This window comes from Opitutus sp. ER46 (assembly GCF_003054705.1).
Classification (GTDB): domain Bacteria; phylum Verrucomicrobiota; class Verrucomicrobiia; order Opitutales; family Opitutaceae; genus ER46.
In genome coordinates, this window is the sequence record NZ_QAYX01000018.1 from 1 (window position 1) to 57,671 (window position 57,671).

The following is a 57,671-nucleotide window of genomic DNA, read 5'->3' on the forward strand; positions in this document are numbered from 1 at the left end:
CCATCCCCCGAGTCTAGCCGGTACGAATCGCCCCGTCACCACGCCCAAGTTGAACGCTTACACTCGGCGCCTCCGGGCGCCGACAGGCTGCGCCCCTTCACGGCGGTGGACCGCGATTGTATTCTACCTATCTACCGGCGCGCTGCGCCGGTGGCCTCCCCCACCTCAGTTTTCGCGGAGCGAAAACTGCGCGCAGCGAAAACTGCCCGGATAACCAATAACCGGTATCCGATAACCCAACCCGGCGGCCTACGCCGCCGGCGCCGCATTCACGCGGCGGAATACAGACTCCGCATACCCGAAGAACGCGCCCCAGAGCACGACCACGGCGGCGGCGATGACGAGCTTGGCGCTGAGGGACGCCGGGGTGCCGAGCCAGAGGGCCAGGCCGGTGACGACCTGGAGGGCGGCTTCGAGGAGCGTGACGCGGGGGTGACTGTACCCGGCGCGGATCAGCCGCTGGTAGAAGTGCTCGCGATGCGCCTCGCTGAGTTTGTCCCCGCGCAGGGCGCGGCGGACGAGCGTCACTCCCGTATCGAGAACGAAGTTCGCGTGGAGCAGTCCGAGCCAGAAGAGCATCCAGGGCGAGGTGAGCCAGGCGATCCACACCGCCAGCGCGGCAAGCAGGAAGCCGAGTGCGGCGCTGGAGACGTCGCCCATGAACACCCGCGCCCGCGGAAAATTGTGCGGCAGGAAGCCCAGACACGCACCCGCCGCAGCGAGCGCCAGCAACACGGCGGGGTGTGCGGGCGGCACCCCGGCGGCGACCGCGACGGCAGCCGTGCCGAGCCCAGTGACCAGCCCCTGCATCCCGGCGATGCCGTTGATGCCGTCCATGAAGTTGAACGCGTTCGTGTACCCGGCGACCCAGACAGTCGCCACCAGGCCGAAGGCCAGTCTGCCGACGGTTATCGGTTCGAGGTTATGCGTTAAGAGGGAGACGGCGATCAGGGCGGTGGCGCCATGGACGCCAAACCGCAGTCGGGCGGGCAGTCCGCGGAGGTCGTCGATGAACGACACGATCGCGAGGACAACCACTAAAGCCAGCAGGGGCAGCAGCCGCGCGGCGGCCACCGCAGGCAAGTGGTCAGATCCTTGAGCACCGGCATTCTGAGCCTCGCCCGTCATCAATCCTGGCACGATCGGCTCGGCCCGAAACCACAGCCACGCCATGACGACGGAAACGACGGCCACGATCGCAACACCCCCGCCGCGGACGGTCGGCACGGTGTGACTCGACCGAGCGTTTGGCTTGTCGACGATTCCCCATCCGCGGAGGACGGCACGACATGGAAAGAGTAGTAGATATGTAGAAAGCGCGCACACGCCGATGACCGATGCGGCTATCGAATGTAGGCTAAATACCATCTGGCAGAGGGGTACGCCGCCGCTATTCACTCTTCCTCCTCGGCGATGCGACGGAGGTAGCCGCCGTAGCTGGATTTGCCGAGGCGGGCGATGTTCGCCTCGAGCGCGGCGCGATCGATCCAGCCCTGGCGCCAGGCGATCTCCTCGAGGCAGGCGATCTTCAGGCCCTGACGGCTCTCGATGACGCTCACAAACTGGCCTGCATCGAGCAGCGACTCGTGCGTCCCGGTGTCGAGCCACGCGGTGCCGCGCCCGAGGATCTCGACGTGTAGCCGGCCGGCCTCGAGGTAGAGCCGGTTGAGGTCGGTGATCTCGAGCTCGCCGCGCTTCGAGGGCTGCAGCCGGCGGGAGAACGCCACGACGTCACGGTCGTAGAAATAGATGCCGGGGATCGCGTAGTTGGATTTCGGTTGCGCCGGCTTTTCCTCCAGCGAGAGCACGCGGCCGTCCGGCGCGAACTCGACGACGCCGTAGCTCTTGGGGTCGGCAACGTGGTAACCGAAGATCGTCGCGCCTTCCTGCCGTCCGGCTGCGTGGCCGAGCGACTTAACGAGGTCGTGGCCGTAGAAGAGATTGTCACCCAGCACGAGCGCTGCGGGCTCTTTCTTAAGGAAGCCCACCTCCTCAGCGATGTGGAATGCCTGGGCGAGTCCCTCAGGCTTGGGTTGCGCGGCGTAGCTCAGCTTGAGGCCGAGATTCTCGCCGGTGCCGAGCAGCCGCTCGAACAGCGGCAGGTCCTGCGGCGTGGAGATCACGAGCACCTCGCGGATGCCGGCGAGCATCAGCACGGACAGCGGGTAGTACACCATCGGTTTATCGTACACCGGCATCAGCTGCTTGCTGACGGCGATCGTCAGCGGGTACAGCCGCGTGCCCGAACCGCCGGCGAGGATGATTCCGCGACGCGGGGCGGCAGGCAGCGATTGGGGCTGAGGGGTGATCGCGGGATCGGAGCGCATGACGAAGGCTTGAGGGTCGCGGAATGGGTAAGGCTTAAGGTGTAATGTGTAAGGTCCGAGCCAAGCCGGCGGTCGCAGGGTGGTCTCGGAACCCGAAATCGCGGCACGCTGCCAATTCGCGATACACGTCCGGTGCCAGCTTTCTGGCCAACTGCCAAACCTCCAGCTCCTCAAACGACCGGTATGCCATGCGGGGGGATGCGAACCTGAACGCCCTTACTTCTCCGTCGATCGCGGTCCGAACCCTACACTTTAGACCTTACTCCTTACACATCACCGCACCACCGCGCCTCACCGCGCGTCGGCGCCGGCCATCAGGCGACGCCAAGGCGCTCTCGGGCGTACTTCTTCGAGGTGATGTCGGCCGCCCAAGCGCGGTGATTCAGGTACCAGTCGACGGTCTTCTCGATGCCCGTCGCGAAGGATTCCTTCGGGGCCCAACCGAGCTCGCGCTGGAGTTTCGTGCAGTCGATCGAGTAGCGACGGTCGTGGCCGGGCCGGTCGGCCACATGCGTGATCTGCGTGGTGTAGCTGCGGCCGTCGGCGCGCGGGGATTTGCGGTCGAGCAGCGCGCAGATCCGCTGCACGATTTCGAGATTCGGCTGCTCGTTGAGCCCGCCGATGTTGTAGGTCTCGCCGACGCGACCTTGGCGCAGCACGAGCCAGATGGCGGCCGCGTGGTCCTCGACGTAGAGCCAGTCCCGGATCTGCTGGCCGTCACCGTACACCGGCAGCGGTTTGCCCTCGAGGGCGTTGAGGATCATCAGCGGGATCAGCTTCTCGGGAAAGTGGTACGGCCCGTAGTTGTTCGAGCAGTTCGTCGTCAGCGTCGGCAGGTGAAACGTGTGCTGGTACGAGCGAACCAGGTGATCGCTGGCGGCCTTGGACGCCGCGTACGGCGAGTTGGGCGCGAAGGGCGTCTCCTCGGTAAACGCCGGATCCTTGGGCCCGAGCGTGCCGTAAACCTCGTCGGTCGAGACGTGCAGGAAGCGGAAGGCGTCCTTCTTCGCGGTGGGCAGCTTGGCCCAGTAGAGCCGCGTGGCGTTCAGGAGCCGCAGCGTGCCGACGACGTTGGTCTGGACGAACGGCTCGGGGGAATCGATCGAGCGGTCGACGTGCGACTCGGCGGCGAAGTTCACGACGGCATCGATTTGGTGCTCGGCGAGGAGCCGGCTGACGAGCTCGGTGTCGCCGATGCTGCCGTGGGCGAAGACGTACCGCGGATCCGACGCGAGATCCGCCAGGTTGGCGGGGTTGCCGGCGTACGTCAGCGCATCGAGGTTGACGATCCGCGTGACCGCGGACCCGCGCTCGAGCAACCGCTGACGAATGAAATTCGACCCAATAAACCCACAGCCGCCGGTGACGAGAATCTGCATACTGTATAGGGGTTAACGTGTAAGGAGTAAGGTCCCGTGCCGCCGGAAACTGCAGAAAAGCCGTGAGTTCAATATCTAGGTCTGAGCCGTATTTTCTCAGAACTTTTGACCCTAAACCTTAGTACATCAAACAACCGCGTCCGCCTTCCAGTTGCGAAGGGCGGCGGAGACGGCTTCGCGGACGGGGGTGAGGGAGATGCCGGTGCGGGCGAGCTTGGTGGAGTCCATCACGCAGTTGGAACGCGGGGTCTTCGCGGCGACGTGCATGAATTCGTCCTCGCTCTTGAAGAAGACGAAGTCCTTCCGGCTGACGCCGCTTTGGCGGATCAGCTCGACCACCTCGTGCGTGGTGATGGCGCCGGGGTTGGTCACGTTGTACGTGCCGAACGGAATGCGCTTCTCCCAGCAGGCAAAGGTGGCGGCGACGAACTCCTCGAGCTGCGAGATCGAATTGGTGGCCTCGAGCAGCTTCGGGTAGCGCAGGAGCTTCGTCAGGTAGTTGCGCGGATTGTCGATATTGTTGAACGGGATCCGCAGCCGCCAGACGTACACCTGCGGCTTGCCCGCCAGGACCTCCTCCCCGAGCGCTTTGGTGCCGCTATAGAAGGAGCAGTGGTTGGTGCGGAAGGTGAAGTTGGGCGTGTCCTCCTCGGTGAACCCGGAGCCGTCGGGCCGTGCGCCGCTGTAGATGCAGCCGGAGGAAACATGGCCCCACGGCACGCCCGCTTCGGCGCAGGCTTCGGCGATCGTGCCCGGGAGGACGGCGTTGCCGAACAGGCACTCGGCCTTGTGCAGCTCGCAGGCGTCGACGTTGGGTTTGCCCGTGTAGCCGGCGGCATTGATCAGGAACTCCGGCCGGTCTCGGCGCAGCGCCTCCACCAGCGTGGCGCGCTGGGTGTAATCAAGCTCCGCGCGACGGAGATTGCGAAAGGGGATGCCCTTGCGCTGCAGGAGCGCTTGGTAGGCCTGGCCGACGTATCCGGAACCTCCGAGCAGGTAGATCATATATCAGATATTTATGTAGTAATGAGAGTCTACTCCGAAATTTCCCATGCAACGGACGGCATCCTAAAATCATCGGTTTTGGCATCGGCCATCTTACCAGTTGAAAACACCAGCAGAATGGCCCCACCCGTCCTCGCCACGCTCCCCGTATAGTGCCCCGGCGGGACCTCGAGGATGGCGGGGTGATCGGCATCGAGCCGGAAGCGCTGGATCTCGTCATTGGCCGACACCTGGCCCCAGACCTTGGGGCGGACGACGCCGACTTCGATGACGCCGCGGGTGACGAAGAACCACTTGGCCTCGCGGAGGTGTCCAACCCACCCGCGGACCTCGCCGACCGTCGCGGGCGACACGGCGTAGAAGCGGTCCACGCCCTCGAGGCCGAAGTCATTGACGAACCGCACCTCGCCACGGGCGTCGCGGTGCAAACCGCCGGGAATCAGACGCGGGCCGCTCATGAATGAGCCTCCGCGGGAGAAATGCTGAAACGCTGAAATCCTGAAATGCTGAAATCGGACACGCGGCGGGAAATTCTGAAACCGGGGCCGCGAAGCACGCGGCGGGAAAAGCTGAAACTCTGAAATGCTGAAACTCTGAAATTTATACCTCGGAATCTATATAGCGTGGTCTTCATTCCGTAATTTCAGCTTTTCAGCATTTTTAGATTTCTGCGCCTACCATGGCGCCCCATTTCAGCATTTCAGGATTCCAGCTTTTCCGCGCGGCACGCGCCCAATTTCAGGATTTCTAGCGGCGCGCAGATCGCGACGCCGCAGCCTCACAGGCTGCGGTAATACTCTGCCGCGGGGGCCAGCGCCTCGGCGAAGGTCGGCCATTGGCGGTTGGGCCAGACGCGCTGCATGCGCTCGGTCTTCACGACGGTGGACTGGGTGAGCTTGCGGACGTTCACGGACGTAAGCGGGAAGCCTGGTTTCACGCGGTCGATCATGTCGCCGGCGAACGCGGCGGCGCGGAGGATCGGCAACGGCACCCGCGGCGCCGCCGGGAAGCCGCACGCCTGCGAGAATGCGCCACAAATCTCGCCCAACGTCGGCGCTTCGGGCAGCGCCAGGTTGACGAGCCGCTCGGGCACGTCGTCGCGCAGGGCGAGATCGACCAGCAGCTCGGCGGCGAGCGTCACGGGCAGCACACTCTTCCGCGCGGTGCCGGCGCCAGGGACGACGAACCGACGCTTGGCCATCGCACCAGCGAGCTTGGAGAAATTGGCCCGATCCCCCGCGCCGAAGACGGTACCCAGCCGCGCCACGCGCCAGTCGAGTCCGGACTCCCGGCACAGCATCTCCCCATCGAGCTTGGACTTGGCATACGCCGTCGGCGTCGCCAGCGCGTCCTCCTCCCCCATTTCCGCGCCAGAGCTCCAGTCATAGAACGCGATGGAACTCAGATACACCACGCGCGGAATCCCCGCCCGCCGCGCCAACTCCAGCACCCGCGCCGTCCCCTGCCGGTTAATCGCATCGAACCGCGCCACCTCTTCCGGCGTCTCCCGCGGCCGGTGCGCGTAGCCTGCACAGTGGATGATCGCACGAGCCCCGCGGACGGCTACGTCACCAGCCAAGGCGAGCACGGAGTCATTCTGGATATCCGCAACCCGGTAATCAGCCCACGCGCCCGCGGCAGCCGGCGGCATATCGAGTGCAGTAACCGAGTGGCCGGCTTTGCCCGCCTCAAACGCAACATGCCGACCGATCCAGCCCTTGGCGCCTGTAACCAACATCCGCGCAGACATCATAGGGACGACGACACCACTCCGGCTTCGGAGCGGCTGCCACTGGGGAGAGGAGCTACCAACACCTGCTCGTAACGGCGAATGATCGTTTCGAATGAATACTTTCCTTCGGCCGCACTACGCGCCCGTCTTCCCATTTCTATCAGGGAAGGACGATCCGCTTTCGCGGCCAGTACGGCTTTCCGAAACGCACCGTGGTCGCCGGGCGCGACAATCCAGCCGACTCGTTCGTCAACGATGAGCTGTGCGATCTCTGAGTCGGTCTCGACACAGGCCAATATCGGCTTCCCTGCAGCAAGCAGGTTATACGATCGGCTAGGAACCCCAACCCCGGCCATTCCCGGCACGAGCGAAACAAGGCCAACATCACAAGCGTTCAGAAAGTCATTCTGCTCACTGCGCGGGCGCTGCCCCACCACTGTAATATTCGAGAGGTCTCGGGCCGAAATTTGCTCCTTAAGCCAAGGCACCATCTTGCCACTACCGACAAACAAGAACTGGACTTCTGTATCGCCACGCAGGTGCTCAGCGCAGTCTACCAAGAACGGAATACCTTGGAGCGGACCTAGATTTCCTGCATACCCAACCACAAACTTCGTCTGCAATCCGAGGCCCAATAGTAGAGCATTCCTTGCCCCAAGGGCCGGCCGCACCTCGTCAGAGTCAGACCAGTTGGGGATAACAACCACCCGACTCGCCGCTAAATGGGCCTTCGTATGTACCCGATGTGCCATATCACGACCCAGCACAACGATGGCGCTCATGCGACTATATAGCCACCGAGTCGCGGCATTTACTAACCGTGCCGTCAGGCCTTTGTTGCGAACCAACCCTGCGATAATCATCGCCTCGGGGTAGAGATCGTCAACCCGCAGCACGCACCGGGCACCCCGCATTCGCGCAGCCAGGTAGACGAGGAACGGCAAAGAAGGCGGGTTTGTTACGACAAGAACTGCGTCGCCGCGACGGAAGCAGCGCAGAGCGACGGCGAAGATGCCCAGCGTCACCGTCACGAGGTTAACGAGGCGAAGCGGAAGAACGTTTTTATTAAGTGCGGTAGACCAGCAGCGGAATATCTCGATACCCTGCCAAGTCTCGTGGCTTGGCACCCTTGTACCGCGGCGGCTGTATGTTGGTCGTGCGCAGATGGCCTTGACCCGGCACGTTTTCGAGAGACCCGCTGCAATGCGGGTCATGTAGTGCCCCGTCGACGTCTCCTCCGGATAGAAGACTTCCGAGACAATCCAGATGACGCGTTCGCGAGCCACGATGCCGCTCAACGATCAGCCTTCTTCCACACCACCCGGTTCACATAGGCCGTATAGCTGAGGATGATACGCGCAACCTTCTCGGAGACGTTCGGCATGGAGTAGTCGCCGACGATCCGGAGCAGGCGGTTCTCCCCGCGGGGCTGCTTCGCGAGAATGGCCAGGCCGTCGCGGACGGCCGCGTACGACATGCCGACCATCATGACGCTCGCCTCCTCCATGCCCTCCGGACGTTCGTGCGCCTCGCGCAGATTCAGCGCGGGGAAGTTCAGGATCGAGGACTCCTCCGTGATCGTTCCGCTGTCCGACAGGCTCGCGCGCGCCTCCAGCTGCAGCTTCACGTAGTCCGAGAAGCCCAGCGGCTTCAGCAGCTCGACGCGGGGATCGAGCTTGATCCCAGCCGCGTCGAAGCGCTTCCGCGTCCGGGGGTGCGTGGACATGATCACGCGCGCGCCGTAGTCGGTCGCCAATCCGTTGAGGATCTCGGCGAGACCGGCGAGCTGACGCGGGGAATCCACGTTCTCCTCGCGGTGCGAGCTCACGACGAAGAACTCGCCGGCCTTGAGGTTGAGCCGCTGCAGGACATCGGAGGCGTCGATCTTGGGACGATAGTGCTGCAGTACCTCGAACATCGGGCTGCCCGTCTTGATCACCCGGTCCGGCGGCAGCCCCTCGCGCAGGAGATAGTCCCGCGAGATGTCGCTGTAGCAGAGGTTCATGTCGGAGATGTGATCGACAATCTTCCGATTGATCTCCTCGGGAACGCGCTGGTCGAAGCACCGGTTTCCGGCCTCCATGTGGAAGACCGGCACCTTGCGGCGTTTTGCCGGATACGCGGCCAGGCAGCTGTTGGTGTCACCCAGGACGAGAATCGCGTCCGGGTTGACCGTGCCGAGCAGGGCGTCGGTCCGCGCAATGATATTGCCGACCGTCTCCATCGCCGAGCCGCCGGCCGCATCGAGGAAGTGGTCCGGCTTCCGCAGCTCCATGTCCTCGAAGAAGACCTGGTTCAGTTCGTAGTCGTAGTTCTGGCCCGTGTGCACGAGCACGTGCTCGAAATGTCGGTCCAGCGCGGCGAGCACGCGCGACAGCCGGATGATCTCCGGCCGCGTGCCCAAAATGGTCATTACTTTCATGAGGAGAGACTGGCCGTGGGGCTCAGCGGATTACGTTTGTGAAGTAGCAGTCGGGACGCTGGGGATCGAAGATCTCGCTCGCCCAGAAGAGCGTTACGAGTTCGGTCGTGCCCACGTTCTCGATCGAATGCACGTACCCCGGCGGGATGTCGACGACCCGGAACTCGTGTCCGCTCACCCGATGCTCGATCACCTCGTTGTTCTCGACATGCCGAAAGCGGATGACGGCGTCGCCTTCGACCACCAAGAACTTCTCCGTCTTGGTGTGATGGTAGTGATTGCCGCGGGTGATGCCAGGCTTGGTCCGGGAGACGAAGATTTGGCCAAACTGGGCCGACTTCATGAACTCCGCCAGGCAACCGCGCGGATCGGTCTTTTGCTCCAACGCGTAGCCGAATTGCGGACCATCGAAGTAACTCAGGTACGTGGCATAGAGCCGTCGGGTGAACTCCTCTTCGAACGACGGCAGGACCAGCGACCGCCGCGACTCGCGGAACGACTGAATCTTCGCGGCCAGGTCACCGAGGGTGACCCGATAGAAGGTCTCCACCTCGCGGTACTCCAGCTTGCCGCCGCTGTTCGTCTCTGACGCCGCGCCAAGCACGGCGGCGATGACATCATCGATGTACACCAACTCCAGCACCCGCGCGGGATCGGAGATGCTGATCGGCAGGTCGTGGGCGATGTTGTGACAGAACGTCGCCGTGACGGAGTTGTAGTTGGGCCGGCACCACTTGCCGAAGACATTCTTGAGCCGGAAGACGATCGCCCGACCGCCGGACTCTCTCGCCCAGGCCCCGAGCGCCTCCTCAGCCTTAAGCTTGCTGACCCCGTATGGATTATCGAGGGCGGCCTGGATGGACGACGTCATGATGATCGTCGGCTTGCGTCCGAACGCCTTCAGTTTCGCGCAGATCTCCTCGGTGAAGCCGGTGTTGCCGGTCTCGAACTCCTTCGGATCCTTCGGCCGATTGACGCCGGCGAGATGCACGATCACGTCGGCGCTGCGCAGCCCCTCCTCGAGGACCTCAGCGCTGGAGTTGACGTCGTAGGCGAAGATGCGCGCGTCCTTCTGGCGTCCGAGCGCCTCGACAACATGCCGGCCGATGAAGCCCGCGGCGCCGGTAACGAGAGTGGTCATGGTGTTAGGTGGCGTCAGGTTAGGCGTGGGCCAGGTACTTCTCCGGAACCGGAATCCCCCGCGTGCGCATGGCGTCCCGGATCTCTTCCAACTCCAGCAGCAGATCCATCATCTGTTCGACGTTCAGCCGGCGGGTGTTGTGCGAGTGGTAGCTTTCGACTTCGGCCGGCTTCGACGAACCCTGGGAGAAATACAGATTGTAGTTCAGGTCGCGGTTGTCGGACGAAACGCGGAAGTAGTCTCCCAAGTCCTCGGATCGGGCCATCTCCTCCTGGGTGAGCAATGTCTCGTACTGCTTTTCACCGTGGCGCGTGCCGATGACCTTGACCGGATTATCAGCCTTGAGCAGCCGCTTGATCGCCTCGGCCAGGACGCCGATCGTGGCGGCGGGAGCCTTTTGGACGAACAAGTCACCCGGCTTCGCATTCTCGAACGCGTACAGCACGAGGTCCACCGCGCCGGCGAGCGTCATCATGAAGCGCGTCATCTCGGGCTCGGTGATCGTGAGCGGCTTCCCCTGCTCGATCTGTTCCAAGAACAGCGGGATCACCGACCCGCGCGACGCCATGACATTGCCGTAGCGGGTCCCGCAGAAGACCAGGCCCCGCTCCGCCGCCACCCGCGACCGCGCGACCATGACCTTCTCCATCATGGCCTTGGAGATGCCCATGGCGTTGATCGGGTAAGCAGCCTTGTCCGTACTGAGCACGACGACCCGCTTCACCCCATTATCATAAGCGGCCTGCAGCATATTGTCGGTGCCCATCACATTCGTCCGCACCGCCTCCATCGGATAGAACTCGCACGACGGCACCTGCTTCAGCGCCGCCGCGTGAAAGACAAAATCCACCCCCGCCATCGCTTGCTGAAGGCTATCAATATTTCTAACATCCCCAATATAAAACTTAACGCGTGTAGACGCATATTGGCGTCGCATATCATCCTGCTTCTTTTCATCACGAGAAAATATGCGAATCTCTTCTATGTCGGTACTCACGAAACGCCTCAATACAGCATTTCCAAAGCTTCCGGTACCGCCAGTGATCAGCAACTTTCGATTTTGAAACATATCCTTAGGTATTAAATTAGCACACACCTCTATCGACAAAGCTAGGAACGCCACCGATACCCCACAGCCAGTTATAGAGATCCAGGGATCGCCGGGCCAACCCCTCCCACGCAAACTCACCTCGGACCAACCCACGCCCCCGCTCGCCCATCTCTCTCAGTCGGGTTGTATCGGACCCAAATGCTGACACTAACGCACTCTTCATAGACGCAGCGTCAATATCCACCCACCATCCACACTTCTCAGTAACAAGACGCGACCACGGAGAACCCTTCGTCGTTATCACAGGCAATCCAGCCCCCAGAGCCTCCAAGACAACAAACGGCGCGCCCTCACTATAGCTTGGTAGCACAAATATGTCCGCGGCCTGAAATGCATCTCTCTTTAGCTGGCCAAAGAGCCCCCCGACAAAATGAACCCGGTCCGCGATTTTACTGGCCGCCACCCTGGACCGGATCACGGCTTCATATCCAAATTCATCAGGACCAGCGATTACCAGGCACCAATTCACGGGAATTTCATCAATTCGCTCCAATGCATCGATAAGTAGGCCCAAGCCCTTCTTAGGGCTGACCCGAGACAAAAAAAGCAGTATACGGGCGGCAGCAGGAATGCGAAACTCCGCACGAAATCGATCGCCGTCCGCAAGGTTATCAATCCACTCAGCCGAGATCCCATTTGGTATATAGGCAATTGGACCTTTATACCCCAATCTACGGGTCTCAAGGATCTCCGACCTCGATACAGCGTGAACAGCCGAAGCGCACATTAGGTTCCACCTCTGATACAGCCTCCAAGCAAGCCTTTTTCTAAAGCGCGACTTTGCAAGTGCCCAATCAGTAAAAGAGCCATGCGGCGCGAGAACAAGAGGGCGCCGATATCGCCGCGCCCATATCGACGCATAAAGCCCCTGCAATGTCCAGGTGCCATGCTGATGAACCAAATCACACCTTTCAGCCGACCAGAGTGCTCGAGACATAGCGGGAGAAAAGACGACGTTTCCCGGCCCAAATTGCCGAAACCCAGACAACTGCTCCCGCGGACACCCACTATTCGCGCTCGCCCAGTCAAGCTCCGTCTGACGGTCCGCAGAATAGATTCCGGAATTCAGGCCCATTACTGCCTGGTAGCGAGCAAGATTCAACGGCGGAGGTCCGAGTCCAAACGAAGGACGTCCCACCGATGGCGCCAGATGAATCACTGAGCGAGTCATTTAGTGTTTGTCGATTAGGCGGAAGAACGTGGGCTAACAAGCCAGCGGTCATCACTCTCCAAAGCTAGCCTCTCAGAGGCAGCGAAGCCATATTTCGGATTAACCACCAATTCGCACTAGTGCTACGGATGCGCCACCAACGTATACTCAATGGCCGAAAGTACACCGCTAGCCATCTTTTCAGTGGTAGCACTTTTGAGGTAGTACTCTCTAGCCCTCCTCCCCATCTCCCCAAAGACCTCAGGGGTGGTAGTAATCTGGACGACCAGCCGCCTCCAGTCTTCGTCGTTTGAAAGAATCATGCCATTGTATCCGTGAACAATATTTAATATCTCACCGCCGGTTATGGCACCTTCAGAAGTCACAAACGGTACTCCATACCCCATTGATTTGAGTACAGTGAGTCCAGCCTGGCCCGGAGAAACACAGACGATCGCCGTAGCAAACAATCGACCGAGAACATCTTCATCATATATTGCGCCGTGAAAGCTTATATAATCGCAAAGGGCTGAATTTTTAACTTTACCCTCAAGCGCTTCGCGCTCCTCACCGTCGCCGACAATATCGAGATGCGGAGGCAACAGTCCATCGAGCAGCACTTGATTATACACATTCAACAGACGTTCAATTCCCTTCCCTCTATACAGCGTTCCAACAAACAACACATTTTTCCTAGGAGTGCAATGGTCTACATACGACACCGGAACTGTATTTATAGCGACGAACACCTTATTATAGTCTATCGCATCACCCCAAAATTTCAGGGGCTCCTTCATATAAAAAATACAGGCATCGGACTTTCTCAGCATTAGGCCATACACCCAATCAATAATCGTATGCCTTCTCTTTATATCGTATATTTTAGTATATGACGCCCGGATACCCATACACCAGACCGCTGTTTTAAACGGCCCACCCATCCAGGGCAAAAGACAGTAATTCACGCTATGAAGATCTCCAACAAAAATGACGACATCATACTGCTTACACAGCGATCTAAATCCTGGCTTTTGAATACGCCAGTGGCCAATCCTCCAAGTAGGCAAACAGATGCGATTATAATCACCCTGCCTCGGATCGTCATCTTTATCTGTATAACCAATGGTTAAATCGACTTTTTTTGCGATAAGATTATAGCACGCCACGCGATACGAGGCTATGCGATTCATCAGCAGAAGCACTCTAATATTTGCGCTCATTGAGTCTAAATACGCACGTGGCAATCTACACCATTCGATTTATTTTCTATCGCCAAAGTCCGCGTGTATCGATCACGGCCTTGCCCTCGAGCTTGCGGCGATTGAACTGCACGAACTCACGGTGGTTGACCAAGACGAGGACGATATCGGCCTGGCTGACGGCAGTATCCAGCGGCGTCAGCTCCACGCCTTTGCCCTCCAGCGATTTCGGCAGCGCCCGTACGTGGGGCTCCACTGCCAGAATCCGTCCGACCTTCTGCTGGGCGAGATGGGCGACGATATCGACGGCCGGGCTCTCACGGAGATCGTCGATGTCCGCCTTGAACGCCAGACCGAGGCAGGCGATGACCGGCTGCTTGAACCGGCCGGCGCAGGCCTTGACGCGATCCACGACGCGATGCGGTTTGTCGTCATTGACCTCACGGGCAGTCCGAATGAGCCGAGCCAGCTCCGGCGCGGAGTCCACGATGAACCAGGGATCCACGGCGATGCAGTGGCCGCCGACACCCGGTCCGGGCTGCAGGATCTTCACGCGCGGGTGCCGGTTCGCCAACCGGATGAGTTCCCACACGTCGATATCGAGACGGTCGCAGATGAGCGAGAGTTCGTTCGCAAAGGCGATGCCGACGTCACGCGACGCATTCTCGGTCAATTTGCACATCTCCGCCGTACGGGCGTTGGTGAGGAAAATCTCACCGGTGCAGAACAGGCGGTAAAGGTCGCGGGCTTTCTCCGCCGCCTCGGGCGTCAGTCCGCCGCTGATGCGATCATTGGAGACGAGTTCCTTCAGCATCTGGCCGGGGAGAATTCGCTCCGGACAGTGGGCGAACAGGACCGACTCCCGCAGCGCCGGCAGTTCGTCCGGACGCGTCTTCTGCACTTCGTCAAAGAGCCAGTCGCGCATGGCCTCTGTCGTTCCCACGGGGCTGGTGGACTCGAGGATGACCAGGTTGCCCGGCGCCAACACAGGCGCGATCGAGCGCGTGGCACTCTCGACATAGGTAAGGTCCGGCGCCTTCGGATTGGTCTCGGTCGCCTTGAAGGGCGTCGGCACCGCCACGATGAACGTCGCCGCCGCCTCGGGTTTGAGCGACGCCCGCAGGTTACCACTGTGAACCGCAGCCCGGACGAGCACGTCGAGTTCGGGCTCCTGGATGTGGATCTTCCCCTGGTTGATCGTTTCGACGACACGAGGCACGACATCGACGCCCACCACCTTCTTGCCACGAGTGGCAAAAATGGAGGCCGTGGGGAGGCCGATGTAGCCGAGTCCGAGGACGCAAAGGTCAGCGCTCATAGGTGATTAGGTGGAAAGGTCTTTGGCCAGAATCTCGGCAATGCGGTATGCTGCGGTGCCATCGCCGTACGGGTTCTTCAGACGCGAGCGTCGCGCGTACTCCGCCTCATCATCCAGCAGCGCGCTCGCCTCTCGCATGATTACGTCGGGCGACGTCCCGACGAGTCGACAGGTGCCCGCATCGACGCCCTCAGGTCGCTCGGTAGTGGTGCGCATCACCAGAACCGGCTTGCCCAAGCTCGGCGCTTCTTCCTGCACCCCGCCGGAATCACTCAGCACGAAGTGGCAGCGATCCATCAGCCAGATGAAGTCCTCGTAGCCGACCGGCGGGATCAGGGCGACCCGAGGGTTGCCACCGAGAATCCGACGGACGGGTTCCTGGACATTTGGATTGAGGTGCACGGGATACAGCAGGCCGACATCCGGGTACTTGGCCGCGATCTGCCCGATGGCATGGCAGATGTTCTCAAACCCGCCGCCGAATGACTCGCGCCGGTGGCCGGTAATGAGTACCCACCGGCTAGCGCCGGTGACGTTACTGGTTATTGGGGATTGGTTATTGGGGCCATCCTTCAGGTACCGCGCGGCGAAGTCGGCGGGGATCTGACAACGCTCGATGACCTGCGCCGCGGTCAGGCCCGTACGCTTTAGCTTTTCACGGACCCAGAGCAAGGCGTCCACGACGGTGTTGCCAGTGACGTGAATATTGGCCCCCGGAGTGCGCTCCGCCTTGAGATTGGCGGCGCTCCATTCGGTGGGCGCAAAGCACCAGCGGGAGATCGGGTCGGCGAGCCGACGATTCATCTCCTCTGGCCACGGCGCCTCGAAGTCGTACGTGCGAAGTCCGGCCTCCACGTGGCCGATGGGAATACGCTCATAGAACGCAGCCAGCGCCGTCCCCAAGACGGTGGTGGTGTCGCCCTGGACGAGCACGGCGGCCGGCCGATGCTCCCTGAGCACGGTGGTCATGGCGGTGAGCACGCGCGCCGTGAGGTCGGGCAAGGTCTGCCCCTGTTGCATGAGGCCGAGATCAATATCCGGCTTAAGCCCGAACACTCCGAACGCCTGGTCGAGCATCTGCCGGTGCTGGCCTGTCGATACCAATATAGGCGACAATGATCGCGAATGCCTCAAGGCGAGCCACACTGGAGCCATCTTAATACACTCCGGCCGCGTCCCGACAACAAGTGCGACGCGCCTCTGCTTACTGTACATTTCATCCATTTTAATATTCCAATAGTCTCAATGTTATCGATCCATAATACAGCGGGCGAATCCCAGCGCACCAATTAAGCCTAGCCCTTTATATTTTCAGCCACGTAACACGGAATACTATCGCTCTAGCCGATCGAGAATTATCAGAGTCGATTTACACTCATAAACTCGCTCATTCGATCAATTCGGTACGATAGCCCAAATTTCTCTGAATTTCTTATGTTCTCTGCGCTCATCGCGGCCCGTACATCGGGCCGGTCGACTAAATATCTTATTCCTCGTGCGATATCATCCACAGAGAGCGGATCTACAAACACTGCATTGGCCTCCGTCAAAAAGCTTCGGTTAAAATACCGATCCGACACAACCAATGGCAATCCACATGCCATAGCCTCGACTATGACCGTCGCCATTCCCTCTGCCAACGAAGGTAGCACGAGCATATCGCACGCAGATAGCCATCTCCCGAGATCATGGTTCGGCACCGCCGATGCCCGCAACACGCGGCCTGATCTCGGCACCTGAGGGCCAGACCCCATAAACACTCCATACGCACTCGTTTGTTGAAGCGCAGCGTCAACGCGAAGCGGCCCCTTCCTTTCGACAAAGTGTCCCGCAAATGCGACACAGATCTTTGTTCCATCCATCCCAAGCTCCTCGCGAACCACAGACTTAGGCCGGAAATAGAAGAATGCCTCGTTGTATGGGTTGGGTAGATGGATCACGCGAACCCGGTCGCCGTATCTCTCCCTAATCCAGTCTGCATTGTACCGCGATACCGCGACAATACCAGCAGCGCGAGGTAGTATTTCATCAAATCTCGTAGGCCCGATTCTCTGGCGACTCTCTTCGAGATCCGACTCTCCGCACTCCACATAAATGGTCGACGCCGGCCGGGCGGCGAGTAGCGCTATCCCAGTTGAAGAAAAGTATGCTAAACATGTCGAATACTGCGCACGACGGTCCGACCATTTACGTTTAGCAGCAGAATAGAATCTATCGAAAATCTCGGACCTTCCGCGCGGACCACGGGACCAAAGAGAGGGTACTCCTCGGCTCAGGAAATAGCTCCAATGAACAGGAACTCCGCGCACCATCCTGTTTCTTGGAAACCAAAGTACGCGCCTTCGCACCAGCGATAATACCGAAGCGAGAACTTCGACATTCACACTAGTTCCAGCACGATTGAATCCCTCGGCAAGATTTAGCACAAATCCACCCGATTCGACAAATCTTCCGGTCGGGAATATTTCGGTATAAATAGATAGTCTATCCAATCGCATACAAGAGCGCCTCTCTTTCGATTCCGATACTATTGTGAGCCCTAACCCATTGCCGAGCTTGCTCGGATCGCCGCTGCGCATCTCCAGATCGTAGAGCGTCGAGAACTCGACCAAACAGGGGGATTATCTCGGACTCCCTCGTGTAACTGTAGACCCATTGCTCGATTCCTTTCAAATTCCGCAGGCAGCGACGGTGGCAGATGATAGGAACAGCCATGGCGGCCGCCTCCAGGATCTTATTCATTACGCCGGCACCAAACCGAACTGGGAAAAACGCTACGCAGTTTCGTGTGAGAATGTCCTCAAGACGCAGATAATTGATAGCATGCGGTATGCCGTTGTCTTGTATCAGCGAGGGAATTTGAGTCGCTGCTCCCGCGACTAGCACCTCCACATCCAGACTTCGAAGGCGCTCCTGAAACCTAGAAATACATTGAATTGCGTCTACATTCGGCTCAAACTGAAGGTTCCCCCAAAACACCGCAGTCAGCGCCCTACCATCGAACTCGATATGTCGCTCGATGTGAGGAATGTTCGTACCAAGAGGAACCGTTCGCACCTTGTTAGGAGCGACAGCAGCGACGTTCCTTCCATCCTCTTCACCAACATACAACATACGGTCGAAACGTTTCGCGTACGATCGCTCGACGTGTCTGGCGAGCAAGTAGCGGACAAAGCCACGCACCCTTCCCTTTCTCATCCGCCAGTTCTCGAATGCGGTGAGCGCGACCCCATCTTGCACGATACCAACGCATCGAGTTTCTTGCGCTAAAAGGTCTGCCCACCCAAATGTGGTGACCATATCAAATATCCACCCAACGTCCCCGTCACCCATCTGATCTGCAATCTCAGCGTAAATCTCCCAATCAGGCACCTCCTCCCCAGGCATCGCCCAGCGCCCTTTGTACCGCCACCCTCTAGAGCACGATGAACTGCTGCGCATCCGCCATACTGGGACATTGTCCATATCGCGCCCAAGCCGATCACACTTCGCTACGACGGCCGCGAGCTGTCCTGTGTCGAAGAGCGCCCTCAGGTACCGCAACGCTCTCGTTGTGATACCCGATCCCAACCTCGTTGGGTCATCCGCTATTACGTATATATACCTCATACATCTTGCGTCATAGCTGTACGTTATGCCAACGCCGACTAAGGACAATGGCTTATGCCTTTATAACGGCAAGGAGGCCGTCCGGGTCTACAAAGAAGTATCGCGGTAGCCTCACGAGCCTAGATCCCATCGGGATATCCCAACCTTTCCCAAATCAGGGATAACTTGGGCACACCATTCTTCACCGTCTAGCCCCCCGCCTACTGATCTTCGCGGCCAATGGCTTGGGTTTCGCGGCCGCGGCGGAATCAGAATATTTCCATCCCACCCGCTGTGGCTCAGATGAGCCACTCCGGAACAGCACTCGTGCCGACACGCTGGCAATGCCGAACAGCACTATCGAATTCCATATTAGCGCCGTGAACATCTTTCCTGCGGTCTCATATGCAAGAATCCCCGAACCTATATTTCCTATTACAAAGGCTACACATACTCGGGGCCAAGATCGCGCAAACGTTCGCATGGCGAGAAGCCACCCCGCTATAACCACACTCAAGAGTGCTCCGCTGAGAGCGACCCCTATGACCCCGAAGCCTAGGTAGAAATCTACTATCGATGGCCATGCTAAACCATATCCAAATCCAGAAATTAGGTACGCCAGCTGCGTACCCGGCGATACTCCATCCTGGTTATACCGATCCGCAACGCTTCCCAGTGGATTCACCCGCCTCGATATTGAAGATCCAGCTACTAGCCCAAACACCTCCATCCTTCCCCGCGATATGAACATTGTTCGATTTTCTATGACAAATTCTGTAGACTGCAGCCCAGCCGCCAATCGGTTTATGACCGTTCCGACAGGGTCGAGATCTGAGTACTGAGACGACCGCTTTATATCAGTGATAGAGGCCCGCGTCCCAGTGTAATAGACTTGCGCCCGTATTCCGGAGACAGCATACGATCCAACAACCCCGAGCAACATCACAGCGATTAAGCCGCCGCCAAACCGGACCCAAGTTGGAGCGACATTTCCAACATGAAGTAGACCGAGAATCGTGAACGCAACCGGGATGAATATGTAACCACGTCCGCCAAGTGGAACGACAACTGAAAGAATGATCATCAGGAGCGCTGCAATCAATATATACCTAAACCGCCGAGCGAACGCTGTGTCAAATACGCAACAGACCACCAGGACGATGCCAAAAGGAAGCCAATCCGTCAGGAGCCCTAAGCCGGCAATTGCCGCCTCACCAAAATAGCCTTTGCGCATTGAGACGGCAAAACACCACATCGTAATTATTCCGATGCCCAGCGTGGCTTCGGCGACGCTTGGTCGCCGGCCAGCTCCCAGCCGGAGTGCCACGCCGATGCGGTGGCGCAACATCCTAAGCGGCACCCACGTGAGCACAGTCTCCAGCAAGAAGAGCGTGAATGCAGGAGTCAGTGTCTGCAGAGGTGCATGCACGAGCTTTGGCTCGCCAAAGAACTCAATATATATAAATGGAACAACACCGAACAAAAACAACTTCAGCGCCAGAAATATACACACCCAAGAGACTGCCCAACACCGAGATCTCTCTCGGATACAGTCGCGGGCGATGAGAGTCAATACGGTCCACCCAGCTACCGAGACAACTATTGAAACGAAGGTAGTCATTTCAAACCGTCTAGCATGCGCAAGAGTTCTTCCTTGAAGTGCTCTTCCATCAACTGCTCTCTAGCTGGCCTAAGTTCATCGTGCCAGCGACCGCAGACCAGATCAATGGATAAGACATTTCGTATTGTTTCCGCAATAGACGCAGCGGTAAGCGGAGCCGCAATTAACGCCTGTGGCAGAATGTCTGGCGCCATACAGAATTCGCTGACTATCGGGATACACCCCGCCGATATTGCCTCCCCCAAGGCTCGAGGGCCCCCATCCTCAAATGTTGGTAGCAAGAAATACCTAGCAGATTGAAATACCTCACCAATTTCTCTCGTGTAGCCTCGGCTAATTACCCCGCTTTTTTCCCCCTCGCGATCGAGCTTTGATTGTGTAGGTCGATCGCAAGATCCAAAGATTTCCAAGACTGCCTCGGTACCAAGCCATCCATTCTCTTTCGCGATACGCCAAGCGTCGATCGCCACAAGGCTCCCCTTCCGTACAGTTGTGGCTGTGCTTACGAATCTCGTCCGACGCGGAGAAGTCAGCCGACTCGGCATAGCCGCAACGGGCAGCGGTGACACAAAGTAGCGTTTATTCGGAATTGATGCCTCTATAGATTTTACAACGAATGATGACTCGGCCGAAATGATAGACGCAGCTCGTACGTCGCTCTCCCACATGCGCAGCCATCCTTTGTCCGCCAACAGATTCGCGGCCATGCGGCCCTGTCCCGCGGCAGTCATCTGAGCCGCAAAGGTGCCGGGCCCACTATTCCCGCAATGAACAAGACTATTCTGAAAACGGCCGAGGACCCCATTACCACCGCCCATTCCAACGTTCGTTAGCACAATAGTGTCGCGCCTCGCAAATTGCGTGAGCTGACGAGCGAAGACTTTATAAATTAATTTTTCTCTGAAATACCAATGTTTTCTAGGGAGAACTTTTGCGAGCAAGTAGCCCAGAATGTAGCACTCAACACACCAATAGCTCTGCTTCACCCACGGGAAGCGCTGCCGGAACCGATGGGGCCTTATGTTTGACAGAACATGCACGTCAGCCCCACTACTGCACAGAGCCTTACTCCAAGGCGCAACCCCCCAATCGCCGCATACGGCGATCAGGTAGCGAGGCGATGGGCTGCTCAAGTTATAGGCGCCATACATTTTTTCACATTGTTACAGAATATCTCCTATTTGTCATCGACTTCATACACCGGCACGAGGCGTATTCCAATCTCTTACCCCAACAGTATTGAAGCGGATGTGTGTCGGGTTTCATTGGACCAAGCTGGATTGCAGCTTGCGCGAAGAGACCCGTCGCTGCCGCTACCTAACAAGTGCACTAGAAAGCTCAGAGATCATCGCTCTTGCGAACCTGCGAAGTCCGCAGTTTAGCACCCGCAGGCCAAGTAGTACGGGGAGCCAATTGTTACATGCTGCCTGCACCCCACCGGTTACCAAGACCACACCCCAAAGTCCAAAGTACTGGATAGCGAGCATCGAGCCCGCTATGATAGCAAATCCAGATGCAATCGAAGGGACAACAAACGGCACCTGATTGTCCGCCATAACCAGGGACGCAAACTGCGAGTGGTTCCATTCCAAAAACCGTACTCCAGCGTACACTCCCAATAGCGGCAGAGGCAGGAGGGCCGTCTTGCTCCCAATAAGCTTCAGCGCGAAGGGTGCCGCGAAGCAAATCGACACCCCCCCCATAATAAAGCACGCGACACCTAAAGCGTGAGCCCTTGCTACAATCCGAAGTAGCTCAGTGTGACGGCGACGTACCATCAGCGCAACCACCGCGGGCACCCGTACTGCTAAAAACACGCTAGCGATCGTCTGCACAGCTGTGAAGAGCTGCGTAGCCAGCCCAAAGGAGGCCAAAACGCTCAGGCCGAGGTACTTCGCGCAGATTATAGAGCTCGCATTATTAACCATGTATGCGCCGACCGAGACGACGCCCGTCCGCCACGTCGTTGGCCATAATGCGGCAAGATTGGTATCCGTGGCACACGTTCTATCGCTCGATTTCAGAAGCAGATTTATTTTTAGAGAGCACAGGAGTCCCAGAATCGCGGGCTGAATTGCAGTACCTATAACCATTATTGTTAATCCATACCCCAGCATAAGCCCGCCGATGACTACCGATATCGATGTGAACGCTGCGATAAGCGTGTAGTGGTTACATTCCGCAACCTTACCGAGACCAATCAGGAGGGCGGGCTGCGACCTAGTATAGGCACTGATCACCGTTGATGCAGTAAAAACCCACCAGATTTCCGCAGGCGAGCTCCCGTCCGTTCCGTAGCTAATCGTGGAACGTAGTCCTATAAATGCAAATACCATCAAGACTGCGGCGGCAAACGCGATCTTAAGATAGAGCCACTTCACCTGGCGGACGAGTCCTCCGATCTTTGGCCAGTTCGGCGAGATTTCGCCTTCGCTACTCGGTGATCCGTGCCTCGAAAGGTCTTCCGCGCCGGCCGCAAATGTAGCGCACGCCCTAGTAACGTTCGGCGTAAGGCCAAAGTCTAGGAGAGCAACTGCGCCGCCAATGTTCACGAGCAGATACCAGTAGCCCAACTCATCTGATGACAAATGTCTTATCGCCAGCGGCGTAATAATAATACTGCCAGCAAGCCGCAAGCCGTATGCGAGAATTGATAGCAGCTCAGCTGCATAACGGCCGAGTAGCATTGGTATATTTCGCGGGATTAGCTGCACTCTTGCGATGTATATCGTTCGATATTAAGGCTAAAGCAATTTTAGAGCGACGCCTTTTGCGATCGCTCTCATCGCTTGCGCAAAATGATGCCCCTTAGAAAGAGTTTTAATATCGCGAAGATCGCGGCGCAGGTTTTTGAATGATATGTTCTTTACGCACGCCACTAAAGAATCGACTCTGGCTTTTCTATAAATCTCTTTGTAGTTACTTTCTACAAGATTTTGGTACATATTATTGTCGTCCGCCACCCCGATTTTCAGCAGCCCACAATCAATCATGCGCTCCCACATTTCGATGGCGGAAACTCTACTTTTCCAGCCGATATTACTTGTTACCCGCTCGAGACACTCGCGATTTTTTACCAGCGGTTTGTTTACAAAGACAACCCCTCCCAGACGCGCGATCGTCAACGCAGTGAACAGATCAGCCCCCCACGCATCCGGGAGGTCGACAAATCCGCGCGGCGCCAAATAGGAGGTACGGAAGAAGATGCAACTCACGATGATTGGCCGACGCTGGACAATTTGGTTATAAGCATATTCGGACATCGACTCGACCTCGCATCCGCCAACTGAGACCGCGCGGACAAGATCGCCTGTTTGAAACATGATGATGCGGGTCTGCACTAGGGCGCAGTTGGGATTGCGATCTATCGCGCGCGAGACCTCCGCAAGACAATCGAGCGTCAAGACATCATCGTCGGCCAGAAGCAGCGTGAATTCGCCGCGGCATTGCTTAATGGCATTGTTCCAATGTGCGATTATCCCGGTACCTTCGATATCTATAAAGCGCGCTTTATCAGAGTACAGCTTTTTGATATTTTCTATTGATGCATCAGTTCGGCTGCATCCAATGATCAATTCGTAGTCCTTGCAGCTCTGCGCAAGTACGCTATCAATTGTTTCAGCGACGTATTGCGTCTTCCAAAGTGGTATGACAATGCTGAAGCGCATCTATTTGATATTATTCTGCGGATTCCCTACTTAAATTTCGTGGTATATGTGTACCTTTCAAGCAGGGCGCCATTGTAATATTCGGCATGGAATGGCGCGAGCGTGAAACGTCCTATTCCACCGTGACGGACTTCGCCAGATTTCGCGGTTTATCCACGTCGCAGTGGCGGGCGACGGCGATGTAGTAGGCGAGGAGTTGAATGGGGATGGTCGCGACGATCGGCAGGACGGCTTCGTGGCAGTCGGGGATCGGGATCACCTCGTCGGCGAGGCCGGGGGGGAGCTCCAGGCCTTCCGTGCAGACGGCGATAATCGGGCCTTTCCGCGCCTTGATCTCCTGCATCGAGGACACGACTTTCGGGAAGAGTTCGCCCTTGGTCACAAAGAACACGCTGGGGCAGCGCTCGCTCACCAGCGCAATCGGGCCGTGCTTCATCTCCGCCGCCGGGTACCCCTCGGCGTGGATGTACGAGATCTCCTTCAGCTTCAGCGCGCCTTCCAGCGCGATCGGGAACAGCGCCAGCCGGCCAAGGAAGAGCATGTCGTTGTACCCGGCATAACGCTGCGCGATGCCGCGGATGTGCTCCGCCTGCGTCAGCGTCCGGCGCACCAAGTCCGGCGCCGCCTTCAGCGCCGCGACGTATGCCTTGCCGTCGGCGTAGCTCATGTCGCGCATGCGGCCGAGGTACAGCGCCACCATCGCGCCGAGCAGGAGCTGCGAGGTGAAGGCCTTGGTCGAGGCCACCCCGATCTCCGGGCCCACGTGCTGGTAGATGCCGCCGTCGGCCTCGCGGGCGATCGTCGAGCCGACCACGTTGGTGATCGCCAGCCCGCGGTAGCCCCGGCGCTTGGCCTCGCGCAGCGCCGCCAGGGTGTCGATCGTCTCGCCCGACTGACTCAGCACGAACAGGAGGGAATTGGGGTCGAGGGGGGTGTTGCGGTAGCGGAACTCGGAGGCGTAATCGACCTCCGCCGGCACGCGCGCGAAGCGCTCCACCAGGTACTCGGTCACGAGGCAGGCGTGCCAGGCGGTGCCGCAGGCGGTGAAGAGCAGGCGGTCGACCTGGCGCAGCTCGTTGGGCGTGACGTTGAGCCCGCCGAACTGCGCGGTGGAGCCATCCTCCGAGAAGCGGCCGCGCATCGCGTTCTCCAGCGCCTGCGGCTGCTCGAAGATCTCCTTCTCCATGTAGTGCGCGAAATCGCCCAGGGCGGAGTCGGCGATGGACCAGTTGACCTGGCTGATGACCGGAACGACGTCGTCGCCCTGCGTGAGCGAGGTGATGGCAAAGGCGTCGGCCGTGACGCGGGCGAGCTCGCCGTCCTTGAGGTAAACGACGTTCTGCGTGCGGCCGACGATGGCGGAGACGTCGGAGGCGATGAGGTTCTCGCCGCGGCCGATGCCGAGGATGAGGGGCGAGCCGCGGCGGGCGCTGACGAGCTCGCCGGGGTGGTCGCGGGACATGACCACGATGCCGTAGGTGCCCTCGACGTGGAGGAGGGACTTGCGGACGCTCTCGAGGAGGCGGCTCGGCTCGGCGTCGGCGGCGGGAGCAGGCTCCTTGGCGTAGTGGTAGGCGATGAGGTTGGCCAGGACCTCGGTGTCGGTCTCGGACTGGAAGGTGTAGCCCTTGCCGGTGACGAAGCGCTTGATGGCGGAGAAGTTCTCGATGACGCCGTTGTGGATGAGGGCGATCTGGCCGTCGGAGGAGACGTGGGGGTGGGCGTTGGCGTCGGTGACGCCGCCGTGGGTGGCCCAGCGGGTGTGGCCGATGCCGCAGGTGCCGGTGAGGACGTGGCGGGCGGCCTCGCGTTCGAGGTTAGCGACGCGCCCGGTCTTCTTGGCGACGGCGAACCCGGCGGGGGTGTGGACGGCGACGCCGGCGGAATCATACCCGCGGTATTCGAGGCGCTTCAGGCCATCGATGAGGATCTGGGAGGCTTTCGCCGGGCCGATATAACCAACAATGCCGCACATCTGTGGAAGGGAGTGAGGGATTAAGGGAGTGACGGAATGAGGGGGCAGAGCTCGCTGGCGCGAGGACTGGGGGGGGGCGATCCGTTATCGGTTATTCGTTATCGGGGGCCGGCGCTGGCGCGCGCCGGGGGGTTCCAAGTGGGAAAGTTGCAGGTGGGAAGGTTGGGCCCCGAAATCGTTCTCGTTCTCGCGGGGTCTGGGGCTCGGCGAGTCTTACTCTTTCTCTTACTCGTTCTCTTACTCCCCCGCTGTCCGAGTTCTGAGCCTGTCGCCTACAGCTTACCGCCTAGAGCCAAGCCGGGTTTGGCCGCAAAAAGGCGCAGGAGGCGCAAAAGGAGCCACAGATCGCCGAGCCGGGGTTGGCCACGAAGAGGCACGAAAAGGCACCAAAAAACACCTCGATGCAGCGGGTTGTCTTCGCGCCTCTTGGTGCCTTTTTGTGGCCATAACCAGTTTGGTGGTCGCTGTCGCCGGCGCGGTTCGCGCGCCGGCTGGAGGGGGTAGGCTGTTTGGTTTTTGACGACGCAAAAACCAACCTTGCCCCCGGCCGCATTCGCGCCGGCTGAGCGCTGAAGCGCTGCTTCCCGGAGTGGGTTGGCCACGAAGAGGCGCGAGAAGGCACGATAAAAGACCCCATGGCAGTTCTACAGGAGCTCGCAGAGAGCGCAGAGGTTCGAACGGGAGGCCGACCAAGAGGCACGATAGAACAGCACGGATCCCGGCGCACTTTTACAGGAGCCAAGGGAGGGAACAGAGGTTTGATGCACAGCCCCCCATTCTCGCATTTTCGCGCCAGCGAAAACGCGAGCGGCAAAGCGTTGTGGGTCGGCCTGCCCACGGGGCGCCCGGCCGACGCCAGCCCTTCGGGCCGCGACCGCGGCGGTCGCGCCATCTCCGCGCTTCGCGCTGCGTCGCCCCGGGGCTCAGCTTTGCCTGCTGGCAAAGCTTCGCCCCGTCGCGTCTGGGCGACCGGGTGGCGGTAAAGTGTGTGGTGGCAGTTTTCGCTCATCGAAAACTGGCTCTGACGCTGTCCCTTCGGTGGCTGTAAGCTGTAGGCTTTAGGCTTTTTCCAACTGATTATCTATTAATGCTTACCGCTTATCGCTTATTGCCTACTGCCACCCATTTCGGATCACGAATAACAAATAACCGATAACTGATAACGCCCTCATCCAATCTTCAGCGCGGTCTTCACCAGCGGCAGGAGCGCGGCTGCCTTGCCGTGCCAGATCTCCAAGGCGCGGAGGCGCTCATCGAGCACCTCGCGGTGGGCATCGGCCGGCACGGACGCCCTCAGCGTCCGGATCCGGCTCCGTCCGGTCTCCAACTGCTTCTGCAGCCGCTGATCGATCCACCGCAGCACGAGATTCCGCAGCTCGAGGTCGGGGGTGTAGCGCGCGCCGCCCTTGGCGGCGCTGCCGGCGTTAGGCGGTAAGCTGTAAGCGTTAGGCTGCGCCGCGTTCGCGGCACCGCCGCTGGCGGCGGGGTTATCGGCGGGAAAGGGGTTATTGGCTATCCGTTCTGAGTTATTCGTTTGCGCCGCGCTCGACGCTGACATTCCTCCTTCGCCAAGGCTACGGAGGACAGGCTGACGTCCGACATCTGACATCTGATTGCCGGCTTCCGGCTTCTGGCTTCCGGCTTCCGCCCTCAGGCTTCCGGCCTCTGGCCTCCGGCTTCCGGCCTCTGGCTTCAGGCCTCCGGCTTCCGGCCTCAGGCTTCCGGCCTCCGGCTTCAGCGCTCCCACTTCCTTCAGCACGCGAAGACCCTGGCTGATGGAGCCGGAGCTGATGTCGAGGCGCTCGTTGATATCGGAAAAGCTCAAGGGCTCAGCACTTGCGAAACAGATGCCGTAGATGGCGGCGACGGACTTCGGGATGCCGAGCATTTGGGCGCCCTCGACGAAGAACGCGACGAGCGACTGCTCGTACTCGACCTGCGCCGGGGGTCTTCCCTCGGCCCTGACCAACCGGCGTCCCTCACTCGCCGCGGCCGACTCAGCCGCCCCCGCCCCGGCCCGGGAAGCAGGTCGGACCGAGCGCAACAGCGCGGTGCGGAGGGAGGAGGTAATCGCCATCTCGTTTAAGGTCTAAGGTCTGAAAGTTTGAAGGTTGGGGCGCCGAAGCGCCCGGAAATGGGTTATTGGTTACTCGTTACTAGTTAATAGCACTGACTGAGCCACTTGCGCGGCACCTGGTCACCTTCACTTTCACTCTCACTTTCACTCCGCCCTACGGCGGCTGCCCTAGCCTCACTAGGGCAGCCGCCGTAGGGTGGAATACCTAGGCGAGAGGTCAGCAGAACTACGTAGGGGTATTCAATTCAAAATGAAGTGATACCGCGAATTGATGAATAAATAGCGTTCCGCATCAACGTTGCATCAGATTTCGGACGAGTTCGGCGAGTGGGCCTCGAAGAGGCAGGCCGGGAGGACGGAAGCCAAGGCAGGGTTGGCCACAAAGAGGCACGAGGAGGCACGAAAAGCGGAGCCAGGGAGCACGGTCATCGCGCAGGCGATGACTGGGCGGCCGGGGTTGTGGCTTTTGACGACGCAAAGCCACGGTGCGCCCCGGTCGCGCAACGCGACCGTTGAGCCCTAACGGGCTGCTTGTTCGAACAGGCGAGGCAGGTGTTGGCCACGAAAAGGCACCAAGACGCACGAAGAGAACCCCGCTGGATCGCCGGTCTTTATCGTGCCTCTTTGTGCCTCTTCGTGGCCAACCTACTCCGCAAAGCAGCGCTTCAGCGCTCAGCCGGCGCAAATGCAGCCGGGGGGCAAGGTTGGTTCTCGCGTCGTCGAGAACCAAATACACCCCACCGCCGGCGCGCCGCGCGCCGGCTGACGGAAGCTCCGCGATGATGGCCACGAAAAGGCACCAAGACGCGCGAAGAGAACCCCGCTGGATAGAGGTCTCTTATCGTGCCTCCTCGTGCCTCTTTGTGGCCAACCTACTCCGAAAAGCAGCGCTTCAGCGCTCAGCCGGCGCGAATGCAGCCGGGGGGCAAGGTTGGTTCTCGCATCGTCGAGAACCAAATACACCCCACCGCCGGCGCGCCGCGCGCCGGCTGACGGAAGCTCCGCGATGATGGCCACGAAAAGGCACCAAGACGCATGAAGAGAACCCCGCTGGATCGCCGGTCTCTTATCGTGCCTCCTTGTGCCTCTTCGTGGCCTACCTACTCCGAAAAGCAGCGCTTCAGCGCTCAGCCGGCGCGAATGCGGCCGGGGGCAATGTTGGTTCTCGCATCGTCGAGAACCAAATACACCCACCCCGCCGCCGGCGCGCCGCGCGCCGGCTGACGGAAGCTCCGCGATGATGGCCACGAAAAGGCACCAAGACGCATGAAGAGAACCCCGCTGGATAGAGGTCTCTTATCGTGCCTCTTTGTGCCTCTTCGTGGCCATCCTACTCCGAAAAGCAGCGCTTCAGCGCTCAGCCGGCGCGAATGCGGCCGGGGGCAATGTTGGTTCTCGCATCGTCGAGAACCAAATACACCCACCCCGCCGCCGGCGCGCCGCGCGCCGGCGGACGGAAGCTCCGCGATGATGGCCACGAAAAGGCACCAAGACGCACGAAGAGAGCCCCGCTGGATAGAGGTCTCTTATCGTGCATCCTCGTGCCTCTTTGTGGCCAACCCCAATCCGTCACTTCGTGGCCATCCCACAAAACCAGTCCGGAACAACCCACTATACCCGATTCAGGACGAACTTCTTCACGTAGAGAACCGGCGCCCCAAAGTTGATCAGCAGCCCCGTTTCCATGCGTGACGACCGGAGATAACCGAGCAGTTGGGCCACATGCTCGTCGGCAATCGCCCGCACCGCCTTCAGTTCCACAATGAGCCGTTGGTCGACCAGGAGATCGGCGAAGTAGTCACCCAGCGGCGTGCCGTCCTCATCCAGAACCGGGAGCGGGTGTTGTTGCGCAACCACGACGCCTCGCCGGCGGAGTCGGTGCGCCAAGGCGTTTTCATAGATCTTCTCGAGGTGGCCGCTGCGGTGGTACCGGTGAATCGCATACGCCGTCTCGCGGACCACATCGCAGAGTGAATTGATTGGGGCAGGGTTCATGCTTCCTTAATTACCCCCGGCTATTCGTTTTTACCCGCCTATTTTGCGAGCCGGTGCATTTTCGGCCACAAAAGCAACGACACGGCTAGGCAGGCCGGGTTGGTTGGCCACAAAAGAGGCAGCGCCGGGGAGCAGGGAAGCCAAGGCAGGGTGTTGGCCACGAAAAGGCACGAGAAGGCACGAGAAAATGCCGCGGAGCCCGGTCATCGCGCAGGCGATGACTGGGCGGCGGGGGTTGTGGCTTTTGACGACGCAAAAGCCACGGTGCGCCCCGGTCGCGCGACGCGACCGTTGAGCCCTAACGGGCTGCTCGTTCGAACAGGCGAGGCAGGGTTTGGCCATAAAGAGGCACCAAAATACACGAAGAGAATCGAGGGGATCGAGGGTCTCCGAGAAGCAGCGCTTCAGCGCTAAGCCGGCGCGAATGCGGCCGGGGGCCAGGTTGGTTCTCGCGTCGTCGAGAACCACACACCCCCAACCCAGCGCCGGCGCAATCTGCGCCGGCGGACGGAAGTCCCAGAGAGGGTGGCCACGAAAAGGCACCAAGATGCTCGAAGAGAACCCTTGAATCGGAGGTCTTTTATCGTGCCTCCTCGTGCCTTTTTGTGGCCAAACCCGATCCGTCACTTCGTGGCCAATCTACTCCGGAAAGCAGCGCGCTCGCGTTTTCGCAGGGCGCGAAAATGCGAGAAGGTGGGGCTGCCTCCGGCGCCGCAGGCGCCGCGTCCGAAACCCCAATTACTTTAGTTTTCGCGCCGCCGAAAACTAAAGTTTCGTGCCTTCTCGCGCCTCTTTGTGGCGAAACCCGCCTTGGTTCCGTGGCTCACTCCGCTTCGCGGAGAGCCAGTATCTTGTCCGCCACGATGGCGGCGATCTTCTGGCCGCCGGAGGCCATGAAGTGGCCGGCATCCACGTAGTCGTCGGGCGTGAAATCCGCGCCGGCCTGCACCACCTGATAACCACACTGCCCGATCACCTGCTCGGCCAGATTGTACGTTTCCTTCCACCGCCGGCGTTCTCCCGCGGTCCAGTGGCGCTGAAAATACGGATTGCCGTGCAGCAGCACCACCAGGCTCTTCGCCCGCACCGAGGGCGGCAGCATCCGGTCATACCGCTCCGCGATCCCCAACCGCAGCGCCGGATCCTGCACCCACTTGCCCGCCGGGTCCCGCAGCCAGCCGGTCCGCGCCGTCGCGCGGCCGCGCTCCTCCATCAGCTTCGCATACTCCCCCTGCCGCTGCGCCCGCTGCGTCGCCCGCAGGTTCGGATCGTCCCGCTCCACGTAGCGGCCCCGCGCCCGGAAGGGATGGCGCGGATAACTGTCGGCCCACACCGTGAACACACCGTGGTAACCCACCCACGTCCACAGCGCGCAGGCGTACGTATACGCATCCAGCCGCTTGCCCAGGTGCAGTTCCTGCCCCTCCTGCGTGCGCGTCTGCCGCGCGATCTCCGCCTGCACCCGCGCCTCCCAGCCCGGCTCCTCCGGCAGCAGGTCTTTGTAATAGGCATCCCAATACAGATACCGGTACACGCCGCCGCCATCCAGCGGCGCATCCGTCAGCACCCCGCCGTTGCACACATAGATCGCCCGCGGATACCGCTGCGCCAGGATCTGGAACACCACGCCCGCGAAGGCCGGCGGCCCCGCCTGGTCGATGCCGTAATTGACCACCGCATACTCGTCGCCCAGCCGCCGCTGCAGCTCATGCGTCCACAGCTCGCCCGGATTCTGCCCGGTGCCGCGGAAATACGACGCGCCGCCCACCAGGACCAGGATCTTGTCCCGCGGAACGGTCCGCTCCACGTAGGACACCAGCTCGCGCACCGTCGGATAAAACTGGGTCTGCGGCTGGATCGACTGGAAGAACCGCACGAAGCCGCGGAACAGCGGCTGGCGTCCGAGGTACCACCCGGCGCCGATGCAGCTGGCGAAGGCCAGGACGAAGCCGAGCAGGAAGGGCTTGGCCGGCAGCGGGGCCAGCCATGCGCAGCCCTCGGGCCGCGGGTCCGCCCGCGAGGCGCGCGGCACCGGTTCGCCCGGCCGGCGCTGGCCGAGGCCGGCGAGGAAGGCGCGGACGCGCGCCACCAGCGTCGGCCAGTTGATGCCCCATGCGGCGGCGGCGCCGCCTGCCAGCGCGAGGGTGGCGTAGAGCGCGGCCAGCCAGCCGACGCGCGGCCACCAGGCGGCGAGCCGCTCGGTGAAGCCGTAGTAGCGCGCGCCGCCGAGGCCGCTGACGCGATGACCGCCGGGGCGGCGGAGTTCGCCGGAAAAGGCGTCCGCGCAGGAGGTGCCGCCAATCCGGTTGCTCGCCCAATGGATCTCGGCGGCGCGCGTGACGTGGCTGTGCACCGGAACCACCCACTCCGGCTGGCCCTCGAGGGCGAAAGTGAGCGTCGACGTCGGCGCGGATTGTCCGGCGGTCAGTTGGGCGATCGCCGGCAGGCGGAGGCGGAGCCGGACCGGCTCGCCGGGCTCCAGCTTGAACGGCGGCGAGGTCGGGCCGCCGGCGCCCCAGCTGTCGTAACCGACGGTGACCGTGCCGCCGCCGAGGTGGTTGATATAGAGGAAATCGGCGTGGCCGGGCGTGCCGGTGCAGACGAGCGGCTCGTGGGCGTTGGCCGGCTGGTCCGGCAGCGTGAGCTCGAGCTCGAGCTCCGCGGGCGGCGGCAGCGGCCGGAGCAGGAAGTCGGGGCCGAAGCCCGCCAGCGCGAGCGTCACGCTGGCGACCACGAACACGGCGAGCCGGCGTCCGCGGTGCGGCGGACGCCCGGCGCCGGTGGTGGGCGCGGCGGGACTGACGCTAGAAGGCCACATAGATGAACGGCGCGGACGGCAGCGAGAGCCGGTAGATCAGGTAGTGCAGGACCACTGCGGCGGCGGCGCCGAGGAGGAAGGCGGCCACGGCGCGCCAGCGCCGGCCGGAGGGACGCGTTGCGGGAGGCGGGTTCATTGGGCGACGACGAGCAGGCGCATGAGGCGGAAGCACTCGGGCACCGGGTAGAAGAAGATGAGCCGGCTGAGCGCCACGAAGACGAACGTGACCGCCCACGCCAGGATCGGCAGCCGAGCGAAGCCGCGCTGGAGCGCGCCGCCGACGGGTCCGAGGGCGGTCGGGTAGAACGTGCAGACCTGCAGGCCCACGCCGTGCCACACGCCCCAGAGGACGAAGTTCCAGGCCGGGCCATGCCAGAGGCCGCAGAGCGCGAGGGCGATGATGACGTTGATGCTGCGGCGGAAGACGCCGTGCCGGCTGCCGCCGAGCGGGATATAGATATAGTCGCGGATCCAGGAGCTGAGCGAGATGTGCCAGCGTTGCCAGAACTCGCGCAGGTTGCGGGCGAGGTACGGCCAGCGGAAGTTTTCCGGCAGGCGGATGCCCATGAGCCGCGCGAGGCCGATGGCGATGTCACTATAGCCGCTGAAATCGAAAAGGATCCGGAAGGAAAGCGCCGCGAGGAAGAGCCAGCGCTGCGGCAGCGTCAGCTCGGTAAAATGGGGATACCAGTAGTCAATCGCGCCGGTGAGGTTGTCGGCCAGGACCACCTTCTTCACGTAGCCCTGCGCGATGCGCCAGAGCCCGTACTTGAGGTCGTCAAGCGTGACCTGCTGGAGCCCAGCGCTGAGCGCCGGGAGGAAGTCGCGGTAGCGCTTGATCGGGCCGGCGACGAGCGACGGGAAGAAGAAGGTGAAGGCCCAGAAGCGGGCCGGGTGGCGGATGGAGGGGTGTCCGTGCCAGACGTCGTAGAGGTAGTGGACGAATTCGAAGACGAAGAAGCTGACGCCGAGCGGCGGGGTGTCGGGGAGCCGGGAGCCGAGGGCCTGCTCGAGGGCGGCGCCCCAGGCGGGGTTGAGGGCGGCGAGAACCTGCTGCGAGAGGAACGAGGTGTATTTATAGAAGACGAGGGCGAGGATCGGCAGGGCCATGCCGACGAGGAGCACGCCGCGGCGGCGGGAGAGGCCGGCGAGGTACGTCGTCGCGCAGAGGACGAGGATCGGCAGCATGCCGGCGGCGCCGGCGAACCGGGCGTGGAAGACGGTGCAGGCGACGAGGAGGACGGCGAGGCGGAGGCCCGGCCGGCGCACGAGCCAGTACAGCGGCAGCGCAAGGCCGATGAAGGCGAGGAACCAGTAGGTGGTGAAGATCATCGCCTCGGCGCGCGCCGCTCCCCCACCCGTCCGGGCCGCAAGGCGCGGCGAGGGCAGGAGGCATGGGAGGCGGGCAAGGAGACCGTCGGCATGGCAGAGAGGGATGACTGCAGCGGAAAGGAAATGCCGGCGGCAAGGTTAAATTATTAGTTAACCATTATTTCATTTCTTTAGTTTTCGACGGCGCGAAAACTAAAGTACACGGGGTTTCGGACGCGGCGCCACCCCAGCATGCATTAACCTCAGATTGCTCGGATAAAGACGGGGTGTTGGCCACGAAGAGGCGCCAAACTTTATTTTTCGGCGGCGCGAAAAATAAAGTAAGTGGGGGTCATTTCCGGCGCCGGCGGCGCCGGCAGCAGCTCCCATATAGGTTATCGCGGAGCGAGAACCGGCAAAAACCAACCTTGCCCCGGCCGCATTCGCGCCGGCTGAGCGCTGAAGCGCTGCTCTCGAATCTTTCTCTTACTCGTACTCTTACTCTTTCTCCCCAAATTCTCGGTTCGAAGCCAATAGCCTACCGCTTACCGCCTACAGCCGACAGCGTTTGGCCGCAAAAAAGCGCAAGAGGCGCAAAATAATGAGTTATCGGTTGGTGGTTATGGGTTATTCGATTCGGGCATACAGCCTACAGCTTATTGCGTATAGCCATCAGGGTTGACCACGGCGCCGATGGCGCCGAGTTAAACGTTAGAATGTTGAAGGTTATAAAGTCTGAAGCGCCGCAGGCGCCGGCCTCAGCTACCACATAGGTTATCGCGGAGCGATAACCTCCCTTTCCTCCGTTACCTCCTGTAATACGGATTTGAGCTGGGTGGGTTTGTCCACCGATTCCAAGGCAGTCTCACAGGAGCTAAGGGAGGGAACAGAGGTTCGAGCCCCAGCCCCCACCTTCTCGCATTTTCGCGCCAGCGAAAACGCGAGCGCGCTGCTTTTCTGAAGCCCTAAGCCCCTCGTCTATTTTCGTGCGTCTTGGTGCCTCTTCGTGGCTAAACGTACATTGCCTATATTCGTGTCTATTCGTGTCCATTCGTGGTTACCCATGGCTACAAGCGGTAAGCTGTAGGCGTTAGGCCCCGACCGAATAACGAATAACCAACAACCAATAACTCATCATTTTGCCCCTTTTGCGCCTCTTTGCGGCCGGTTCTCGCTTCGCGAAAACCGAAGCAGGAGCTGAAGCCAGCGCCTCTGGCGCCGGGATTTGACGCCCTCTTCCTTCATTTTTGTCACCAGCAAAAATGAATGGGCCGACCGGCCAATGGCGGCGACCGCTGGGAAGCGGCTAACCTCGGTGTTTCAACCCGCCTCTACCCGTGCGCCTTCACCCCCGGCCGTTGTCCGCCGCGCTCCCGGTGCGGCTCGTCCTCCTCCTCGCCGCGCTCGCGCTCGCAGCCACAGCGTCCGCCGCCGAGCCGGCTGCCGCACCGCGCCGCCGGCCGATCGACCGCACCATCGATCGCTCCCACCCGCGGTTCGCCGGCAAGCCTCCCCTCGTTCCGCGCTGGGCCTTCGAGCCCTGGGTGTGGGAGGACAACGGGAATACCCGGCAATCCACCGAGCAACTCGTCGACGGCTACCTCGCGCGCGACATCCCCACGGGGGTCGTGATCGTCGACAGCCCGTGGACCACCGCGTACAACAACTTTGTCTGGGACCCGAAGCGCTACCCGGATCCCGCCGCGATGTCGCGCGGGCTGCACGCGAAAGGAGTCCGCCTCATTCTCTGGCAGGCCGGGATGCTCAACCGCGTGGCCGAGGATGGCCTCGCGCCCGATCCCGATTTCGACCGCGCCCTCGCGCTCGGCTACGTCGTGAACGGCGGCCAGGAGTACAAGTGGTGGAAGGGCATCGGTCGCCACGTGGACTTCACCAACCCGGCCGCCTGCGCGTGGTGGACGCAGCGCATGGCGCAGGCGGCGCAGGTGGGCGTGGACGGTTGGAAGGCCGACCAAGGCGAGGGCGCGTTGCCCGACATCGTCGAGACCTCCCGCGGTCCGCTGCCGCACAAGATCTTCAAGCTCGCGTACTATCACGCCATCCGCGAGGCCGCGCTCCGTCTCAACCGCGACGCCGTGGTGCTGGCGCGGCCGTTCTCGCACCAGGGCGGCTGGGCCGCCGCGATCGCCGACTGCTCCGTCGGCTGGGGCGGCGACTTCAGCGGGGACTGGGCCGGGCTCCAGCTGCAGCTCGACAACATGTATCTCAGCGCCGCGGCCGGCTACGGCGTGCTCGCGGTCGAAGTCGGCGGTTTTTACCGGGCGAAGTCCACCAAGCGGGAACTGATCCGCTACGCGCAGTTCGGCGCGCTCATGCCCGTGATGTGCAACGGCGGCGCCAACGGCGGGCTCGCCGAACACCTGCCTTGGTTCCACGACGAGGAAACCGTCCGCATCTACCGCCGCTTCGCCACGCTCCACCACGAACTCGGCGACTACCTGTTCTCGTGCGCCGTCGACGCGCATCTCCACGGCGGCTCGGTCGTGCAGACGCCCGATATCGCGCGCCGCCAGCACCGGCTCGGACCCGACCTGCAGGTGGGCGTGGTGGCCGACGCCACCGATCGCGCGTCCGTCACGCTCCCGGCCGACGGCGGTCCGTGGATCGATTGGTGGCGGCAAACGGAGATCCATCCCGCGGGGGCAACGATCGCGTCGGTCGTCCCGCTCGACCAGTGTCCGCTCTACGTGCGCGCCGGCGCCGTGCTGCCGATGACGGTGACCTCCGACCTCATGGGCAACGGTGACGCCGCCAGCCGCGGTCGCCGCACGCTGGTGTGTTTCCCGCACGGGAAGTCGGAGCGCCGCCTGCACCTGCCGACGGGCGCGGGGATAGACTACGAGGACGTGACCGTGGCAATGGACGCCTCCGCTGGCACGCTCACGCTCCGCAGCCCGAGCCGCCAGCCGTGGCGCCTGCGGGTGAAGTGCCTAGCGGCGCCGCAGGAGGTCCGGGGCGCGACCACCTGGGCCTATGACCCACGCGGCCAGTGGCTCACCGCCGACGTCGACGCCGCCGACGTCCAGTTGTCGCTCCGCCAGTTTTCGCTGCGCGAAAACTGAAGTGGGGGGTGCAACACCGGCACCATCGGCGCCGCGACCTCTGTTCCCTCTGCTATCTCCTGTGAGATGGCCTTGTGAATTTTATCGTGCATTTTCGTGCCTCTTCGTGGCCAACACCCGTCTTATCCGAGCAATCTGAGGTTAAACAAAACTCCCCCTTCATGTCCCCATCCCGAATTCGTTCCTTTCTCCTGTGCTTCACCCTCATCCTCGCGAGCGGCGCGGCGCTGAGCGCGGCGCCGGTGCTCACCTGGGCGGGCGATCCGGCCACCACGCAGGCCGCCACCTGGCGCACCGACGCCACGGTGACGCAGGCCTTCGCCGAGCTGCAGCCGGCGCCGGACGGGATTGTGAAGCCGGCGGCCCAACGCGTCCCGGCGCGCAGCGAGGACCTCGCGCTCGAGGGCGAGCCGCCGCTGCGGTTCCACACCGTGGCCTTCACCGGACTCACCCCCGACACCGCCTACGCGTACCGCGTCGGGGACGGCAAAACCTGGAGCGAGTGGTTCCAGTTCCGCACGGCGCAGGCCAAGGCCGCCCCATTCACCTTCCTCTTTCTCGGCGACCCGCAGGTCAGCCTGCGCGAGCAATGGTCGCGCGTCTGGCGCCAGGCGTGGCTGACGGTGCCGGACGCCGCGTTTGCCCTGCTCACGGGCGATCTCATCAACGACGGCCGCAACGACCAGCAGTGGCGCGACTGGTTCGAGTGTGTGGGCTGGGTCGGGGCGACGCGCCCCCTGATCCTCGCTCCGGGCAGCCATGAATACATGTCGGCGAAGTTGAAGAAGGACGCCCCGCGGCGGATATCTCCGTACTGGCGCGCGCAATTCGAGTTTCCGACGCACGGCCCGGCCGGGCTGGAGGAGACGTGTTACTTCCTCGACTACCAGGGCGTGCGCTTCGTCGTGCTCAACTCCCAGGAAAAACGCACCGAGCAAATTGCCTGGCTGCGGCAGGTGCTTTCCGGCGAAAGGCCGCGGTGGACGGTCCTGGCGTTTCACGAGCCGATCTTCTCCGGCGGGCGCGACCGCGATGCGGCGCACTACCGCGCCGCGTGGAAGCCGGTTATCGACGAGCTGGGCGTCGACCTGGTGCTCACCGGCCACGACCACGTCTACGCGCGCAGCAGCCTCGACAGCGTGCCGACGGGGTATCCGGCCGCGCACGACGTGGTGAACCGGACGGTGTATGTCGTGGCGGTGAGCGGCACGAAGTACTATCCGCTGAGCGCCGGCCCCTGGGCTGTCCGCAAGGCGGCCGAGACCTCCAGCTTCCAGGCGATCACGGTGGACGGCGACGAGCTGCGTTACCGGGCCTGGACGGCGTCCGGCCGGCCCTTCGACGCCTTCACGCTGAAGAAGCTCCCCGGCGCCGCACGGAACGAGATCCGCGAGCCGTGAGACTCTAGTTTTCGCGCCCGCGAAAACTAAAGTAAGTGGGGTTTCGGACGCGGCGCCTGCGGCGCCGGCTTCAGCTTTCAGCCTTCGCTTCCCGGAGTGGGTTGGCCACGAAGAGGCACGAGAAGGCACGATAAAGGACCAGCAGCCATCGGATTTGGCCGCAAAAAAGCGCAAGAGGCGCAAGAGGATGAGTTATCGGTTGTAGGTTGTTCGTTATTCGGTACAGGCCTACGGCCTACCGCGTTTCGCCTATAGCCGAGCCGGCGGTGGCCACGAAGAGGCGCGAGAAGGCACGATAAAGGACCGACAGCCAAGGCAGGTTCGACAGGAGCTCGCTGAGAGCGCAGAGGTTCGAGCCGGGAGGGAGCCGCCGGCGCTCGGTCGCGCCGGCTGCTGGGGGTGTGGCTGTTTGGTTATTGACGACGCAAAAACCAACCTTGCCCCCGGCCGCATTCGCGCCGGCTGAGCGCTGAAGCGCTGCTTCCCAGAGCCCCTCCCTTCCCTCTGTTATCTCCTGTAAAACGGATTGGAGATGGGCGGTTTTGAGCACCGATTTCCAAGGCCGTCTCACAGGAGCCAAGGGAGGGAACAGAGGTCGCGGCGCCTGCGGCGCCGGATTGAAGGTTATAATGTTTAAGGTTTAAGGTTTGGACTCCTGATTGAACCCTCTGCGGCCTCTGCGATCTCCTGTTAAGCCATATCCTGTTTTAATCTGCGCAATCTGCGGTTAATTACAGGCCGGTCTATTTGCCTCAGATTACTCAGATCCAAGCACGATTCGTCAGAGGTCAATCGGCTTGGGCTCTCGATCGAATCCTCTACGGCCACTGCTGGCCACCGTAGTAATCATATCCAGTCTTCATCCGTGTAATCTGTGGTTAATATACGGCGCCGACGGGCGCCGGCTGCAGCTCCCATCCAGGTTATCGCGCCAGTGATAACCTTTTGGTGCCTCTTCGTGGCTAACCCCCTCACCACTTCGCGCTCACGAGCCGGACGCGGCGGAGGCGGGCCTCGGACCAGGGCTTGGCGGAGACGAGGTTCAGCGTGTGGTCGCCGGCGGCGGTCACGTTGACCGTGCCGAGCGTGACGGTGCGGTACGTTTCCAGGCCGCCGGTCGCTTCGAGTTTCACCTCGGCGCGCTTGCCATCGCACTCGCAGCGGAGCGTCGCGGGCGCGGCAAGCGCGAGCTCGGCCTCGACCTTGAACTGGCCGGCCCCGGCCGTGCGGAACTCCCAGTTCACCGTGGTCCCGGGATGCGTCCACGCGCCGATATGCGCGTCGGCTCCGGCGCCCAGCATCCGGGCGTTGCTGGCGTAGGCATTGACGATTGCGGCGAGCGAAGCAGGCAGCTCGATGACGCCCTGCGCGTCGGGCTGCGGCAGCAGGTCGACGACTTTCGGCGCGGCAGCGAACTCGAGCTTGATGACGGTCGCCACGGCATCGGGGGCGGCGGCGGGCACGGTCAGCGTGAGGCCCTCGGCGCCGGCCTGGGCGGCCAGCTTCCGATGCGAGACCAGCAACTCGGCCCGCTGCGGCGTCGAAAGCAGACCGGGGACAAAGAGGGTTCCGCCGGTCGGCCAGTCGAAGACGTGCAGGTAGAGCGTGTGGCCGCGCGTGGTGCTACGGCCCCAGGGGAGGCGGCGGAAGAGGCTGGCGGTGGTGCCGTGGATGGCCTCGCTGTTGGCGCGCACCCAGGCGCCGGACTCGCGCAGCCGTTCGACGCTCGGCGCCGGGATCTCGCCCAGGGAATTCGGGCCGACGTTGAGCAGGAAATTGCCGCCCTTGCTGGCGATATCGATGAGCTTGCGGGTGATGTCCGACGCCGGCTTCCAGTTCTGGTCCTGGGCCTTGTAGCCCCAGGTGTTGTTCATGGTCATGCAGACCTCGAAGAGCCGGTCGCCCAACCCGGTGGCGGGGATCTGCTGCTCGGGCGTGCTGGTGTCGCCCGCGAAATGCTCGAGCTGCTGCGGGTTGTAGAGCCGGTTGTTGGTCACGATCTGCGGCTGCAACTTGAGGACCTCCGCGAGTTTCTCGGCGTGCTTCAGCTCGATGCCGACGGGGGTGTCCCACCATAAAATGGACACCGGACCGTAGTTGGAGAGCAGCTCGCGCACCTGCGGGACGGCGATGCGGTCGATATAGTCATCGAAGCTGCCGTCCTGCGCCGGATCCCAGTGTCCGAGGGCGGGGTTGCCACCGAAGTGCGGGCCCTTGCGCGGGTACGCGGCGCCGCCGGCGTGGTGCCAGTCCTGCGCCTGCGAGTAGTAGAAGCCGAGGCGGATGCCGTGCTTGGCGCAGGCGGCCGCGAGTTCCTTGAGCGGGTCACGTTTGAAGGGCGTGGCATCGACGATGTTGAACGAGGAGGCGGCGCTCTTGAACATCGCGAAGCCGTCGTGGTGCTTCGAGGTGATGACGATGTACTTCATGCCGGCGTCCTTCGCCAGGCGCACCCATGCGTCGGCGTCGAAGTGCACCGGGTTGAACTGCGGGGCGAAGGCGGCGTACTCGGCCACGGGGATCTTCGCCGCGTGCATGATCCACTCGCCGAGGGGGTTGATGTTCTCGCCGTGGTAGCCCTGGTCGACCGGCTCGCCGCGATAGGAGCCCGCAGGGACGGAGTACACGCCCCAGTGGATGAACATGCCGTACCGCGCCTCGCGGAACCACGCGACGCGGTCGGAGGCCGCCGTGGACTCGGCGGCTGCAGTAACCAGAGGCAGCAAGGCCGCCAGGAGGGCCAGAAAGCGGGCGATGGTTTTCATATAGAGGTTTATGGATTTTGCCGCAAAAAGGCGCAAAAGGATGAGTTATCGGTTGTAGGTTATTCGTTATTCGGTTCGAGCCTACGGCCTACCGCTTATCGCCTATAGCCACGGCGCCGGTGGCGCCGGGTTGAAGGTTATAAAGTTTAAGGTGCCAAGGTTTGGGCTCCTGATCGAATCCTCTGCGGCCTCTGCGAGCTCCTGTAAAACGGGTCTTCTATTCGGGCTTCTTCGTGTCCATTCGTGGTTACACCCCATCCGGTTTTCATCTGAGGTATCTGAGGTTAATACAGAATTGGTTTTGACCTCAGATTACTCTGATCAAGGCAGGGTGGTCGGCGAAGGCGCCGGGTCGAAGGTTATAAGGTTTATGGTGCTAAGATTATGGCACTGGAATCGATGCGAGCTGCTGGGAATGGGTACTCCTTATCGTGCCTCTTGGTGCCTTTTCGTGGCCAACCATTCCGGAAATATTCGTGTCGATTCGTGGTTAAGTTTATCCGGATTTATAGGCGGCTGTAGGCTATAGGCTTTAGGCGGTTGGGTGACGGATTATGGATGACGACCGGCCGATTACCGAGTACGGGGGGCGATCGCACACGGGACGAGAACGAGAACAAGCAAGAGGAAGAGAGGGTCGCTGGCAGCCCCCACTTCAGTTATCGCGCAGCGATAACTGGAAGCAGCCGCAGAGCCACACCCCCGCTGGGGACGAGGTTGATTGGGAGGGTCGTGGTGCGGGTGACTTCGACCGTGCGCTTGGTCACGGTCTTGTCGGAGCCGTCCTCGAAGATATCGGCGCGGAAGCGCTGGCCGGCGGGCAGGAAGTCGAAGCCGAGCGTGAGGGTGCGGGCGCTGGTGTTGGTCACGGCGCCGACGAACCAGTCGGCTCCCTTGCGCCGCGCGACGACGATGAACTCGCCGGGGGTGCCGGCGGGGACGCGCGTGTCATCCCACGTTGTCGGCATTTCCTTCCAGAACTCGAGTTCGTGGCGGTTCACGATCTGCTCGGGCCGATCGTACCAGAAGAGGTACTGCAGCGGGCCGAAGTTGATCGCGGCGAGCGCCAGCTGGTGCGCCTTGGTCTTCCCGTTCAGGTTTTTCTCGTTCCAGCAGTAGGTGTGGTCCGCGGCGCCGGCGATGAAGCGCGTGAACGGATAGATCGTGCTCTGCGTGGCGTCGGGCCGGCCCTCGTCGCCCAGGATGCCCTCCTGCTGGAGGAGGTTCGGGTACGTGCGGCTGAATCCGGTCGGCCGGTAGTTGTCGTGAACGTCGACGACCAGGCCGTGCTGGGCCGCCTTTTTGACCGCCTCATGCAGCCACGTGACCCAGCGGTGCGAGCCGGTGTGCACGAAGCCGAACTTCACGCCGTCCACGCCCCACTGGTGGTAGAGCGGAAACGCCACGTCGAGCTGCCGCTCGAGCGCGCGGTGGTTGACGTAGAGGATCACGCGGCGGCCGTGGGCCTTGGCGTAGCGGATCGCCTCGGGCAGATCGAGGTCGCCGCGGCGGTTGCGCCGCGGGTCGACGCTCACCTTGGTGGCATCGGACGCGACGGTGTACTCGTAACCGTACCAGCCCGCGTCGAAGTGCAGGTAGTCGATCCCCTGCTCCACGGCGAAATCCACGAGCCGCTTCGCGCCGGCGGTGGAGAGCGTTGTCTCGCGCATGACCTTGCCGGGGTGGATCCAGGAGGTGTCGGCGATTTCGCAGGGCGGATTGAGGTTCAGGATGAGGTAGTTGTGCTCGAGCAGCTGTCCGGGCTGGGCCGCCACCAGAACCACGCGCCACGGCGTGCCCCAGGGAGAGGTTTCAACCACGGAGCTGTGCAGCTGGCTGACGAGCCGGTCCTCGCCGGCAAGATGGAGGCGGGTCTGCGCGTAGTTGGTGAGCCCGGCCTCGGCGAGGCTCAGCCAGGCGCCGTCGGGCAGCGCCAGCGTGACGGGGATGTGGCAATCGCGTTTCCAGTCCCGCAGCGGCAGGCGCGCGTAAGTCTCCTGGGCGTCCGGGGTCCAAAACGCGTTCGTGCCGGCGGGCAGGTTGTACTCGGTGCGCTCGGCGCCGATCTCGATCGTCGAGGTGCGCGAGCTCTCGGGGAAAAAGTAGCGGAAGGCGATGCCCTCGTCGTAGGCGCGGACGACGAGCTGGAGCTGCGCCTCAGATTCGCTGCCGCGGAGGAGGTCGACGGTGATCTCGTTGAAATGGTCAGGCACCTCCGCGCGTTCGCCCCAGGTGGGGCGCCAGGGGGTGTCGACGCTGCGCCGGGCCACGGCGCCCAGCTTGAACCCGGCATCCCAGGAATGCCCGGGCGCGGCGCCGAGCCGGACCAGGCCGAGCCGCGACGGGAGAAGGCGCGGCGTGTCGCGTTCGAGCACCTGGTACACGGGTGCGCCCTGGGCGTCGGTGCCCAGGGAGAAGCGGAGGCGGCCGTCGGGCGAGGTGACCTCGACATCGGCGCGCAGGAGGGGGGCCAGGAGCAGGGAGAGCGTGAGAGCGGCGAGCAGGGCGAGACGCATGGGGGTCAAAGAGAATAGGAAATCGCGCCCGTCCCGGGCAACTGGCCAATCGGACAGTTTTCGCTCCGCGAAAACTGAAGTAAGTGGGGTTTCGGATGCGGCGCCTGCGGCGCCGGCTTCAGCTTTCAGCCTTCGCTTCCCGGAGTGGGTTAGCCACGAAGAGGCACGAGAAGGCACCAAAATGAACTTCAATACAGTGGGTTCGTCTTCGCGCCTTTTGGTGCCTTTTTGTGGCCATAACCAGTTCGGTGGTCGCTGTCGCCGGCGCGGGTCGCGCCGGCTGGGGGGCGTGTGGCTGTTTGGTTTTTGACGACGCAAAAACCAGCCCTGCCCCCGGTCGCTTGACGCGACCGTAGAGCGCTGAAGCGCTGCTTCCCGGACCTTTCGCTTGCTCTCCCGCTGCCCAAGTTCTTGGCCTACGGCCTACCGCTTATTGCCTATAGCCGAGCCTGGGTTGGCCACAGCGCCGGTGGCGCCGGGTTGAAGGTGATGAAGTTTAAGGTGCTAAGGTTCGAACTCCTGCCCGATCCCTCGGCGAGCTCTGCGATCTCCTGTTGAGCCACATCCTGTTTCCATCGGCGCAATCTGTGGTTAAATACAGGCCGGCTCTTTCTCCCCCCGAGATAATCCGCTCCGGGCCTAAAGCTTATCGCTTACCGCCTACAGCCAAGCGCGCATTAGCCACGAAGCCGCCAGAGCGACCAGCCGAGGGGGTGGTCGATTTGGAGGTCCAGCGCGCCGTCGCGCCAAGTCGCCGCGCCGGTGCCGGCGAGACGTTCGGCGGTGGGGCCGGCAGCGGCAGACAGGCCGGGTACGGCCAGGCGGTTGCTGGCGGATGGGTTCAGCTCCCGGAAGGCGAGGACGAGCGCAGAGCGGCCGTCGGCGGCAAGCGAGGCGAAGCCGGTCCAGGCCACCCCGTCGGGCGCACCGCCGAGCGGCACAATCGTGCCGGCGAACAACGCGTCGCGGACCGTCTTCCACGTGCGCACGAGCGGCGCCACCTCCTCGATAAAGCCGGGAGGCAGGCTCGAGCATTCGAACCAACCGAGCGGGTTGGAGCAGAAGATGGCGGCAAAAAGGGCGGCCGGCGCGTGGCGGGCGGGCGCGAGCGGATCGTCGGGATATTTCTCGGTGTTGCGCGCGGGATTGAGGAACTCCATGCGCAGCCGGGCGGGGTCGACCCACCACGCGAGCTGCCAGAGGTTGCGCAGCGTCTGGTGCGGCCAATAGCGATGCCAGTCGGTGTAGCGGTTCTCGACGAAGAGCGGGCCGGTGCCCAGCAGCCCGAAGTAGCCGGGACGGAGCGACGCCGTGACGTCGAGGTCGAACACGACCGCGCCCTGCGTATCGGCGAGCACGCGATGGAAGAAGCGGCGCAGGTTGGCGTGCGCCAGGGCGGTCGGCGCGTACACGCTATCGATCTTGAAGTGCTGGATGCCAAGCTCGCGGTGGAAGGCGACCAGGCAGGCCGCGTCCTTCTCCCAGTTGGCGAACTCGTGCACGGAGTCGGCGGCGAACCAAAGTCCAAGCTTCAGGCCATGGCGCGCGGCCTGGTCAACCAGCGGCTTGAGGCCCTGGGGAAACTTGGCCGGGTCCGGCACCCAGTAGTCGGGTCGCGACGCCCAGAAACCCTCCCACACCCCCTTGCCGGCGGAGCGGGCCGAGTTGGAGCTGATGCCGGACTGCCAGCCGTCGTCGATCTGCACGACCTCGACGCCGAGCCGGGCGGCGGCCTCGATCTCCTGGGCGATGAAGGCGGCGTTGATGCGCGTGTCGCGCGACCGGTCGCCCCAGGTGTTGCTGTAGAAGCGCGGCGTGCGGTGCTCGGGATGGGCGGGACGCCGGCTCCGCTGGAACTGCTGGAGGGCGCGCGTGCGGCCCACCACCCCATCCTCGTAGGCCAGGTCGACGAACGACTCGGCCGCGGGCTGGCCGAGTCCGGAACCGCCGAAGAGCGTGACGTCAAACCCGGTGTCGCCACGCGGCAGGACGCGCAGGTCGGCGGCCGGCCGCTGGGGCCGCGCGTGCGGGAGAGGCTCGAGTTTCAGCAGGACGCGTCCGCGGCCCGTGAGCACATGCTCGAGGACGAAGAGGTTGCCGGACAGCTCGAGTTTCTCGGCGGGGTGCAGCAGCCACTCACGCGTCTGCACCAGCTCGTTGTGGTTGTCGGACTGGTCCTGCAGGAGAACCTGCGTCAGGCGGACGTGCTGCTCGCGGAGCGAGAAACGGGTGAGAATTTCGGGCTCCGCCGCGGGCGGCCGGTCGCCCTGGGGGGGCGCCGGGTCGCGTTCGACACCGGACGGCGACGCGCCCGCGGCGAGCGTCGCCGTGGCGAGACAGCCGAGGCCGGTGAGAAGCTCGCGGCGGGAAAGGTCGCCGGCGCTCACGGACGACGGGGGCCAAAGCCGTTGGTTTTGACGCCTTCGACGGCGCGGTGAGCGATGCCGCGGAGGAACCGGGCGAATTCGGGATCGAGGTCACGCGGCACGAAGGTGTTCTCGCGCACGTCGCGACCGAAGATGAACTCGTACCAGACGCAGCCGCCGAGGTATTCGCCAGCGAGGTTCGCGTGGTGGCCATCGTAGCCAAGGGTGCGCGAACCGTCCGGGCGCTTGCCCCAGTGCCAGCCCACGTGCAGCGCATGCGGCTGGGCAGGCAGTTCCTTGATGTCGGGAGCCGGCTGCTGCGCCAGGGGGCGGAAGCCGAAGGCCGGATCCTGCGCCGCCAGATGGAATGCGTCGCCAACGGGAATCACCTTGATTCCGAGCGCCTGAGCGCACGCCGCGTAAGCCTGGGTAAGCCCCGCGTACATCGCGTCCGGCGTGGTCGGATCGCCGGGCTTGGCGTGGCCGTGGAATTGCGGGTCGTCGGCGCGATATTCCCAGGTCTGGTGCAGGACGACCTGAGCCTGCGGCGCGTGGCGCTTGATATAGTCGTGGAGCTGCCGTGCCCAAGGCTCGTAGGTCTTCGGGTCATGGCTCTTGCGGCTGTACTGCTGGATCGTGACGAGGTCCCACGGCTGCGCGAGAAGGGCCTCCTTGAGGCTGCGACCGTCGGCGTAGCGGCCTTCCTTGGCGGTGGGATCGGCCTCGAAGCGGGTGACCTTGGCCCAGTGTTGCTCGAGCGTGGCGCTGCCGAACTGCTTGCGCTCGATCACCAGCGTGTCGCCCGCGGCGGTCGCGATCTTGTCCAGATAGCGGGTGGCGTTGTCGGAGAAGCTGTTGCCGATCGCAAGCACGCGGACGGTCTTGGCCGACGCGTCCACGAGGGAGGCAAAGAGCAACAACACCACCAAAGTGAGGGCGCGCCAGGGAGGGTATGTCTTCATATATCTTTCTCTTACTCTTTCTCTTACTCTTACTCACTTTAGTTTTTGCCGGCGCAAAAACTAAAGAAGGTGTTTTTAACCACAGATCGCTCGGATCAAGGCATGATGGTGGCCACAAAGAAGCACGAAAAGGCACGATAAAAGACCGGCAACCAAGGCAGGTTCTACAGGAGCTCGCTGAGAGCGCAGAGGTCGCGGCGCCGGTGGCGCCGGGTTGAGAGTTATAAGGTTAAGGTTCTAGGGTTTGGACTCCTGATTGAATTCTCTGCGAACTTTGCGATCTCCTGTAAGACTCTAGTTTTCGACGGCGCGAAAACTAAAGCAAGTGGGGTTTATATACCGGCGCCACTGGCGCCCAAGGCAGCCCCCACATAGGTTATCGCGAGAGCGATAACCTTCGTGTCCATTCGTGGTTAAGCCAATCCGGTTTTCATCTGAGGCATCTGAGGTCAAAAACCAAATATCGTGCCTGCGCCGTCATTCCACGCCGACGAAGAGCCGGGGGGCGAGGTCGGCGAGGTAGTCGCGCCAGACCGGCCAATGATGCCCGCCGGCGGTGAGCGTCCATTCGTGGTGAATGCCCTGGGCCCGAAGCCACGCGACGAACTCCTCGCTGCGGCCGCCGACGACCCCATCGCTGCGGCCGCAGGCGATCCAGAGCAGCTTCAGCCGCGCGTTCGCCGCCGCCACATCGGCGAGCGCGGGCGTGATCGCGGCCCGGTCGGGCCCGCCGGCACTGAAGGCCCCCACCCAGGCAAATCGATCCAGGTGCGTGAGCCCGACCGTGAGCGACTGGCCGCCGCCCATGCTCAGCCCGACGAGCGCGCGGTGATTGGCGTCGGAGACGACGCGATACGTGGATTCGACGAACGGCATCACCTCCTCGAGCAGGTCGCGGCCGAAGGCGGCGATGTTCTCCGGTCCGGAACGCGGGACGGCGTGGCCGTCCATCATCACGATCACCATGGGCCGGGCACGGCCGGCGGCGATGAGGTTGTCGAGGATCCAGTGCGCCTTGCCGTGCGTGGTCCAGGTCGCCTCGTTGTCGCCGCTGCCGTGCTGGAGGTAGAGCGTGGGATAGCGCTTGGCGTCGGCGGCCTCGTAACCGGGAGGCGTATACACGACGAGCGGCCGGACCCGGCCGAGGGCGCGCGAAACGTACGTGTGCAGGTGGACGACCCCATGCGGGACGGGTTGCAGGTCGAACCAGGCCGGCGGGTTGGCCGGCAGGTGGAGGATACTGGAACGAGGCGAGCGCATCGGTTTGATGGCGGAGTTCGCCGGATCGATCATGCGCAGTCCATCGACCTCGAAACCGTACTCCCAGATGCCCGGCTTGAGCCCTTCGACGCGTGCCGCCCAGACGCCCTCATCGCCCCGAGTCATCGGCACGCGGCCGCCGGGCACGTCGCCGACGACGAAGACCTTTTGCGCCGACGCCGCCACGAGCCGGAACGTCACCGCGCCGTCCTGAATCTCCGGTGACCCGACGGAGGTCTTCTGGATCACGCGGCGCGGGGCGGGCGCCGGCGCTGGCGCGGGCTCGGCCGCGACAAGCGCCGCGGCAACGAGTGAAAGAAGGAAGACGGGGACGAGGGGTTTCATAGAATAGTGAGCAGCTTCGCCACAAAGAGCGGCGGCAAGCGGCAGAACCGGCGATGCGGAAAACACACGAGGGTTAGCCCCGATGTTTTCGCGCCGCGAAAACATAATATTCAATTATCGCGGAGCGATAATTGGCCGGATGGCCAGTGGGCGGTTCTGCGAGTCAGGGCTAGACTGGCCAGCGCCGGCGGGACCACGCTCGCGAGCGAGACCGTGCCCGCCCTCTTTTCCCATGACGCCAGCCATCATCCCCCAGCGTCTTTCCCGCCGGTCGGCCCCACCCCGCCTCGTTGGTCTGGCGGCGGTGCTCCTACTCCTCGTCCTGCCCGGGAGAGCGCAGGAGACCGACCGGCGGCTGCACCCCAACGGCGAAATCTGGCGGTTCGACGCGGCCAAGATCGGCGCCGAGAAGCGCCCGCGGGTGCTCCTGGTCGGTGACTCGATTCTTAACGGCTACCTGGCCGCGGTGCGCCAGAAGCTCGAAGGCAAGGCGTACGTCGACGCCTGGGTGACTCCGCTGCATCAGGCGAGCTCCAGGGTGGAACCCGAGTTGGCCGGGGTCGTGGCGCATGGGCCGTACGATGTGATCCACTTCAACATGGGCCTGCACGGCTGGCAGAAGGGCCGGATCCCGGAGGGCAAGTTTGAGTTTTTCACCCGGCGGCTGGTGCGGGGCCTGCGCGCGGGGTGTCCGCATGGCAAGATGATCTGGGCGAGCAGCACGCCGGTGACGACGAAGGGCCGGCCGGCGACGCTCGATCCGGAGATCAACGCGACGATCGTCGACCACAACCGCCGCGCCGCCGCCGTCATGGCCGAGGAAGGGATCGCCGTGAACGACCTCTATGCGGTCCTGGTCGACCGGCTCGAGTTAGCCACCGGTGATCAGTTTCACTGGCAGAAGCCCGCAAGCGAGCTGCTCGCCACGCAGGTGGCCGCCGCGATTAGTGCGGCGCTGCCGGCGTCGCCCGCGCCGAGCGCGGCGAGTCTGAGGTGATAAGGTTTAAGGTGCTAAGGTTTGGACTCCTGATTGAATCCTCTGCGAGCTCAGCGATCTCCTGTTGAGTCATATCCGGTCTTTATCTGAGCAATCTGAGGTTAAATACAGATCCCCGATTTCACCTCAGATTACTCAGATCAAGGCAGGATGTTGGCCACGAAGAGGCACGAGAAGGCACGATAAAAGACCAGCAGCCGATCAGGATTTGGCCGCAAAAAAGCGCAGGAGGCGCAAAAGCGAGCCACAGATCGCCGAGCCGGGGTTGGCCACGAAGAGGCGCGAGAAGGCACGATAAAAGACCGGCAGCCAAGGCAGGTTCTACAGGAGCTCGCTGAGAGCGCAGAGGTTCGAGCCGGGAGGGAGCAGCCGGCGCGGGTCGCGCCGGCAGGGGGGGGGTGGCTGTTTGGTTTTTGACGACGCAAAAACCAACCTTGCCCCCGGCCGCATTCGCGCCGGCTGAGCGCTGAAGCGCTGCTTCCCGGAGCCCCTCCCTTACCTCCGGTATCTCCTGTAAAGCGGATTGGAGATGGGCGGGTTTGAGCACCGATTTCCAAGGCCGTCTCACAGGAGGGCGCGGAGCTCGCAGAGATCGAGCCGGGGGTTGGCCACGAAGAGGCAGGAGAAGGCACGATAAAGGACCGACAGCCAAGGCAGGTTCTACAGGAGCTCGCTGAGAGCGCAGAGGTTCGAGCCGGGAGGGAGCAGCCGGCGCGGGTCGCGCCGGCAGGGGGGAGTGGCTGTTTGGTTTTTGACGACGCAAAAACCAACCTTGCCCCCGGCCGCATTCGCGCCGGCTGAGCGCTGAAGCGCTGCTTCCCGGAGCCCCTCCCTTACCTCTGTTATCTCCTGTAAAGCGGATTGGAGATGGGTGGATTTGAGCACCGATTTCCAAGGCATCTCACAGGAGGCAAGGGAGGGAACAGAGGTCGCGGCGCCGATGGCGCCGGGTTGAAGGCAATAAAGCTTAAGGTGCCAAGGTTCGAACTCCTTGCCCGATTCCTCTGCGATCTCCTTAGTTTTCGGCGTTGCCAAAACTGAAGTGAGTGGGGTTCGGGATCCGGCGCCACGGGCGCCGGCTTCAGCTTTCAGCCTTCGCTTCCCCAGACTCCCTCCCTTTCCTCCGTTATCTCCTGTAAAACGGATTGGAGATGGGTGGATTTGAGCACGGATTTCCAAGGCCGTCTCACAGGAGGCAAGGGAGGAAACAGAGGTTCGAGCCCCAGCCCCCTCTTCTCGCATTTTCGCGCCCTGCGAAAACGCGAAAGCGCTGCCTCCCGGATCTTTCTCTTACTCCTACTCTTACTCATTCTCTCTGGGGATATCGGCTCTGGGCATGGAGCTTATAGCCTACAGCCTATAGCTATATCGTGCCTGTTGGTACCTCTTGGTGGCCAACCCTGCCTCGGACTACACTCGTGTTCCTTCGTTTCCATTCGTGGTTACATACACCAAGTAAGAGTAAGAGAACGCCGGCCACCTAGCGGCCGGCGTTGAAGACCAACACCTCGAAGGGTTCGAGGCGGAGGGTTTGTTTCTTGGCGCCGTCCAGGGTCAGTCTCTGCACGCGTTGGTCGGCGTAGGGACTGCGCAGGTCGATCTTCGTCGGCGCATCGGTGGGAAGCTCGAAGGCGGACTGCGCGTCGAGCGTGATCTCCTGCGGTTTGTCGCTCGGATTGCGCAGCGTGAGCGTCGCCCCGCGCGGCGCCCAGGCGGCCCAGCCATACACCTGGAGCTGGCGCGGGTCGCCGCCGACCCAGTGCGTGTCGACCAAGACGTCGGCCCAGGCGCGCGCCCACTTGGCCGAGGCCGCGATCGTGTCCCAGTCGGCAGGCTTCAGCAGCGCCGGCGTGCAATAGAGCTCCTGCAGCTGCGTGCCGCTGCCGAAGTAGCTGCGCACCTCCGCCGGAAGATCGCCCGCCGGGTCCGCGCGCAAGTCGCCGTTGGAGCGGCAGTAGATGATGCCGTGCGTCATCAGCGAGTTGAGCGGGTACAGCTCCCCCGCCGTGACGACATTCTGGTAGGTGAGCCCGTCGCGGAAGGTCATCCACTGCTGGCGCTTCGTCCCGACGCCCATCAGTCCGGAGTCGCGACCGCCGCGCCAGATCGAATCCGCCAACAGCGTCCAGAAGGGCGACGGCCACGTGCCGGTGGTGAGATTGATGAAGACGTCGCCGCGCGCGGCGCGCAGTTCACCGAGCAACTGGATCGCGGCCTGGAAGTCGCTGCTGAAGGGGCTGCCGGCCGGGGCGACGGTGTTCCGAGAGAGCCCGTCAAACTTGAACATGTTCACGCCATACGTGCGGATCATGCCAACGGTCACGTCACGGAAACGCGTGTAGTACTTTGCCCCGGACAGCGCGAAGCCCGCCTCGTTGAGCTCGTAGCCGCCCGCCTTGCCGGCGGTGGTGCGATGCGTGTGCTTCGCCCCGGTCGCGCCGTTGTAGCCGCCAAACGGTGACAGCCAGATGCCGAGCCCGATGCCGTACTTGGCCGCGGCCTCGCGGAGCGGGGTGAAGCCATGGGGAAACTCCGGCGTGAATTCCCAGACGGTGTCGGTGTCGTCCCAGCCGTCGTCGAAGAGGACAGAATCCATCACGACGCCGCGCTGCTGCACCAGCTCCCGGCCAAACGCCTGGATGCGATCGAGACACTCCGCCTCGGTGTAGCGGCGAATGGTGTTCATCCCGATGTCCCACCACGAGTTGTAATGCAGGAACGGCCGATACGGATGCGCGCGTTCGCGCTCGAGGTAGGCGAGGAAGGCGCGACGCAGCTGGCCCGCGGGCGCAAGGCCGAGAACGGTGCCGCGGACGAAATGCTGGCCGCGGCGGAGCGGCACGCCGACGAGCAGCCGCCCGACGGCGCGGTCGTCCGTGAGCCGGGCGGAGTACATCGGGTCCTCGATGCCGGCGAAGAAGGTCGGGGTGACGACGGGGGTGCCGGAAACCGTGCCGGCGAGACGGAGGCCCGGGGTCTGGACCTCCAGCAGCATGAGGTCCTTGACGGGCAGGTCCTGCGTGGTGGGCGCGAAATCGAACTGCTGGCGGACGTAGCTGGCGCCATCGCGCAGCTCCGCCTGCCAGCGCACCTCGAGTCCGGTCGCCGCGTCGGCAAACGCAGCGCGGACGCGCCAGCCGCCAAGCGCTTCGCCGGCGCGGGGCGAGCCGGCAGTCGGCGTGATGCGCTCCCGGACGGGCATAGCGGCGAGCCGCAGGTCGGCGGCGCGGAGGACGCGTCCGTCGGCCAGTTGCACCTCGAAGAGGCTGCCGCCGAGCGTGACGCGCTGCCCGGCGCGGCGGTCGAGGAACTCAGCCGGCGTGATCTGGCCATCGGCCACGCGCCAGGAAAGCGTGAGCGCGTCATTGGCGAGTTCGAGCCGATCCGTCGCCAACGTCACCGTGGTCGCGCCGGGGGATCGGCCGGGGTATTCCGGGAGCGCGACGCCGCGCGCCGGGGAAAAGGCGAGCGCGAGGAGGAGCAGCAGCGAGCCCGACCGCAGGCAGGGTGGTGGTCTCATATATAATCTTTCTCTTTCTCCTACTCTTTCTCTTTCTCTCAGATCGGAGAGCCAGTGATTGGCCATTCAGTCGCTGGTCCAGGAGCCTAACGCCGAAAGCCTATCGCTTATAGCCATGGGATAACCACGAATGCACACGAAGGGACTCAAATCGGGACCAGGCACTTTTACAGGAGGGAGCAGAGGGCGCAGAGGTTTTTAACCACGGATTGCTCAGATCAAGGCAGGATGGGTTGAAGCAGGATCAAGGCAGGGTTGGCCACGAAGAGGCGCGAAGAGGCAGGATAATAGTACCGATGCTCGGGTGGATATTCGTGTTCATTCGTGTCTATTCGTGGTTAGTCCCATCCGGTTTTCATCTGAGCAATCTGAGGTTACACATAGAATGGGTTTTGCCCTCAGATTTCTCGGATGAAGACAGGATGGGCGCCGCGTTGGAGGTGATAACGTTTAAGGGGCTAAGGTTCGGACTCCTGATTTAATCCTCTGCGGCCCCTGCGAGTTCCTGTAGAATCATATTCGATCCTTATCCGCTGATACCGGTTATTTGTTATTCGTTATTGGTTATCAATGATCGGATCGATCGGAAGACGCAGGATGCGGCTGAGGTTGAAAAGAACTCGAAGCGGCGCCAGCAGGCGCCGGCAGCAACCTCCACTTCGGTTCGCGCGGAGCGAAAACCGGCGAAAACCGCGCGCATCGGCCGCCCCGGGGTGAACCAAGGCGGCCGGACCCATCTGCGACAACGTTGGATCCGCCCCGCTGGGCATCACCAAGTGACGTTGTCGAAGGTCGACGTGTTCAGGGTCGTGCTGCTGCGGGCACAATCCGCGAGACCCAGGTACACCGTGGCCGGCATACCGGCGATGGTGACGGAACCGACGGCGGTCCAAGTCGTGCCATTGCTGGACGTGTAGCCGGTGAACGTATTGCCCGAGCGCTCGAGCTTGAACCAGACCGGCAGGGTCCAGCCGCTGGAGCCGGCGACCCAACTGGTGCCGCCGCCGGTCGTCGACCGGCTGCCGAAATAGGTCGTCGGCGGCGGAGAACCGAGCGCGCTGTTGAGCAGGACGGTGACCATCCGGGCGTTCGCCGCCAGGGAGTCGCGCATCATGACCCCGACTTTGTCGTACGACCCGGCGGTGGTCTCCGAGGCCAGCCGGGCGACGATCGAGCCATTCCCCGTGAGGCTCCGGTAGGCGAAGTTGACGTTGTCGGCGGTGCCCCCGAGGTCGGAACCGGATCCCTTGATGGTGTAAACACCGTCGGCGTACGTGCAGGAGCCGCCGAGCGCGGTCGTGCCGATGTCGGCATCCCACCAGGGCGCGGTCACCTGATCATAGGTCATCGTGGTGAGCGTGCCGTTGCCGTTTCGCGAGCAGACGGCGAAGCCGACATAGATCGTCGAGGCCATGCTGACCTGCGTCGGAACGCCAACCTCCGTCCAAGTGGTCCCGTCGAAGGAGATCGCGGCGGAGAAGGTCGTCCCCGCGCGCTGGAGTTTCAACCAGGCAGGCAGGACCGGGCCAAGGACGGTCGCCGCCGCCCAGCCCGTGTTCGCACCTGTGCTCGTACGGTACGCCAGGCGCGCCTTCGGCGAGCCTTGGTTTCCATCGATCACCACGGCGGCATGCACGGAACCCGCCGCCAGGCTCTCGCGCATCATCAGTCCGACCTTGCTGTTGTTGGAAACAACGTCCTGGGCAGCGAGCCGGGCGATGATCACGCCGTCGCCGGTCATCGGTTCGTACGTGTAGTTGAATGAATCCGCAGTGCCACCGATGTCACCGCCACCACCCTTGAGCGTCCAGGTGCCGCTGTTGAGCGCGGCGCCGCCGTCCCGCAGCTTGAGGCCGATATCGGCGTTGTTCCAGGGCGAGGGAATCCGGGACATGGCCCGCGCGCTGGCGGAATTGGCACTCTCGCCAACCGAGTTCACCGCCGAGACAACGTAGCTGTAGGTGGCTCCGGTCGGCGCGGTCGCGTCAACATACGACGCCCCGGACAAGACCGTGCCAATGGTGGTGTAGGTGCCGGTGCTGCGCAGGGCGCGCTTGATATTGTACGAGCTGACGAACGTCGGGCTGGGCACCCAGGTGATCTCGATGCCGTCGAACCGCGGCTGCGCGACGACGCCCGTCGGCGCCGGCGGTACGGCGGTGCTGCCCAGCGTGGGGAACGCCGGGAGCGTGATCGACGCGCCGGCGACCCAGTCGGTGCCGCCCACTTCGTAAGCCCCGAGGTCCGGCGCGCTGCCCACATAGCCGTCCGTGAAGGGCGAAGCGACCAGGCCGGCGTCGATGGCGCCCGAGCCCGCCTGCGGCACGTAGTCCGGGCCCACGGGCGGGAACCAGCCGTTGTTACTGACCGTGGCGTCCGGATGGTACGTGATGGCGGCGTCCGCCAGGTTGTTGATGATATAGGTCCCGGCCTGGGTCGTGAGGGTGCCGGCCTTCTGGATGCTGACGCCATTACCAACCATGGTGTTGTTGTAAATATTATTCCTCGACCCCTGGCCAAAGCGGACACCATGGGTGTTGGCCGTGAACACGTTTTTATACAGGTTGTAGTTAACCGACTGAAGGTCGAAGTACATGCCAGACTCATTATGATGAATCCAGTTGTGGTGAATGTTCGTGCCGAGCCCATCAATGGTGTGGGTGTACACGGCACCGCAGTCAGCAGTGAGCCGACCGCCGTAGCTGAGGTCATTATACGAGACATCGAGGCCGGTGCCATTCTGGGGCTCAACCAGGTAGCGGCCACTTCGGGCCATGGTGTTGCCGGTGACGATATGACCAGAACCGGAATCGCAATTGACGGCAGCGTGATAGTGCCCGGGATAATAGTCGACCTCTCCGATCACACAGTTCTCCACCCGGGCAGCAGTGCCCTTCAGCACAATGCCGTCCTGCGAACTGAAATAGATGGTCGAGTCGCGCCAGGTACTACCCGTGCCGGAAGTCAGACAGGCGGGGACGATTGCACCGTTCGTCCAGTCGGCCGTGGTGTCGTGCTGAATGTGCCGAAGGTGGCAGCCTTCCACGAGGCAGCTCGTCGTGTTCGCCATGCTGATACCCGCGGCGAACACGTACAGGCCACGCACCGTCACGGAGGATTTGCCGTCGAGCATGAAGGCCGCCGCGCGGGCCTTGATCTCAACCACATGGCTGGCGGGCGAAGCCCCGTCAGGCGCCCAGAGGTACAGCGTGCCGGTGGCGGTATCGAGGTGCCATTCGGTCGGGATATCGAGCAGCCCCAATTTGCCGTACAAGGTGTAGGGAGTGCCCTGATATACCCCGTAGCTGGTGTTGCCGACCCAGGTGAGCGTTTGGGTCGCCTGGTCGTGGGTGGCGATCGTCCGGGTGTTGGCCGCAAACGCCCCGCCCTGGTTCCCGGGGTAGAGATGCATTTTCGCGCCGGTAAGATCGACCGCCGGGAGCGCGGCGTCGACGAGGGACGAATAGCTCCCGCTGTCGACGCGGGCCTGGGGCGCCTCGAGGAGGTTCTCCACCTGGGCGTTGGGCCAGCGCGCCTCGTTCATCATCACGCCGTCGACAAAGAGCTGCCGGAATGACGCCGTGGTGCTCGTGGCGTAGATCGAACCGCTGTACGCACTCCAAGTGGTGCTCAACACATCGGCGCCGCTGACAATCACCTTCTCCGTGCCGTACGGCGCAAACGTGATGGCGGCAGTGGAGGTCCCGGAGTTGGCGGGGGTGACGGTTTCCCGGTACGTGCCCTGCCGGATGTAGCAGGTGTCACCGGCCACCATGACATCGGCGGCCTGCTGGATGCGGAGGAACGGCGCCGCGAGACTGGTGCCCGCGTTCGTTTCGGCGCCGTTCTTGGCGACATAGTAGGTCGTGGCCACGACTGGTTGCGCGAGCGCCACCAGGAGACTGCCGATCAGCGCAACGCGCGTGATCGAACGCAGGGATCGGTCGGAGTGCATGAGCTTTTCGCAGGCACGAGAAACCAGGTTCTCGTGGGGATCTTATTTCATCATTGTCGTGATCAGCCCGGCCGGGGTCGCGGAAGCGCCAAGGCGCCGCGCCGCCGGCCAGGCGATCTGGGGTTCGGTCGTACAAAGCGGCTGCCAGTCATGACCGGCAGCCGCGCCTCTTCACCAGGTCACGTTGTCGAAGGTCGCGATCGCTCGCGCATTCGGGTGGCGGCCCGAGACGGTCATGCCGGCCTGGAGCGCGCTGGGCAGGACCACCGTGGCGGTGCCAACGGGAGTCCAAGTGGTACCGTCGGTCGAAACCGAGCCCGTGAAGGTGTCGCCCGTGCGCTCCAGTTTCAGCCAGAGCGGCAACTCGGCTTCCACCTCGAGGTGCACCATCCGCGGGTGACCGCCCGCCGCATCGCGTTGGATGAGTTCGACGCGGGCGCGGGCAGGGGACGCGCCCGGGCCATGGCCGTGAGCCGGCTTCAAATCAACCACGCGCAGCGCCACCATGGCGGCATCCGCCGCGAGTCCGTCGCGGAACGTGATGCCCGCCTCGCCCTCGGCATCGCGTCCAGGACCGCCAGGTCCGCCCGGGCCACCCGGGCCGCCGGGTCCGGGACCAACGGGAACGCCGGGCGCAGCCGGGCCGACAGGGGCGCCGGGGGCAA

At 62.5% G+C, this 57,671-nt stretch carries 34 protein-coding genes (1 of these 34 running past the window's edge); 3 read left to right on the top strand and 31 right to left on the bottom strand.

All coding sequences use genetic code 11. The features are described 5' to 3' along the window. Positions 1-249: 249 nt before the first annotated feature. The 23 genes from DB354_RS03630 to DB354_RS03735 form a co-directional block, all read right to left on the bottom strand. Positions 250-1,227: a glycosyl transferase gene (locus DB354_RS03630; RefSeq protein ID WP_158277350.1), complete on the bottom strand. Its 978-nt coding sequence runs from the start codon at positions 1,225-1,227 to the stop codon at positions 250-252. Positions 1,228-1,394: 167 nt separating this feature from the next. Beyond that, on the bottom strand, positions 1,395-2,327 hold the full coding sequence (rfbA, locus tag DB354_RS03635) for a glucose-1-phosphate thymidylyltransferase RfbA (RefSeq protein WP_107834081.1): 933 nt from the start codon (positions 2,325-2,327) through the stop codon (positions 1,395-1,397). A 314-nt stretch (positions 2,328-2,641) separates the two neighbouring features. After that, positions 2,642-3,706: a dTDP-glucose 4,6-dehydratase gene (gene rfbB, locus DB354_RS03640; RefSeq protein ID WP_107834082.1), complete on the bottom strand. Its 1,065-nt coding sequence runs from the start codon at positions 3,704-3,706 to the stop codon at positions 2,642-2,644. A 126-nt stretch (positions 3,707-3,832) separates the two neighbouring features. After that, the gene (locus tag DB354_RS03645) at positions 3,833-4,711 is read right to left on the bottom strand and encodes a sugar nucleotide-binding protein (RefSeq protein WP_107834083.1); all 879 of its coding nucleotides are present in this window, start codon (positions 4,709-4,711) and stop codon (positions 3,833-3,835) included. Between the two features lie 29 nt (positions 4,712-4,740). Further along, positions 4,741-5,169, bottom strand: coding sequence for a hypothetical protein (locus DB354_RS03650; protein ID WP_107834084.1), 429 nt, complete (start codon positions 5,167-5,169; stop codon positions 4,741-4,743). Positions 5,170-5,489: 320 nt separating this feature from the next. Then, positions 5,490-6,464 (bottom strand): NAD(P)-dependent oxidoreductase, encoded by a 975-nt coding sequence (locus tag DB354_RS03655; RefSeq protein ID WP_107834085.1) that lies wholly within the window; start codon positions 6,462-6,464, stop codon positions 5,490-5,492. Further along, the gene (locus DB354_RS03660; RefSeq protein ID WP_146180094.1) at positions 6,461-7,729 is read right to left on the bottom strand and encodes a glycosyltransferase family 4 protein; all 1,269 of its coding nucleotides are present in this window, start codon (positions 7,727-7,729) and stop codon (positions 6,461-6,463) included. The genes DB354_RS03655 and DB354_RS03660 overlap by 4 nt, the downstream gene beginning before the upstream one ends. 8 nt (positions 7,730-7,737) lie before the next feature. Beyond that, on the bottom strand, positions 7,738-8,865 hold the full coding sequence (wecB, locus tag DB354_RS03665) for a UDP-N-acetylglucosamine 2-epimerase (non-hydrolyzing) (protein WP_199226788.1): 1,128 nt from the start codon (positions 8,863-8,865) through the stop codon (positions 7,738-7,740). 22 nt (positions 8,866-8,887) lie between these two features. Continuing rightward, positions 8,888-10,006, bottom strand: coding sequence for an NAD-dependent epimerase/dehydratase family protein (locus DB354_RS03670; protein ID WP_107834088.1), 1,119 nt, complete (start codon positions 10,004-10,006; stop codon positions 8,888-8,890). Between the two features lie 19 nt (positions 10,007-10,025). Next, positions 10,026-11,075, bottom strand: coding sequence for a polysaccharide biosynthesis protein (locus DB354_RS03675; protein WP_107834089.1), 1,050 nt, complete (start codon positions 11,073-11,075; stop codon positions 10,026-10,028). A 1,335-nt stretch (positions 11,076-12,410) separates the two neighbouring features. Then, positions 12,411-13,487, bottom strand: a complete 1,077-nt coding sequence (locus DB354_RS03685; protein WP_107834091.1) for a glycosyltransferase family 4 protein — start codon at positions 13,485-13,487, stop codon at positions 12,411-12,413. A gap of 46 nt (positions 13,488-13,533) precedes the next feature. After that, entirely contained in the window at positions 13,534-14,784 is a 1,251-nt protein-coding gene (gene wecC / locus DB354_RS22470) for a UDP-N-acetyl-D-mannosamine dehydrogenase (protein WP_199226789.1), read from the bottom strand. A gap of 6 nt (positions 14,785-14,790) precedes the next feature. Further along, on the bottom strand, positions 14,791-15,999 hold the full coding sequence (wecB, locus tag DB354_RS22475) for a UDP-N-acetylglucosamine 2-epimerase (non-hydrolyzing) (RefSeq protein WP_199226797.1): 1,209 nt from the start codon (positions 15,997-15,999) through the stop codon (positions 14,791-14,793). Positions 16,000-18,574: 2,575 nt separating this feature from the next. Continuing rightward, entirely contained in the window at positions 18,575-19,993 is a 1,419-nt protein-coding gene (locus DB354_RS21905) for a hypothetical protein (RefSeq protein ID WP_146180095.1), read from the bottom strand. After that, a complete protein-coding gene (locus tag DB354_RS22970; RefSeq protein WP_107834093.1) occupies positions 19,990-21,144 on the bottom strand; it encodes a glycosyltransferase family 4 protein in 1,155 nt (384 codons plus the stop codon). The genes DB354_RS21905 and DB354_RS22970 overlap by 4 nt, the downstream gene beginning before the upstream one ends. Positions 21,145-21,306: 162 nt before the next feature. Beyond that, positions 21,307-22,680: a hypothetical protein gene (locus DB354_RS21910; protein WP_146180096.1), complete on the bottom strand. Its 1,374-nt coding sequence runs from the start codon at positions 22,678-22,680 to the stop codon at positions 21,307-21,309. A 57-nt stretch (positions 22,681-22,737) separates the two neighbouring features. After that, entirely contained in the window at positions 22,738-23,661 is a 924-nt protein-coding gene (locus DB354_RS03705; protein ID WP_107834094.1) for a glycosyltransferase, read from the bottom strand. A 112-nt stretch (positions 23,662-23,773) separates the two neighbouring features. Beyond that, on the bottom strand, positions 23,774-25,636 hold the full coding sequence (gene glmS / locus DB354_RS03710) for a glutamine--fructose-6-phosphate transaminase (isomerizing) (RefSeq protein WP_107834095.1): 1,863 nt from the start codon (positions 25,634-25,636) through the stop codon (positions 23,774-23,776). A 1,168-nt stretch (positions 25,637-26,804) separates the two neighbouring features. After that, positions 26,805-27,713, bottom strand: a complete 909-nt coding sequence (locus tag DB354_RS03715) for a hypothetical protein (RefSeq protein WP_107834096.1) — start codon at positions 27,711-27,713, stop codon at positions 26,805-26,807. Between the two features lie 1,611 nt (positions 27,714-29,324). Further along, positions 29,325-29,708, bottom strand: a complete 384-nt coding sequence (locus DB354_RS03725) for a GxxExxY protein (protein WP_107834098.1) — start codon at positions 29,706-29,708, stop codon at positions 29,325-29,327. An 823-nt stretch (positions 29,709-30,531) separates the two neighbouring features. Further along, positions 30,532-32,526: a hypothetical protein gene (locus DB354_RS03730; RefSeq protein WP_107834099.1), complete on the bottom strand. Its 1,995-nt coding sequence runs from the start codon at positions 32,524-32,526 to the stop codon at positions 30,532-30,534. After that, a complete protein-coding gene (locus DB354_RS22205) occupies positions 32,513-32,662 on the bottom strand; it encodes a hypothetical protein (RefSeq protein WP_158277354.1) in 150 nt (49 codons plus the stop codon). Before DB354_RS22205 ends, DB354_RS03730 begins: the two co-directional genes overlap by 14 nt. Next, positions 32,659-33,858, bottom strand: a complete 1,200-nt coding sequence (locus DB354_RS03735) for an MBOAT family O-acyltransferase (protein WP_107834100.1) — start codon at positions 33,856-33,858, stop codon at positions 32,659-32,661. Before DB354_RS03735 ends, DB354_RS22205 begins: the two co-directional genes overlap by 4 nt. A 1,316-nt stretch (positions 33,859-35,174) precedes the next feature. On the opposite strand from DB354_RS03735, the gene DB354_RS03740 reads away from it, so the two are divergent. Both DB354_RS03740 and DB354_RS03745 read left to right on the top strand, forming a co-directional pair. Next, positions 35,175-36,920 (top strand): TIM-barrel domain-containing protein, encoded by a 1,746-nt coding sequence (locus DB354_RS03740; RefSeq protein ID WP_107834101.1) that lies wholly within the window; start codon positions 35,175-35,177, stop codon positions 36,918-36,920. A gap of 161 nt (positions 36,921-37,081) precedes the next feature. Continuing rightward, positions 37,082-38,320 carry a metallophosphoesterase family protein gene (locus DB354_RS03745; RefSeq protein ID WP_107834102.1) on the top strand — a complete coding sequence of 413 codons (1,239 nt, stop codon included), beginning with the start codon at positions 37,082-37,084 and terminating at the stop codon, positions 38,318-38,320. A gap of 971 nt (positions 38,321-39,291) precedes the next feature. On the opposite strand, the gene DB354_RS03750 is transcribed toward DB354_RS03745, so the two are convergent. The 5 genes from DB354_RS03750 to DB354_RS03770 all read right to left on the bottom strand — a co-directional run bounded on the left by DB354_RS03750 (position 39,292) and on the right by DB354_RS03770 (position 48,534). Then, positions 39,292-41,085, bottom strand: coding sequence for an alpha-L-fucosidase (locus tag DB354_RS03750; RefSeq protein ID WP_107834103.1), 1,794 nt, complete (start codon positions 41,083-41,085; stop codon positions 39,292-39,294). A 659-nt stretch (positions 41,086-41,744) separates the two neighbouring features. Next, complete coding sequence (locus tag DB354_RS03755; protein ID WP_107834104.1) at positions 41,745-43,601, bottom strand: glycoside hydrolase family 97 protein; 1,857 nt, start codon at positions 43,599-43,601, stop codon at positions 41,745-41,747. A 677-nt stretch (positions 43,602-44,278) separates the two neighbouring features. Then, complete coding sequence (locus DB354_RS03760; protein WP_107834105.1) at positions 44,279-45,988, bottom strand: alpha-galactosidase; 1,710 nt, start codon at positions 45,986-45,988, stop codon at positions 44,279-44,281. After that, positions 45,985-46,929 (bottom strand): DUF4886 domain-containing protein, encoded by a 945-nt coding sequence (locus tag DB354_RS03765; protein WP_107834106.1) that lies wholly within the window; start codon positions 46,927-46,929, stop codon positions 45,985-45,987. The genes DB354_RS03760 and DB354_RS03765 overlap by 4 nt, the downstream gene beginning before the upstream one ends. A 477-nt stretch (positions 46,930-47,406) precedes the next feature. Further along, positions 47,407-48,534 carry an esterase gene (locus tag DB354_RS03770; RefSeq protein WP_158277355.1) on the bottom strand — a complete coding sequence of 376 codons (1,128 nt, stop codon included), beginning with the start codon at positions 48,532-48,534 and terminating at the stop codon, positions 47,407-47,409. Between the two features lie 232 nt (positions 48,535-48,766). Here DB354_RS03770 and DB354_RS03775 point away from each other — a divergent pair, with 232 nt between their 5' ends. Then, entirely contained in the window at positions 48,767-49,531 is a 765-nt protein-coding gene (locus DB354_RS03775) for an SGNH/GDSL hydrolase family protein (protein ID WP_107834108.1), read from the top strand. A gap of 1,480 nt (positions 49,532-51,011) precedes the next feature. On the opposite strand, the gene DB354_RS03780 is transcribed toward DB354_RS03775, so the two are convergent. The 3 genes from DB354_RS03780 to DB354_RS22480 all read right to left on the bottom strand — a co-directional run. Further along, a complete protein-coding gene (locus tag DB354_RS03780; RefSeq protein WP_107834109.1) occupies positions 51,012-53,051 on the bottom strand; it encodes an enterotoxin in 2,040 nt (679 codons plus the stop codon). Between the two features lie 769 nt (positions 53,052-53,820). Continuing rightward, positions 53,821-57,006, bottom strand: coding sequence for a NosD domain-containing protein (locus DB354_RS03790; RefSeq protein ID WP_107834111.1), 3,186 nt, complete (start codon positions 57,004-57,006; stop codon positions 53,821-53,823). Between the two features lie 171 nt (positions 57,007-57,177). Then, positions 57,178-57,671 carry the final stretch of a right-handed parallel beta-helix repeat-containing protein gene (locus tag DB354_RS22480; protein WP_107834112.1) on the bottom strand. 2,875 nt of this gene lie beyond the right edge of the window, so only the last 494 of its 3,369 coding nucleotides appear in the window; the start codon falls outside the window, past its right edge; its stop codon occupies positions 57,178-57,180.

Coding starts and splice junctions, on each gene's coding strand:
- rfbA (WP_107834081.1), bottom strand. CDS start 2,327: ATGCGCTCCGATCCCGCGATCACCCCTCAGCCCCAATCGCTGCCTGCC.
- rfbB (WP_107834082.1), bottom strand. CDS start 3,706: ATGCAGATTCTCGTCACCGGCGGCTGTGGGTTTATTGGGTCGAATTTC.
- DB354_RS03645 (WP_107834083.1), bottom strand. CDS start 4,711: ATGATCTACCTGCTCGGAGGTTCCGGATACGTCGGCCAGGCCTACCAA.
- DB354_RS03650 (WP_107834084.1), bottom strand. CDS start 5,169: ATGAGCGGCCCGCGTCTGATTCCCGGCGGTTTGCACCGCGACGCCCGT.
- DB354_RS03655 (WP_107834085.1), bottom strand. CDS start 6,464: ATGATGTCTGCGCGGATGTTGGTTACAGGCGCCAAGGGCTGGATCGGT.
- wecB (WP_199226788.1), bottom strand. CDS start 8,865: ATGAAAGTAATGACCATTTTGGGCACGCGGCCGGAGATCATCCGGCTG.
- DB354_RS03670 (WP_107834088.1), bottom strand. CDS start 10,006: ATGACCACTCTCGTTACCGGCGCCGCGGGCTTCATCGGCCGGCATGTT.
- DB354_RS03675 (WP_107834089.1), bottom strand. CDS start 11,075: ATGTTTCAAAATCGAAAGTTGCTGATCACTGGCGGTACCGGAAGCTTT.
- DB354_RS03685 (WP_107834091.1), bottom strand. CDS start 13,487: ATGAGCGCAAATATTAGAGTGCTTCTGCTGATGAATCGCATAGCCTCG.
- wecC (WP_199226789.1), bottom strand. CDS start 14,784: ATGAGCGCTGACCTTTGCGTCCTCGGACTCGGCTACATCGGCCTCCCC.
- wecB (WP_199226797.1), bottom strand. CDS start 15,999: ATGTACAGTAAGCAGAGGCGCGTCGCACTTGTTGTCGGGACGCGGCCG.
- DB354_RS21905 (WP_146180095.1), bottom strand. CDS start 19,993: ATGACTACCTTCGTTTCAATAGTTGTCTCGGTAGCTGGGTGGACCGTA.
- DB354_RS22970 (WP_107834093.1), bottom strand. CDS start 21,144: ATGTATGGCGCCTATAACTTGAGCAGCCCATCGCCTCGCTACCTGATC.
- DB354_RS21910 (WP_146180096.1), bottom strand. CDS start 22,680: ATGCTACTCGGCCGTTATGCAGCTGAGCTGCTATCAATTCTCGCATAC.
- DB354_RS03705 (WP_107834094.1), bottom strand. CDS start 23,661: ATGCGCTTCAGCATTGTCATACCACTTTGGAAGACGCAATACGTCGCT.
- glmS (WP_107834095.1), bottom strand. CDS start 25,636: ATGTGCGGCATTGTTGGTTATATCGGCCCGGCGAAAGCCTCCCAGATC.
- DB354_RS03715 (WP_107834096.1), bottom strand. CDS start 27,713: ATGGCGATTACCTCCTCCCTCCGCACCGCGCTGTTGCGCTCGGTCCGA.
- DB354_RS03725 (WP_107834098.1), bottom strand. CDS start 29,708: ATGAACCCTGCCCCAATCAATTCACTCTGCGATGTGGTCCGCGAGACG.
- DB354_RS03730 (WP_107834099.1), bottom strand. CDS start 32,526: ATGTGGCCTTCTAGCGTCAGTCCCGCCGCGCCCACCACCGGCGCCGGG.
- DB354_RS22205 (WP_158277354.1), bottom strand. CDS start 32,662: ATGAACCCGCCTCCCGCAACGCGTCCCTCCGGCCGGCGCTGGCGCGCC.
- DB354_RS03735 (WP_107834100.1), bottom strand. CDS start 33,858: ATGATCTTCACCACCTACTGGTTCCTCGCCTTCATCGGCCTTGCGCTG.
- DB354_RS03745 (WP_107834102.1), top strand. CDS start 37,082: ATGTCCCCATCCCGAATTCGTTCCTTTCTCCTGTGCTTCACCCTCATC.
- DB354_RS03750 (WP_107834103.1), bottom strand. CDS start 41,085: ATGAAAACCATCGCCCGCTTTCTGGCCCTCCTGGCGGCCTTGCTGCCT.
- DB354_RS03755 (WP_107834104.1), bottom strand. CDS start 43,601: ATGCGTCTCGCCCTGCTCGCCGCTCTCACGCTCTCCCTGCTCCTGGCC.
- DB354_RS03765 (WP_107834106.1), bottom strand. CDS start 46,929: ATGAAGACATACCCTCCCTGGCGCGCCCTCACTTTGGTGGTGTTGTTG.
- DB354_RS03770 (WP_158277355.1), bottom strand. CDS start 48,534: ATGAAACCCCTCGTCCCCGTCTTCCTTCTTTCACTCGTTGCCGCGGCG.
- DB354_RS03775 (WP_107834108.1), top strand. CDS start 48,767: ATGACGCCAGCCATCATCCCCCAGCGTCTTTCCCGCCGGTCGGCCCCA.
- DB354_RS03780 (WP_107834109.1), bottom strand. CDS start 53,051: ATGAGACCACCACCCTGCCTGCGGTCGGGCTCGCTGCTGCTCCTCCTC.
- DB354_RS03790 (WP_107834111.1), bottom strand. CDS start 57,006: ATGCACTCCGACCGATCCCTGCGTTCGATCACGCGCGTTGCGCTGATC.